Below are 55,954 nucleotides of genomic sequence, written 5' to 3'. Positions count from 1 at the left end.
TGCGGCGTAGCCGCATCAAGGCCTCATGTGCCTCGCGCGTGGGCGCCAGCGTGGCAACCTGCTCACGCGCGATCACCACCGCCTTGTGCGCGGCATCGAGTTCACCGAAGTCGGCAACCAGGCGCTCGGCCGCGGCGAACGTCTGCGGTTCATCCAGCATGAAGCCGCGCAGGAAATGATTGAGGTCGCCCAGGTTCTTGGCAGACTGGGTCTTGTGCAACAGCTTGAGCGCCATCTCGTTCTGGATGCCCAGCAGCCGGCGAAAGCGCTCGGCATATCCGGAAAACGTATCGAAATGATGGACGTCCTCGCCGAGCCGCGCCTTCAGGCGACGGCGATCAAGATCGAAGCCTTCCATGTCCGTGGCGATGTCGAAAGCACGCTCGGTCACCATGTAGTGCTTCTGCACGTCGGCGGCCGACGAACCGTTGCCGGTGATCCAGAACAGGCGAACCAGCGAGACCGTGGCGCCAAGGTTGTTGCGGTACTCCAACACCAGCGCGGTCCAGGTCGAACCCTTGCGCAGGTACTGCGTGGCGATGGTGCCGGAGTCGCTATCCTGCTGGTCGGCCCAGGCGCCACGCACGTACGAGGCGAGGTTGCGATCGCGCCCGCTGCGCTCGGCTTCGCGCGCCGCTGCATTGAAATCGACAAGATTCGGCGGCACCAGCAACGCGGACATTGCATCGAGCAACGTGGATTTGCCCGAACCAGAACGCCCGACGAACAAAAAACCCTTCTCGGCGATGGGAACCTCGACCAGGCCACTGAAAGTACCCCAGTTGAAGACCTGCAATCGACGCATGCGGAACTGCTCGTCTCGCGGACTGGGCAGGTCGGACATGAACAACGATGGCGCGACGGGTTTGGCCGTCTTGGCAGCCTTGGCGTTCTTCTTCGGTTTGATGTTTTCTTGTCCGGCACTCATCGCCTGCCCTCTTCCGTGCCATCCTCGCCCAGTTCGCGATACACGCGTGTCAACGCCTGCACGTCTTCAGCAGAGAACAGCAGCTTGAGTGCCGGCGACACTTCGTAGCGCTCCTCACCACCCCGCAGCTTCACCAGGATATGATTTTCCTTCATCTTGCCGATCGCCTGCGTGACACGCTTGCCGAAGCCGGCGCGATCGGTGGACACGCTTTTCTCGTAGACAGAGAGCACATCGGTCAACACGGTTTCCTCGACGACGGCACGCAAGCCTTGCGCATCGGCCTCCGCCAGTTGCTGGCGCAAGTGCAGCAGCAACACCGAATCAAGGAAGGTCAGCGGCGAGGTGCGCAGCAGCACCGGCGTATCGAGTTCGCCGGTATCGGCCTGGCGAACGAAGGCCACACCAGCCTCGCGGTCAAGCACCAGTTCCAAGAACAGATCGCAAAGATGCGCGCGCAGCACCGACTCGTGCCGCAGTAATACGGGCCAGAGCTGGCCGTGGCGTCCCGCATCGACACTGGGTCCGGCGAGCAACTGGCACAGCACGCGGCGCGCATCCAGCGGCAAGCGGCCGGTGTCGCCCTCGAACAGGCCGTTGCCCCGGGATTCGACCACCGGCGCCACCTCGATGGCTGCCGGCGGATCCATTTCGTCTTCAGGCAAATTCATGGCGTTTCTCTTTCAGGAACCACACCAGCGGAATGCGCGCATGTCGCTGATGGCCGTCGCCTCCCTGCCAGCTGACCGCCTCGTGCTGGCCGTCATCGGCCACGACACCGTGCCGCGTGGCGAGCGACAGCAGCCCGATCACGCTACCCAGCCCCTGTTCGGCAGGGCGGTGGCTCAGTACCTGGCCAATCGACAATTGCTTGTGATCACTAAGCAGGTCATGGAGATCGCGGCGCAGACCGCGAATGTTTATTTCCGATTGCGCGACCAGTTCGCCGACGCTGTCGAGCGAAATCAACGCGCCATCGCTGCGCGTGATGCGGCCGTCGATCTGGCCGTTGCGCGGATCATGCAAGCGCCATTGCGCCAGCGAGCGCAGGCGACTGGTGGTCAACTGCAAGGTATAGGGTGTGCGTTGCTGTGCATGCACGCTGTCGCGCAACTGTAAGGCTTCGGCCTGGGCTTGCTTGAGCAACTGGTTCAGTCGCCGCTGCTCCAGGTAACCGCGGTTCTGCACGAAACCGCGCAGGCTGCGCGCGAAATGCTGAAGCACGTCGTTGACGTCGCCACCACGGTCGAGCATCGTGCCGGTCAGTCCGCGCAGGAACTGGCGCTCCTGGCGTTGCAGCTTGCGCGCAAAGCCGCGCGAAAGCACCGCTTCGAGTGCGGCATCAAGCTGCGCGCTCTGCTCGACGTCGTTCAATAGCCGCCAGAATGCCTGGAAGCTTCGCCCGGCCTCGCTTTCGCCGATGACATCCACGCCTTCGAACAGGCGCTCCAGCAAGTCACCGCGCTCACCTTCATCGTCAATGATGCGCTCGCGGAACTCCCGGTTCAGCCGTTCGAAATCGTCGCGCACGCGACGAAAATCCTCGGCAAGCTCGTCGGCAAGCTGGATGATTTCGCGCGAACGCTCCAGGGCTCGCTTGCCATCAAGGGCTGCAACCTTGCCCGTGCTGGCGCGAGCGATTTCAGCATCGATGCGGTCCCGTTCGGCATACAGCGAAGACAAGCGCGCGGCCGGGTCGCTTTCGGTCTGCTCGGCCAGTTGCACAAGCTGCTGGATGACCAGCGACAGACGGCTTTCGGTCGCCGCACTGCGAGGCGCCTCCAGGCTGGCTATAAAGCGGATGGCCTGGATGGCTTGTGTGGAGAGCTCGTATTCTTCCTCATGCGCGCCTTCGGGCAGGCGTCGCTCAAGATAGCCCTGTGACAGCCAATGGGCCACATAGGCTTGCGCCGTGCGCGGCAACTCACGTGGCAGCTCCGAAGCGTTGATGGCATCCAGGTGCTGCTGCAAACGCTCGTGCAACACGGAGCCGGGAAGCTTGCGATCGCCCTCCAGCAGTACGGTTTGCAGCAATCCCACCAGTTCGGGGGCGTGATCGGCAGCCAGTAGCCGCCATAGCGGCTGCTCGCGCAGCCTGCGATAACCCGCGACCCGACCTTGCAGCGCAGCCTGCGACATCAGCCTTGCGAAGGCTCGCCGCGCAGACGCACGTCGCCCGGCAGCATGTCCGTACGCTCTTCTTTGACGTCGCGCTGCGATTCGAAGAATCGCTGCACTTGTTGGCACACGGCCATGGTGTTTTCGCGCGCGATCGCCGAAACCAGGAACCAGGGTTCCTTCCATTCCAGGCGTTCGACGATGTCTTGCGTTACCGCCTGACGCTCGTCTTCGACCAGTGCGTCAGCCTTGTTCATCACCAGCCAGCGCGGGCGATCGAGCAGCTCTGGATCGAACTTCGACAGTTCATGCTCGATGGCCTTGACCTGCTCCACCGGATCGGTGCCGTCGATCGGCGCGATATCCACTAAGTGCAGCAACAGGCGAGTGCGCGAGACATGACGCAAGAACTGAATACCCAGGCCCGCGCCGTCGGCCGCGCCTTCGATCAGCCCCGGAATATCGGCGATCACAAAGCTCTGGTCGGTGCCGAGGCTGACCACCCCCAGGTTCGGATGCAGCGTGGTGAAAGGGTAATCGGCCACGCGCGGCGTTGCCGCCGAGACGGCACGAATGAACGTGGACTTGCCTGCATTGGGAAAGCCCAGCAGCCCCACGTCGGCCAGCAGCTTGAGCTCCATCTTCAATTCACGCACCTCGCCGGGCGTACCGGGGGTGGATTTGCGCGGAGCCCGGTTCACCGAGCTCTTGAAATGGATATTACCCAAGCCGCCCTTGCCACCTTGTGCCACCAGCAGGCGCTGGCCGTGCGTGGTGAGGTCGCCGATCATTTCATCGGTATCGACATTGGTCACGACGGTACCGACCGGCACGCGGATCGTGGTGTCCTCGCCACCCTTGCCGTACATGTCGCTACCCATGCCGTTCTGGCCACGCTGCGCCTTGAAGCTGCGCTGGTGGCGAAAGTCGATCAGCGTATTGAGACCCTCGTCGGCCACCAGCCAGACAGAGCCGCCGCTGCCGCCATCGCCGCCATCGGGGCCGCCGAACGGAATGAATTTCTCGCGACGGAAGCTGATGCAGCCGTTGCCGCCGTCACCGGCATGGACTTTGATGATCGCTTCGTCGACGAATTTCATGAATGCACTGCCAAATGGATGGGCGCCATGGGATGCAGCGCCATGTCGCTAGCTTAAAGGGGAGAAGGACCAGTAGCGAGGGCGCATGGCCGCAGCAACGTAAAACGGCGCGCCCTCATTACCCATACCTTGTCCCTGTGGCTGCAAACGAAAAGGCCCCGCCGAAGCGGGGCCTTCGTTTGCAACGAGGCCTGGGGATCAACCCGGGATAACGTTGACGAACTTGCGGTTCTTTTCACCACGGGTCTTGAACTCGACCGTGCCGTCGACCAACGCGAACAGCGTATGGTCACGACCCAGGCCCACGCCGGTACCGGCATGGAACTTGGTGCCACGCTGACGCACGATGATATTGCCGGCTTCGATGGCCTGACCACCGTAGATCTTGACGCCGAGGTACTTCGGGTTCGAATCGCGACCGTTGCGGGACGAACCTACGCCTTTTTTATGTGCCATGACTGATTACTCCAGATTGGCGGATCAGGCGTTGATGCCCGTGATCTCGACTTCGGTGAAATGCTGACGGTGTCCCTGCTGCTTCTTGTAATGCTTACGGCGGCGGAACTTGACGATACGGATCTTGTCCGCGCGGCCGTGCTTGCGCACGGTGGCGCTCACGGTGGCGCCGGCGACGGTCGGGGCACCGACGGTGATCGTCTCACCCGAGCCCACCAGGAGAACCTGGTCGAAGCTGACGGTGGCGCCTTCATCGGCGGTCAGCAGTTCCACGCGCAGGACATCGCCCTGCTGAACGCGATACTGCTTGCCACCGGTCTTGATGACTGCATAGCTCATGGGAATTTCCCTTGTGTCGTTATTCTCTTGGGTTTCGCTTCAAGCCTTCTGGGCCAGGCGAACTGCGGATTCTAGCCCGGCATCCGGGCACTGGTCAAATGTTGACCAGTGCCCGGATGAGACCATCACGGCGCCTCAATGCTTCTTTTTCCTTCGGGTCGACTTGGTTGTCGCCGGCTTGGACGCGGGCGCGGGCGCCGCCGTCGAAGCCGAGGCGGGCACCGATGACGATGAGGCCGGCTGGCTGGCAGCAGCAGTCGAGGCCGCGCCAGGGCACTTGCCGTTGGCCTCGATGGTGCCCTGCTTCTTCAGCGTCGCGACCATCTGCAGGCCTCGCTCCTGGCCCCATTGCCGGTTGTACTGGGCGGCCTCGGCCACGACCAGGGGCATCTCCACCACAACTTTTTGACCCAACGGCGACTTGTAGAACTTCAGCAAGCCGTCGATATCCTCGGCGGTGAAGTGCTTCTGGTAAATGGGCACCATGTGACTGATGAGCTGCTCGGTGCCGCTGGCATCAATGAAGCCCTGCCAGTAACTAGCTGGCACACAAGGCAATTTTTGCTGCATCATGCCAGCCATCTGGCTATTCATCTGGGTCAGCGTCTTGGTGACCCCGATCGCATCAATGAGTTCGCGCACCTTGGCGTCAGCGGCTTGCGCGGCCATGGCCTGTCCCGCAGTGAAGCTCAGGGCAAGTCCGGCGCATCCAGCTAACCATCCACGTGTTTTCATCGCCTTCCCTCGATCTTCTTGAATCCGGCCCCATGTACGAGGCCATACCGGCGGCCCGATCTGGCCGAACCGGTATTTAAGCCGCAACTCGTCGCTGACCGCCACCCGGCCGCAATAACTGACCTGAGTGGTTTGGTATAGTGCAGTTTTTCCTCGACCCCGTCATCCCTCAAGGTGTTATGGATACGATCCGCATACGCGGCGCGCGCACGCACAACCTCAAGAATGTCGACCTGGACCTGCCCCGCGACAAGTTGATCGTGATCACGGGCCTGTCTGGCTCGGGCAAGTCATCCCTGGCCTTCGACACGATCTACGCCGAAGGCCAGCGGCGTTATGTCGAATCCCTTTCGGCCTATGCCCGGCAATTCCTGTCCATGATGGAAAAGCCGGACGTGGATACGATCGAGGGGCTATCCCCGGCCATCTCGATCGAGCAGAAATCCACCTCGCACAATCCTCGCTCGACCGTCGGAACCATCACCGAGGTCTACGACTACCTGCGCCTGCTGTACGCCCGTGTCGGCACGCCGCGCTGTCCGGACCATGGCATTGCGCTGGAAGCCCAGACAGTCAGCCAGATGGTCGACTCGACCCTGGCACTGGATCCAGAAAAGCGCTTCATGCTGCTGGCGCCGGTGATCCGTGAGCGCAAGGGCGAGCATGTGCAGGTATTCGAACAGCTGCGGGCGCAGGGTTTCGTGCGCGCCCGCGTGGACGGGGTGGTGCATGACCTCGATGCTGTGCCTCCTTTGACATTGCGCCAGAAGCACACCATCGAAGCGGTCATTGATCGCTTCCGCCCGCGTGACGATATCAAGCAGCGCCTGGCCGAATCGTTCGAGACCGCGCTTCGCCTGGGTGACGGATTGGCGATCCTGGTGGACATGGACGACGCCAAGGCCTCGGAGCAATTGCTTTCCTCGCGCTACTCCTGCCCGGTCTGCGATTACTCGCTACCGGAGTTGGAGCCGCGCCTGTTCTCGTTCAATTCGCCGGTCGGCGCCTGCCCTTCCTGCGATGGCCTGGGCGTGACGCAGATCTTCGACCCCTCTCGCGTGGTAGGCCATCCGGACCTGTCGCTGGCCGGAGGCGCCGTGCGCGGCTGGGATCGCCGCAACGCACACTACTTCCAGTTGATCATGTCGCTGGCCAACCATTATGGCTTCGACGTCGACACACCCTGGCAGAAGCTGCCCAAGCCGGTGCAGCAAGCGGTGCTGTACGGTAGCGGCAAGGACAAGATCGCCTTCCGTTATCTCACCGAGCGTGGCGGCAAGGTTACGCGCGAACATGCCTTTGAGGGCATCCTGCCGAACCTCGAACGTCGCTACAAGGAAACCGAATCTCCTGCCGTGCGCGAGGAGTTGGCCAAGTACATCAGCGACCATCCGTGTCCGGAATGCGAGGGCCAGCGCCTGAATCGCTCTGCGCGCAACGTGTTCGTCGCCGATCAAGCCATTCCCTCACTCACCTCGCGCTCCATCGACGATGCACTGGCCTTCTTCGAAAAACTGAAGCTGGCCGGCTGGCGCGGCGAGATCGCGGTAAAAATCGTCAAGGAGATTCGTGAGCGACTGACCTTCCTCAACGACGTAGGGCTCAATTACCTCACGCTTGATCGTCAGGCCGATACGCTATCGGGTGGCGAAGCGCAGCGCATTCGGCTGGCCTCGCAGATTGGCGCCGGCCTGGTCGGTGTGATGTACGTGCTCGATGAGCCGTCTATCGGTCTGCACCAGCGCGACAACGAACGCCTGCTCGGTACACTCACCCGCCTGCGCGACCTGGGCAATACGGTCATCGTGGTCGAGCACGACGAGGACGCCATTCGCGCCGCCGACCACGTGCTGGACATCGGCCCCGGTGCCGGTGTGCACGGTGGCGAAGTGGTGGCACAAGGCTCGCTCAAGGATGTCCTGGCCTCTCCGCGCTCGCTCACCGGCCAATACCTGTCAGGCAAGCGCGAGATCAAGGTGCCCACGGAACGCCGCGAACAGGAGGACAAGGACTCCTGGCTGCAGCTGAAGGGCGCCAGCGGCAACAATCTCAAAAATGTGGACCTGGCCATTCCAGCTGGCCTGTTCACCTGCGTGACGGGTGTTTCCGGCTCAGGCAAATCCACCCTGGTCAACGATACCCTGTTCCGCTTAGCCGCGGCCGAACTCAATGGCGCCAGCGCGCAGCCGGCTCCGTATAAATCCATCGAAGGCCTGGACCTGTTCGACAAGGTCGTGGACATCGACCAGTCGCCGATCGGCCGCACGCCACGCTCCAACCCGGCCACGTATACCGGCCTGTTCACGCCCCTGCGTGAATTGTTCGCCCAGGTGCCGGAGGCGCGTTCACGCGGCTACACGGCCGGCCGCTTCAGTTTCAATGTGCGCGGCGGGCGCTGTGAGGCCTGCGAAGGCGATGGCATGATCAAGGTGGAAATGCATTTCCTGCCAGATGTGTACGTGCCTTGCGACGTCTGCCATGGCAAGCGCTACAACCGCGAAACGCTGGAAATCCTCTACAAGGGCCATACCATCTCCGACGTGCTGGGCATGACGGTGGAAGATGCGTTGAAGCTGTTCGAGAACGTGCCGACCATCGCCCGCAAACTCGAAACGTTGCGGGCCGTGGGCCTGGACTACATCAAGCTTGGTCAGAGTGCGACCACGCTTTCGGGTGGTGAAGCACAGCGCGTGAAGCTATCCAAGGAGCTGTCCAAGCGCGATACCGGCCGCACGCTCTACATCCTGGATGAGCCGACCACCGGCCTGCATTTCCACGACATCGAGCAATTGCTGGACGTACTGCATCAATTGGTCGACCAGGGCAACACCGTGGTGGTGATCGAACACAACCTGGACGTGATCAAGACCGCCGACTGGATCGTCGACCTCGGCCCCGAAGGCGGTGCGGGTGGCGGTCGCATCCTGATGTCCGGCACCCCCGAGGACATAGCCCAGACACCGGATTCGCACACTGGCCGATTCCTGGCGCCGCATCTGAAGATCAAACAAACCAAACCTCAGGCCAAGCCCCAGGCACGGAAGAAAAAAGCATGAGTTCCAACGCTACCACGGCCAATATAGCCGCCCCTGTCGTTCCCCTGATCGACGCTCGCATCAGCGTGCGATGGCGTGATCTTGACGCGTTCAATCATGTCAACAATTCCAACTACCTCACCTATCTCGAGGAAGCCCGCCTGCAATGGTTGCAGCAACTGCCGGGGCAATGGATGAGCGACGAAGGTGCACCGGTCATGGCCGCTTCAGAGCTGAACTATCGTCGTCCCATTGCGTGGCCGGCGCAGCTTTCGGTGCAGTTGTTCTGCGAAAAGCTGGGTAATACCTCCATGGTGGTCGGTCACCGCATCGTCGATGCCGACGATGCTGAGCGCGTCTATTGCGATGGTCGTGTAGTGATGGTCTGGATGAATCCCAAGACCGGCAAATCCACGCCGCTGCCCACGGTGGTCCGCGCGACCGGCGGCTAACGCACGAGCCCCCGGCATGGGGTTAAAGCAGGCTGTGGCACGGATGCCGCAGCTTCATACGGAATAGGTAAGATCGACCCGGTTCCCCATGACAAGGAGTTCGCCCGTGCGCCGACTGTCCTTCACCCTGCTCCCCCTGGCCTGCGCCACCGCTTTTGCCGGTCAGGCCAGTGCCGCCCAGCTCAATCACACCGAACTGACCCTTTATCGCAGCGATGACAGCTCGCTGTTCGACGCTGGCAACAGCGGTGCCGTACGTTCCGGTTTCGCCCTCGCGCGCGAGCCGCGCACGCTGGATCTGCAAAGCGGCACGCAAGACATAAGCATCGGGGGCCTGCCGCAATTTCTCGATACGGAAGGCCTGTCGCTCCATGTCGACGGGGCCAAGGTGCTTTCACAACAATTGCGCCTGGACCAGAGCGAAAACGCGATGCTCTCGGGCATGCTCGGCAAACGAGTAACCGTGCGTGGCCAGGGCCAAGTCGTCGAAGATGGCGTGCTGATCGGCACCCAGGGCGACGGCTTGTTGATTCGCAAAGACGACGGCCATGTCGCTTGGGCCCCTGGCTACAACTATGTGGAAACGGTCAACGCCCGTGATTACACCGCGGCCGGGGCAATCCTGAATCTCAAGCTGCAATCGCAACGCAGTGGTCAGGCCGACGCCGTGCTCAGTTACCCGACATCGGGACTGGGTTGGCGCGCTTCCTATATCGGCACATTACAAGGCGAGGGCAGTTGCAAACTCCAGTTCGAGTCGCGCGCCAGCATCGCCAATCGCAGCGGTCGCGACTGGAACGACGTGAAACTCAGCCTGATCGCCGGCGAGCCCAACCTGGAAACCTCGTCCGGGCCACGTCCAGTGATGATGATGGCCAAGGCCGCGCGCGCGCCCATGCCGGTCGCCGATGCCATGCCGGAACAATCGAGCATGGCCGATTATCGCCAGTACAGCCTGCCGGCCACCGTGGACCTACCCAATGGGAGCGTCACGCAATCACCGCTTTATGCAACGCGTACGATCGACTGTGAACGCACGGCATTGTTCGAGAACGGGAGCACCTGGCAAACCGAGCGACCAGCCATCTCCAACAGCTTCGGCGGCGCCACCAGCAATGTCGTGAGTAGTTCCGTGTCATTCAAGGCCTTCGACAACCTGCCCGCCGGATACATCCGCGTATTGACAGGCGATAGCCACGGCGCGCCGCAATATGTGGGCCAGTCCCGTATCGGGGATGTGCCCAAGGGCCAGACTGCGACCATCCGCTTGGGGAATGTCTTCGACATCACGCCGCAGCGCGAACGCACGGCGTTCTCAGTCGACAAGGCCGGCCGTACGATGGACGAGTCATTCAAGATCACCCTCTCCAATGCAAGTAGCAGCGCCCGGGTAGTGACTGTACGCGAGCATCCCAATCGCTGGCGCGAATGGAATGTAAGCGCGTCCTCGATCAAGCCGAGCAAGCAGAATCCCGACGTCCTGGAGTTTGCCGTGAACGTACCGGCCAACGGCAACGCCACACTGGAATACACCGTGCGTTACCACTGGTCGGCAGACGTGCAACCGCAGTGACACCATGCGCCGATCCATGCCTGACTCACGGCGTGGATCGGCTCCGCGACCAGCGTTTCAAACATTCATGTGTTGCGCCGCCTGTTGCATCCGGCGCCATTTTGTCGGCCAATGACGGCCTCTCTCCACGGCAGGTTCCCCATGCTCAACGTCATTCGCCACGAAGCCATCGTCGAACTCAACCTGGCACGTCCACCGGTCAACGCACTGAGCCTGGAACTGCTCGATACCTTGTGCCTCACCTTCGACCAGGCCGTCGCCGATGGGGCTCGCGGCGTGCTGCTTTCCGGGGCGCAGGGCATGTTCAGCGCAGGCGTCGATGTACCATCGCTGATCGGTAGTGATCGCAGTCAGGTACGCACCTACTGGCGTGCGTTTTTCTCCGCCTGCGCTCGGCTGGCAAATTCGCCCATACCAGTGGTCGCGGCCATTACCGGCCACAGCCCGGCTGGTGGCGCCGTGCTGTCTTTGTTCTGCGACTATCGCGTCATGGCCAATGGGCCGTTTCGCATTGGCCTGAACGAAGTACAAGTGGGCCTATCCGTGCCCGAGTGCATCCAGATGGCCCTTCGACGCGTGGTCGGCCCTTACCGTGCCGAGCGACTGTTGATTGCTGGCGCCATGATCGATTCGGAGCAGGCCCTGGGCTGTGGCTTCGTCGACGAGCTGACCGGCGTGGATCAGGTCGTGCCTCGCGCACTGCACTGGTTGAACGAACTGCTGGCCCTGCCCTCGCACGCCATGCTGACCACTCGCGCCATCGCCCGTGCAGATCTTTCTACGGCCTATGCCGATGTCGATGCGTTACCGCTGGATGACTTCATCGACGGTTTCTTCCGTGACGACACGCAGGCCGTGCTGCAAGCGCTGGTGGCACGCTTGAAGAGCAAAGGTTGAACAATTCCCCGCGCGAGGAAAAGTACGCGCGAGAGTGGACCGCGCCGTGGCCTGAGCAACGCAGGCCTTGATCACATGGCTGATGACGGTGTGAGCAACTTCAGTCGCGACGAGGTTGCGGCTTGGAGATCTGGAACCCCAGTCTGCGGCCAAGCCGCAGACTGCTTCGCGACTGAAGTGGCTCCTGCGCGAGGGTTGCATCATGAGATGGACAATTCGTGATCAATGCGTAGCAAGTGCTTGAAGGCAAAACGACAAACAGCGCTTGTCCACAGGTTTACGCATACCGCATCCACAGCGGCTGTGGAAAACCTTCACGCGCCATCGAAGGCCGCGATCGCACGGTGCAGGAGCCACTTCAGTCGCGACAAGGTTGCGGCTTGGAGATCTGGGGCCCCAGTCTGCGGCCAAGCCACAGACTGCTTCGCGACTGAAGTCGCTCCTGCGCGAGGGCTGCGTCATGAGATGGACAATTCGTAATCAATGCGTAGCAAGTGCTTGAAGGCAAAACGACAAATAGCGCTTGTCCACAGGTTTATGCATACCGCATCCACAGCAGTTGTGGAAAACCTTCGTCACTCAGCACCGCGAGCCACGGGACGAGAACGATCACTGATCCAGCCGCTCCATGACGGCGCATATAAGCGCGCCCCATGCAGGCCAGCGTGTTCCATCGCCAACAAGTTATGGCAGGCAGTCACGCCAGACCCACACATGTGCACGACTTCAGCAGGCGCATGACCATCGAGCACTTGCTCGAAGGCAGCGCGCAAGGTGTCTGAGGACTTGAATTGTCCTTGCTCATCGAGGTTTTCGACGTAGGGGCGATTGCGTGCACCGGGAACATGGCCGGCAACGGGATCAAGCGGCTCGATGTCGCCACGAAAACGCGGCATGGCACGTGCGTCGATCAGCAAGCACCCCGGCGCATCGACACGATGCTCCAGCAACAGCTGTGAAGCGTCATAGCGCATCGAAACTTGCGTTGGCAGGCGCAGCGGGGCGGCCGTATCTACAGGCTTGCCCGCAGCAATCCATGCTTGCCAGCCGCCGTTGAGCACCGCTGCTTCGCGTATCCCGACCAGGCGCAGCATCCACCACAGGCGTGATGCGGCCAGTGCGCCACCGGCACCGTCGTATGCGACGACCTGTAATCCTGGGTGCCAGCCCCAGCGTGACAACAAGGCGCTGAAAGCATCTTCCGTCGGCAAAGGGTGACGTCCCAGTCCTTCAGCCATACGCGCCAGGTCGGAGAGGTCATCCTCCAGGCTGGCCAGCACCGCACCTGGGATGTGGCTTTCGTGATAGAGCGCTGCACTCTTGCCGCGATCGGCAAGGTCGGTGCGGCAATCGACGATCAGTACCTGATCTGGCGCAAGCGCAGCCAGCTCGGCGACGGAAATCAGCGTGGTGTGTACAGTCATGCGTGTCCAAGCCTCGTCAGCAGGTTGAGCAGCATTGCCGCGGTGGCTCCCCAGATGCGATAGCCACCATGGACGAATTCGACCATCGCACGGCGATGACCACGAAAATCCATCGTGTAACGCCGCAGGTTGGCCGGATCAAGGAAAAAGGTCAGCGGCACTTCAAAAATCTCGGCCACTTCATCGGGTGCCGCATAGAGCGGCGCTGTCTGTGCCACTCTGGCAACCACCGGCGTGACACGAAAGCCACTGATCGTCTCGAACCCGTCGAGATAGCCGATGGGCGTGACATGGACCGGGTCCAATCCGATTTCCTCTTGCGCCTCACGCAGTGCCGTCGCTACGGCATCGGCATCATCCGGGTCCGTGCTGCCGCCCGGAAAAGCCACCTGCCCGGCATGGGACTGTAACGTGTCAGTGCGTACCGTGAGAATCAAGCGGGGTTCCGGCCCCTCGCGAAAACCAACCAATACCGCAGCGGGCCGACGTTCGCCCGTACCGAGCAGGTCGGCCATTTCGGCATGATTCCAGCCCGGCCCGGCAGGAGGTTGCGAGAGAGGCAGCAATACGCTTTGCAGCTCGGACCAGTCCAGTGCCATCACGATGCCTGCCGTGCAGGCAGGATCTCGCGCATGTAATGCAGGCGCTCAGCCTCGGCCATACCTCGCCAACGCGCAATCTCATCCCCCGTACGCAGGCACCCTTCGCAGTAACCGCGTGCGTCGAGGCGACAAATGCCGATGCATGGACTGGAAAGCGGCGAGGAGGCGGGAACGGAGTCGATGGGCATGAGGCGGCTATTTTAGCCGAGGACGGGGCTTTTGGGGGCCGGCCGCACGCTGCGCAGGCGCTCGCTTCGGCTCGCTGTGGACAATAAAGAGGAAGAGCGCGCCACCCTCCCGCAGGCAGCTTTTCCTCTTTACTCTTTACAGGGGGCTTTGCCGCCGACTTTTCAGCCCGCGCAGCGAGCGGGCTCCTCGTATCACGGCTGATTGATTTCCAGCAGTTCAATCTCGAACACCAATGCCTCGTTTGGACCGATACGTGGCAGTGCGCCGTTCTCGCCGTAGGCGAGACTGGGTGGAATCACGACCTTCCAGCGGTCGCCCACATGCATGCGGGGCAGCACGTATTGCCAGCCGCGAAGTACCTGATCGACTACAAAGCTCACCGGCGCTCCGCGCGCCCAGGTGCTATCAAATTCGGTGCCATCGATCAGCGCACCACGATAATTGACCGTGACACGGCTGTTGACCGAGGGGCTGATGTTGCCATCGCCTTTTTTCAGCACCATGTACTGAATGCCCGAGGGCAATTGCGTCACACCGGCCTGTTTGGCGTTACGCTCAAGGAAATCAGCGCTCTTGCGCGCATTGGTCGCGGCGATGTGCTTGAACTCCGTCACCGCCTGACTGTGCATCTGCTCGTCAAGCGCCTGCAACTGGCGATGCATGTCGAGCATCGGTACGGCAGGAGCTCGCTTGCTGTAGGCATCCAGAATGGCTTTCTGCACCGTGGCGATATCCACATCCGGGTCGCCGCTCGCGAACTGGCTACCGATCTGGTAACCGATCGCATAGGACAGCTTGGCCTTGTCCAGCTTTGCTGGCGCGGCGGCGCGATTCTGCGCATGCGCCAGACCCGCCAGCGGCAGCAAGCCCAGTGCCAACCAACGCCAATATGTCATGCCGTCCTCCGTCGCAACGCGCAAACCTTACCATGCCCGTGCGAATCCGGCCGCTTGACGGGTCGAGCGTAAGAAAGCGCGGCTCGGCAAAGGTTCCCCGCTGCTACCATCTGCGCTTTATCTGCCGGACATCTGCCATGGCCTATCGCAATCTCCAGATCAGCAACCGCGGCGCGGTGCATCGCATCACGGTCAACCGCCCGGATAAGCTCAACGCACTCAATCGCGAAACGCTCAATGAATTGACATTGGCATTCACCCAGGCAGCCCAGGACGATGCCGTCCGAGTAGTGGTATTGGCTGGCGCGGGAGAGAAAGCCTTTGTCGCTGGTGCTGACATTGCCGAGATGAACGGTTACACACCGATCCAGGCGCAGGGCTTCTCCCGAGCGGGCCAACACCTGATGACCACCATCGAACGCCTGGGCAAGCCGGTGATCGCCCGCGTGCAGGGCTTCGCACTCGGCGGCGGCATGGAGCTGGCCATGGCCTGCCATCTGCGCGTGGCCAGCGACAAGGCCCGATTCGGTCAACCGGAGATCAACCTGGGACTGATTCCTGGATTTGGGGGCACCCAGCGCCTATTGCGTCTGGCTGGGCGCGCCGCCGCGTTGGAGCTTTGCCTGCTCGGTACTCCGGTCAACGCCCAGCGCGCCTATGAACTGGGCGTGGTCAATCGCGTGGTGACGCCTGAGACTCTGGATGAAACTGTCGACGGACTGGCCGATCAACTGGCCGGCGCCGCCCCACTGGCCGCCGCCGGCATCCTCGATTGCGTGCTTCATGGCGGTGAGACAGCAATCGACCAGGGCCTGGAATTCGAAACTCAGGCATTCGCACTGGCCTTCTCCACCGACGACATGCATGAAGGCACTACGGCGTTCCTGGAAAAGCGCAAGGCTTCATTTTCAGGACGCTGACATGACAGGGCGGAGCTGGGAGGTTGGGGGCGTGGGCGCACAGGTGAAAACTAAGGCGCCCTCAAGGTGCTGACACCTTACTCACACACTTCGGGCGAGCACCACGCGAGAGGATTTGTGCGCCCCGCTACACTCACCTCCCGTCTCCATCGCATCAGTGTTCTGACCCGCGATATTTCTTCTCACCCGCCGTCACCGCGATCGACAGCCGGTTTTCCGGCGGAGCCAATGGGCAGGTGGCATAGCCAGTGAACGCGCAAGGCGGGTTATAGGCGCGGTTGAAATCCAGCACCACCTTGCCGTCCTTGGGAAGGGCGGCATAGAGAAAGCGTGCCGCGCCGTAGGTTTCCTTGCCGGAAGTGCGATCGGCAAGCACGAAGAACAATTCCCCGCCCGGCTCTTCCTGATAAGGCAACAATTCGAAGGTGTGTCCGTCACGCTGGAACACCGCCTTGCCTGGAACGTCCACCTTGTCGATCGTTCCCAGTACCGAGCCGATCTCCAGTTTGTGTGGCGGATCGAACGGTACCCAATCGGCCACGATGCGCCAGGATGGATCTATCGGATAATAATCCAGGCCCAGGAAATGCTTGCGCGTGGATGCCTCTGAATCCTTCACGCGCAGGCCCTTGCGCCCGTCGCGATCGATCACGAAGAAGCTCGCCGTACCGAAGGCCACCGTGGTCGGCTTGCCGGACTCTCCGGCATGTATGTCATCGATCAGGTCGGCCTGCGACTGCGACTTGCCATCGATGGTGGCTCCGCTGTCCTTGTCCAGGGTGATCCTGACGGTCCCATCGGGGGCGAGATGGACCACGCCCAGGTGGGCCGGGCCGGCGTTGAGTACGATATCGTTGCCCGCGCCACTGCCGACGCGATTGTCTCCCTGGTTCAACCACTCCAGGCCGATCAGGCTGAGCCAGCCATCAGGAGCCGTCAGGCGCTGCACGCGGTGCTGGCGCCACTGTTCGACTTGTTGAGTGACTTCAGCAGCGCCGGGTTGCGCGGATGGAATAGTGTTTTCGGCGTGCACGACGGCCACTCCAAGACTCAACAGGAAAACCCACAAGCATCGACGCGACATGAAAAATCCTCCCAAAACAGGCATTTTTCAGTATGGACGTCCAAAGATGCGCGGCACAAGATCATCGCTTATGACTTTGCATGTGGGAGCTTATAACCATGACGTATCAGCATGCGCCCTGTCTGTGCGATCAATCTCAGCGTCCACGCAGGAACAGCTTATCCAGTTCACCCAGGCTGAGCTGGGTCCATGTGGGGCGGCCGTGATTGCACTGGCCTGAACGCTCAGTCGCCTCCATCTCGCGCAACAAGGCGTTCATTTCAGGCACGCCCAGGCGACGTCCTGCGCGCACGGAGCCATGGCAGGCCATGGTCGACAGCAACTCGTTTTCCAATTCCTGCAATCGGCGCGAGCTGCCATGTTGGGCCAGTTCGCCAAGCACGTCACGACATAGCTGCGATACGTCCGCACCTTCCAGCAACGCTGGAATACGCCGCACCACCACACCGGACGGACCGCTGCGCGAAAGCTCAAGCCCCCATTCGGCCAGCGCGTCGGCGTGCTCTTCGGCCGCGGCCGCCTCCTTGGCACTGACCGATACCTGCATCGGCACCAACAGAAGCTGCGAGCGCAAGTTGCTGCATGCGCGCCCGGCCTTGAGCTTTTCGTAGGTAATACGCTCATGCGCGGCATGCATGTCGACCAGCACCAAGCCTTGCGCGTTTTCGGCCAGGATATAGATGCTCTTGAGCTGCGCGATGGCAAAACCCAGCGGTGGTGCCTCGCTCTCGTCGGTCTCAGGCAACACGGGAGCAGTCGCGCGGATTGTCGCGGACACCGGCTCACCCAGCAACGCCGCATAGTCGGCGAGTGGTTCGTCTCGCACACCCAGGCTCAGGCGACTCTGGTTGAACTGCCCGGACCATGCGGGAGTAAGCGTACGTGCGGGCATCTGGCTGACGGTGGCAGCAACCATGGTCGCCCCCATGGACAACCCATTTTCGCCAGCCTGGGCCTGCGTGACCACCTGCCCGGCACGCGTCTGCGCCAGCACTTCATGGAGCGTGCGGAACAGGAAATCATGCACCAGGCGCTGTTCGCGAAAACGCACCTCGTGCTTGGCCGGATGCACGTTGACATCCACGCCTACCGGGTCGAGCTCAAGGTACAGCACGAAGGAGGGGTGGCGCCCGTGGAACAACACATCGGCATACGCCTGGCGTACTGCATGCGCCACCACACGATCGCGCACGAGCCTGCCGTTGACGTAGAAATACTGCGAGTCGGCTTGTGACCGCGATGCTGTCGGCAATCCGACCCAGCCCGACAGATGCAGGCCGGCGGCCGCATGGTCGATGCGCAGGCTCTGCGCCGGAAACTCCTCGCCCAACACTTCGGCCACGCGCTGCAAGGCGGCGTTCTCGTCGCGTGCTGCCTTCCACACACGCACCGGCTTGCCGTTATGGCTCAGGCGAAATTCGACGCCGGTGCGCGCCAATGCCAGCGACTTGAGCAGGTCATCGATGTGCGCGAATTCAGTGCGCTCGGCGCGGAGGAATTTGCGTCGAGCCGGCACGTTGTAGAACAGGTCGCGTACTTCCACGCTGCTGCCCTGCGGATGTTGCGCCGGACGCGCCGCGTGCAATTTGCCGCTGTCGACTTCGATGCGGAATGCCGAATCCGAGCCACGGGCGCGTGAGGTCAAGGCGAAACGAGATACTGAGGACACCGACGCCAGTGCCTCGCCGCGAAACCCCATGCTGGCGACATGTTCGAGATCGTCGAAACTGCCAATCTTGCTGGTGGCATGTGAGGCCACCGCAAGCGATAGTTCGTCCTGCGCGATGCCGCCACCGTCATCGCGAACGCGGATAAGACGCGCACCGCCCTGCTCGATATCGACTTCAATGCGGGTGGCGCCTGCATCCAGGCTATTCTCGACCAGTTCCTTGACCACGGACGAAGGGCGTTCAATCACCTCGCCAGCAGCAATCTGGTTGATCAGTTCAGGGGGTAGCGGGCGAATCGAGGACATCGGCCAAGCTTAGAGCCTGGACCCGAAGCCGGCTAGCCTCAGGTGGAGGGAATGGCCAGGACCATGCCGGTACGCACCGACGTTTCGCTGGTCAGGCGATTGGCGCTCTTGAGCGCGCTGACGCTCACGCCATACTGGCGGGCAATGCTGCGCAGGCTCTCGCCACGAGCGACACGATGCAGGTCACGCACGTCCTCGTCCTTGCCTGCGGTGCTTGCCATCGCCCCTTTGGCGGGTGCTTCGGGCTTGCCGTCGCCATCGCCGTCACCGGCGGTAGCCACCTGCACGCCGGCCCGGCGAGCAGCCTGGGCGGCAAACCAGCTTCCTGGTGGTGGCGTAGCCTCGAAATAATTGCGCACGCCCCCCATGACCGCCTCGGCCAGCTTGGCCTGATGGCTTGGATCGCGCAGCTTGCGCTCTTCCACCGGGTTGCTGATGAACGCCGTCTCGACCAGGATCGAGGGGACATCCGGGGAGCGCAGCACGACAAAGTTGGCTCGCTCTACATAGCCTCGATGGGTGGGACCCAACGCGCCCAACGCCTTCAGGACGTTGCCGGCAATCGCTTCGCTTGCCTGCATGGCATAGCCCTGCTGGAGGTCCAACAGCACGGCAGCAAGGCTGTCATCCTTGTCATCCAGCGACACCCCGCCGATCAGGTCCGCACGGTTTTCGCGATCGGCCAGCCAGCGCGCCGCCTCGTTGGTCTTGCCTCGCGGCGAGAGCACCCACACCGAGGAGCCGCGCGCATCGGAACTGGTGTACGCGTCGGCGTGGATCGAGACGAAGATGTCCGCATTGTTTTCGCGGGCGATCTTGTAGCGTTGCGCCAGGGGAATAAAGAAGTCGCCGTCACGGGTAAGGATGGCCTTCATGCCCGGCTGGCGATTGATCTGCCCCGCCAATTCACGCGCTACTGCCAGCGTGACGTTCTTTTCCAGCGTGCCGCCTGGGCCATGCGAGCCCGGGTCCTTGCCGCCGTGACCAGCATCGATCGCAACCACGACCTTACGGCTGCCGTTGAGCATGGCTGCGGCCTGGCGAGTGGATGCCATGTTGCTCTGGTTGGACTTGATGCCGTTGCGGCCACCCCGCGACGGGGTAGCCACAGGTGCGGGCGTATCGGCAATCGGCGTCTCGTCGTCACTGCCCCGGTCGTCATCGCGAGCGGGCGAAGCAGCAGGCCTGGTATCGGCCACAGCAGCCTTGCCGTCGCCATCCTTGCCCGGATACAGGTCCACCACGATGCGGTAGGAACCGGTAGCGCCGGTGGGCTTGAGCACGAAACTCTTGGCCTTGCTGTCACCGGCGACCACCGCCGTGAGCAGCAGCCGTGAGCCCTGACGTTGACTACTCAGGCTCTTGTAGAGCCCTTGCCCCTTGGGTACGACAAAGCCCGAGGAAACTGTGCTCCCCGGAAGATCAAGCACAATGCGGCCGTTATCCTGGTTGAGCTTGTAGTTGACCGGGCCATTGAGGTCGAGCACCAGCCGCGTGTATTCCGAACCGGCCCAGACACGCGCGGACTTGACATCGGCGGCGTGAACGGCAGCGAACGGGAGGCCTGCCAGGACGGCAAGACTGATGATCGGTCGACGGATGGCGCGGAATCCCCTCATGCGCGGTATTGAAACGCAGCGCCTACCTGAACACAAGGGTTTTTCCTTGAATATCCGTGACCTGCAAGCTCTTCGTCAGGTGCCGTCCAGCTTTGCGAGCTAAGCCTTCACATGACAGATCCATCAAAAAAGCACTATTTCTTTGTAAAAACAATAAATTAAGCCAAAACAAGCCGAGCCAGCACGTCATCACCCCGAGGCGTCATGGCTTGCATGCTGGCCTGGCGACCCGGGCCTTCATAGGCAAGATTTACCTGAAGGTCCACCTGCGGCAAGGCGCCGGTGCCTCGCTCGGGCCATTCCACCAGCACCAAGGCTGCCGGATCAGCCAGTGCGTCCAGACCAAGCCACTCCAGTTCGCCCGGATCGGCGATGCGATACAGGTCCAGATGCCACGCGATGCGCGCCGGCAGACGATAGGACTCCACCAGACTATAAGTGGGGCTCTTGACCCGCTCCCCGACGCCAAGTGCCTTCAAGAGGGCTCGCGCGAAGCTGGTCTTGCCAGCCCCCAGGTCGCCATGCAGATAGATCACCAGCCCCTGGTCGATGGCTTCAGCCACGCGCCGGGCCAGCGCTCCGGTAGCGTCTTCATCGGGCAGGCTGACCACGGGTGACGCAACACTCATGCGGCCTCCTCGTTGCATAGTCGACGCAAAGGCAACAGCAGGTCGCTCGCCATGAGTCCACGCTCGCCGCCATCGCCAGCCGCCAGGTCGCCCGCACGAGCATGCAGCCCCACCCCCAGGCAAGCGGCGTCCCAAGGATCGCAACCTTGCGCCAGCAGGGCAGCCACTACACCGGTCAGCAGGTCGCCCATGCCTCCGGTTGCCATGCCTGGATTGCCCCAGGGACACACCGCGATGCGGCCGTCCGGCGTGGCAATCAGGCTGCCGGCCCCCTTCAGCACGGCAACGACCTGAAAGCGCCGCGCCAGATCGAGCACGGCCGAGTAGCGATCGGCCTCGATGTCCTTCGTCGTCATGCCCAGCAGGCGCGCCGCCTCGCCCGGATGCGGCGTGATCACCGCTGGCTGAGTGAAACGGCGCGGTTCGCGCGCCAGCAGGTTGAGTCCATCGGCATCGAGCACGAACGGTTTGCCGCTATCGAGTGCGGTCAACCACAGCGCATGGCCCCATCCGGCCTGCCCTAGCCCGGGACCGATCGCCAGCACCGTAGCCTTTTCCAGCAGTGTCTCAAGCTCTTGCGGCCCATGGACAGCATGAGCCATCAATTCCGGGCGGGCACTGTTGAGCGCCACGATGTTGTCCGCTTGCGTGGCTACGCTGACCAACCCCGCCCCCGTTCGAAGTGCTGCCTCGCCACACAGACGAATGGCACCTGCCGTGCCATGGTCGCCACCGATCGCCAGCACATGTCCGTTGTTGCCCTTGTGCGCATCACGCGCACGTCGCGGCAAGCCATGTGGCATCAACACCTGTGCGAACGGCTGGCTGGCCGACCAAAGCGCATCGGGCAATCCAAGCGTATCGAGCTCAAGCCTGCCCACGCACGCCGCGGCCTTGCCGGTATACAGGCCACGCTTGGCCGCTATGAAGCTCACCGTCACGCTGGCATGGATCGCCACGCCTGGGCATCGCCCGGTATCGGCATCCAGCCCGCTGGGAACGTCCAGCGCCAGTACCGGCTTGCCGCTGGCATTGATGCGCTCGACAAGGGCGGCTATCTCGCCTTCCGGCGCGCGCCGCAAACCGGTGCCGTACAAGGCATCGACCAGCACATCCGCTTCGACGATGATTTCCGACACGCCGTCGACGATACGCACGTGCGCGGCTTCACACGCCTGGCGAGCCTTGGCGGCATCGCCTTGCGAGGCGCCCGCGACGGCCCATACATCGACGTGCAGGCCAGCCTCGGCGGCAAGCGCCGCCAATAGAAACCCATCGCCACCGTTATTGCCCTTGCCCGCATAGACGGCCAATCGCCGCGCCGACGGCCAATGCCGCCGCAAGCGGGTCAATGCGGCCATCGCCGCGCGGTGCATCAGTTCATAGCCTGGAATGCCCAGTTGCTCGATCGCGCGTCGATCAAGCGCACGAACTTGGTCAACGGTGTAGAGCGCCTGGCGATGCATGGGGGGTGTCATGGGACGATTGTAGGCGCAGCATTGGAGGGCTGCCTACCTTCAGCGGGTACTATATGCATATGCCGGTATCCGCCTCTCAACGCGACTACGCCCTGCTTGCCGCCGATATCAAGCGCTGGGCGCTTGAGCTCGGGTTTGCCGACGCGGGGATTGCCGATACCGACCTGACCGAGGATGAGCTGCATCTCAAGCGCTGGCTCGCCGATGGGCATCATGGCGAGATGGAGTACATGGCCCGTCACGGTGACAAGCGCAGTCGACCGCACGAACTGGAGCCAGGTACGATTCGCGTGATTTCGGTGCGCATGGATTATGTCCCTCCAGGCACGCGCAATGCCTGGGACATCATCGGTGATCGCCAAGCCGGTTATGTGGCGCGCTATGCGCTTGGTCGCGACTATCACAAGCTGATGCGTAATCGCTTGCAGAAGTTGGCCGAACGCATCCATGCGCAGGTGGGCGACTTCGGTTATCGCGCCTACGTCGATTCGGCTCCAGTGCTGGAAAAAGCCCTGGCGCGCAATGCCGGCATGGGCTGGATCGGTAAGCACACGGTGCTGATCAACCGCCGCGCCGGTTCGTACTTTTTTCTCGGCGAGCTGTACACCGACCTGCCATTGCCTATCGACGCGCCGGCCTCGGCCCATTGCGGCAGTTGCCGCCGCTGCATCGACATCTGCCCGACCCAGGCGATCGTCGCGCCCTACCAACTGGATGCGCGCCGCTGCATTTCGTACCTGACCATCGAGCTCAAGGGCAGCATACCCGAGGAATTGAGGGTGCCGATGGGCAATCGTATTTTCGGCTGCGATGACTGCCAACTGATCTGCCCATGGAACAAATTCGCGCAAGACACCACCGAGCCGGATTTTGCGCCACGCCATAGCCTGGACGGCGCACGCCTGATCGACTTGTTCAAATGGAGCGAAGAGGAGTTCCTCAAGCGTACCGAAGGCATGGCAATACGACGCACCGGCCATGAGGGCTGGCTGCGCAATATCGCAGTGGCACTAGGTAACGCACCGCGCTCGGAGGCCGTGATAGCCGCCCTCCATGCCCGCGCGGATCATCCATCGGAACTGGTGCGTGAACATGTGGCGTGGGCGCTGGGCAGGCAGTCGCTAGCACAAGGGGCGAGCAGCGAGGGCACCCACTCCAGCCGCCTGGGGTGAGCGGCGAGTCTGCGACAACTACTTACTAGACCGCCACCCGTCGCCGACCTCAAATGCTCGGACCTGCACCCTCGCTACTCGTCCCTCGCCCCAAGGCGTCAGCCCTCCCGCCGATCCTGAATCGCTTCGATCAGCGCACGTGTCGACGAATCGAAACCTGCCAGTTCGTCGGCACCGCCGTTCAAGGCGGGCAGGATCTGGCGGGCAATGGCCTTGCCCAGTTCCACGCCCCATTGGTCGAAGGCATTGATGCCCCATAGATGGCCAAGCATGAACACCTTGTGCTCATACAAGGCGATCAGCGCACCGAGCGTGTGCGGCGTCAGCGCATCGAGCAGAAATACCGTACTCGGGCGATCGCCCTCGAACGTACGTTGCGCAGCAAGCGCACGGCGCGCGATTTCATCGCCTTCCTTGGCTTCAGCCAGGGCTTCGTCGAACGTCTTGCCCAAGGCCAGCGCTGCGGCCTGAGCGAGCAGGTTGGACAACAAGGCATCGTTGCTTGCACGCAAGGTATGGCCGGGTTTGACCACGCCGATGAAATCCAGCGGCACCACGTCCGTGCCCTGGTGCAATGCCTGGAAATATGCGTGTTGCGCATTGGTTCCCACGCTACCCCACACCACTGGCACGGTCACGCCGGACACCTGCTTGCCTTGCGGCGTGACGTGCTTGCCCAGGCTTTCCATTTCCAGCTGTTGCAGGTACGAGGTGAGATCGCCCAACAGGTCGGCGTACGGAATCACGGCACGGCTGGCATGTGCGAGCACGCTGCGGTTCCAATACTCCACGATCGACAGCAGCACGGGCAGGTTCTGCCGCCATGGCGCGCTGCGGAAGTGATCGTCCACTTCGGCCGCGCCAGCCAGGAAAGCGCGGAAATGATCCATGCCAATGGCCAGTGCCAGCGACAGGCCTACGGCGGACCAGACCGAGAGGCGGCCACCCACGAAGTCCCACATCGGGTAGACGTGCGAGGCGACTATGCCCCACTTCTCCGCCTCTTTGACGTTGGCGCTGACCGCAAGGAAGTGTCGTGCCGTGGCACGCTCGTCGCCGTCGTAGGCGCGCACAATCCAGTCACGCAGTACCTGGCCATTTAGCAGGGTTTCCTGCGTGGTGAAAGTCTTGGAGACCAGGATGACCAGCGTGCGGCGTGGGTCGAGTTCGCGCATCAAATCAGCGGCCGCCTGGCCATCCACATTGGTCAGGAAATGGCTGCGTATGCGCGGCAGGTGGAAATTGTTCAGTGCATGCGTGGCCAGGCGTGGGCCCAGATCCGAGCCGCCGATGCCCACATTGACCACATCGGTAATCGTCGAGGCCAGCCCCATGCTTTCGGTATCGCCGTGCTCGACGGCATGCACGAGCTTTTCGATGCGCTGCAAAGTTTGCTCGATTTCCTGCAAGGCATCGCGCGGAGCTGGCGACTTCAGGCGCGACCCGCTGGCGCGCAGAGCCGTATGCAGCACGGCGCGATTCTCCGACGTATTGATCGGTTCACCGGCGAACATCGCGTCGCGCGCTTTCTCCCAACCGCTGGCTTGGACAAAACGACCGAGCGCGTCGATGGCCTGCTCATCGAGTTTCTGCCGACTCAGGTCGAGCAGGATGCCACCCAGCCGCAGGCGCAAGCCCTCGCCTCGCGCTCCGTCCTTGAGCAACTCGCGCAGATGCGTGCGCGAAAGACGTTCGACATGTTCGGCAAACGGAGAGCTCGACGGATCGGAAGACATGGCAACTCGCAATGACGGGGTGAAGGGAATCCTCATCTTACGAGTTGCGATGTAAATAAAAAGCGGTCTGAGCGCCATTGGATCACCTCATGATGAAGTGAACGACGTAAGGGGGCCGGTGAGGAGGGAAGCGTCGCAAGAGCGCGCGATCGAGCCGCAATCTCGCAGGGCCGGGATGCCTGGCGTACACACACCCGATGGTCGAAGACCGGCGATGCCGCGCCGGCTTCAAGGCGAGCGGCACGCCAGACGCCCATGCAAGAAAGCGCCGCCACGGGCGACGCTTTCTTGCGAGGTCACTTGATGGCCGGCCGCGCCCCGGCAGCCGACAGGCCGCTTCAGGCCGCTGCCATCTGCTTGGGGATGGAGCGATTGGTGTGCGAGATGCGGTTGTCCTTGTCGACGTAGACCAGCATCGGCTGGAACTGCTCGACTTCGGCTTCGGCCAACTGCGCGAACGCCGCGATGATGACCAGGTCTCCGGGCTGCGCGCGGTGTGCCGCGCTGCCGTTCACCGAGATAATGCCCGAACCTTCCTCGGCGCGCAGCGCATAGGTCACGAAGCGCTTGCCGTTGTTGATGTTCCAGGCGTGGATTTGCTCGTACTCGCGAATGCCGGACGCATCGAGCAGGAGGCCATCGATCGCGATCGAGCCTTCGTAATGGAGCTCGGCGTGAGTCACCGTGGCACGGTGGATCTTGGCCTTGAGCATGTTCAGATTCATGACAGACATTCCAGCAGGCTAATCCTGCGTAACGAGAAATTATCCAACCGACGGCCATGCCGCCGCAACTTTGACGCTCACGGCCTCACTTGGGGGCGCGCAAACGCGGTTCAATGGCAATGCAAGGGACGAGCCAGGGCCACTCTCAGTCAAAAACCAGGTTATCGATCAGCCGCGTAGTGCCCAACCGCGCCGCGATCAGGGCCACCAGGCCGGCAGTCTCGCCATCGGCCGGCTCGGACAGGTCCTCGGCGCGGCGAATGGCGGTGTAGTCAGGCTCGAAACCCGAGCGCTGCAACTTGGAAGCAGCAGCCTGTTCCACCACCCGCCATGCATGCCCCTTGCCGATCAGCTCACGCATCTGCAGCAAGGTGGCGTGGATCTGGGTGGACAGCTCACGCTCGGCGGCGGATAGGTATTGGTTACGCGAACTCAACGCCAGACCGTCATCGGCGCGCATCGTGGCGCCGGACATGACCTTCACCGGCAGCGACAGGTCGCGAACCATGCGCTCAATGACCTTCAGCTGCTGGTAGTCCTTCTGGCCAAACACGGCCAGATCCGGCTGCACCAGGTTAAGCAGCTTGCATACCACGGTTGCCACGCCATCGAAATGACCCGGGCGGTGCGCACCTTCCAGCGTTTCGGTCAGTTGTGGCACATGCAGGCTGACGCTGTGTGCCGGACCGAATGGATACATCGTGACCACTTCCGGCGCGAACAGCACGTCGCAACCGGCCTCGGCCAAGCCCGCCTGATCCTGGGCCAATGTGCGCGGGTAGCGCTCGAAATCCTCGTTGGGACCGAACTGGGTCGGATTGACGAACACACTGGCTACCACGCGATCGGCACGCGCACGCGCCAGCTTGATCAGCGAGTAATGGCCGGCGTGCAGGTTACCCATCGTGGGCACGAAGCCCACGGTCTGGCCCTGGCTGCGCCAACCGCGCACGGCGGCACGGATGGCCGCGACATCTTGCACTGTCTGCATGGTATCTGAGGAGTCTTTGTACTTATGTCTTGGAAGGCTCAATTGAAGCCGTGTTCGGGACCAGGAAAGCTCCCGTCGCGTACGTCGTGCACGTATGCAGCGATTGCCGCGGCGACAGAATCGCGTCCGGCAAGGAAATCCTTGCTGAACTTGGGTCGCTTGCCGGGTGTGACGCCGAGCATATCGTGCAATACCAGCACCTGCCCATCGCAATGCGGCCCGGCGCCTATGCCGATGGTTGGCACGGAGACCGCCTCGGTGATTCGCTTGCCCAGGGCCGTCGGAATGCCTTCAAGCACGATCAGGTCGGCACCGGCCGCTTCCACGGCGCGCGCCTGGTCAAGCAAGCGCTCGGCCGCCGACTCCTCGCGCCCCTGAATACGAAAGCCGCCGAACTTGTTCACCGATTGCGGCGTGAGGCCCAGATGGGCGCACACAGGAATGGCGCGGGTCACCAGTGCCTCGATACCTTCCAGGATGTGCGATGCAGCCCCTTCGACCTTGACCATGGCCGCGCCGCCCTCGCCCACCAGTCGAGCACCGGCCTCAAGCATGTGCGGCAGATCGCGATCGGCCATGAACGGCAGATCGGCCACCAGCAAGGTGGCCTGGAGGCCACGCGCCACGATACTGGTGTGATAGACCATGTGATCGAGCGTCACGGACAAGGTGCTACGCAGGCCTTGCACCACCATTCCCAGGGAATCCCCGACCAGGGCGACATCCACGCCCGCCGCCTCGAGTTGCCAGGCAAAGCTGGCGTCGTAGGCAGTCAACATGACGATCCGTCGCCCTTCCGCTTTCATCGCGCGCAGGCCCGGCACGGTCACCGGCTTGCGATCGGATGCGTTGGCGTTCTGAACGTACACGTTGGTTTCCTTCACTCAGTGAAAAGAAGAACAGCTCATTATCCGGCGCCTCACGTGCGCTGCTCAAGGCAGCGGCGTGCAGCCCTCGATGTCCAGCCGGTCCAGCAGGGCGTCAATACGGCCCAGGCCCGGGAGTTCCAGTTGCGGCGCAATGTCGCGCAACGGCAGCAATACGAATGCGCGCTCGCCCACGCGCGGGTGTGGCAACGTCAGGCGCTCGTTGTCGAGCGCGACGCCCGGCATGTGCAGCAGGTCCAGGTCGAGCGTACGCGGCCCCCAGCGTTCACCATCACGCGTCCGACCTGCCGCGCGCTCGATCGCCAGCAATTCATCCAGCAGCGCCAAGGGCGCCAGCGAGGTGTCGAGGGCAACGGCGGCATTGACGAATGGCGGCTGTTCCAGCACACCCCAGGGCGGCGTGTGATAGAGGCGCGAGCGCAAGCGCACGCAGGTTCCGGGGAGGCTCCCCAGGGTCTCCATCGCATCGAGCAATTGCTGGCGCGAATCGCCCAGGTTGCTACCCAGGCCAACGAAGGCCTGGCTCACGACGCGCCTGGCTTCGGTTTGCGACGGCGACGCTTGTTGCGCGGCCGGCCTGGCGTACCTGCCGCACTGACTACTCCGACCGGGGCGGCCGGTTCGACAGCGACCGGGTGGCCAGACAAAGCCGCTGCCAGCGTCTCATGCGGCAACTGCTGCGCATGCGCCCACCACTGTCCCAATTCCCGGATCGATGGCGCTTCGGCGGCCCGCAGCAACAAGAAGTCGAATGCCGCGCGAAAGCGCGGATGCCCCAGCAGGCGGAATACACGCTTGCGTTGCACCTGCTCGAAGCGCGGCTGCAACGACCAGATTTCTTCCATCGTGAAGGTAAAACGACGCGGAATCGCCACGCGCTGGCACTGCTCGGCCACGACATGTGCCGACGCCCGGGCCCAGGCGTCATTGCCATCGAGCCCCTTGGCCATCCAGGCATGCGCCATGTCGCGCACCTCACCCCACAACAGCACGGCGAAGAGGAAAGCCGGAGTAACCGACTTGCCCTCGAGCACCCTTTCATCGGTGCTGGCCAGACCCTGTTCGATCAACGAACGCAGCGCCGCGTCGCCACGCTTGAGCGAACGCGCGGCCGCTGGAAACATGAAACGCAGCAGACCGCACTGCTCCAGCAGGCGAAAACTCTTGAGGCCATGACCGGCCAGGAACAGCTTCAACGATTCATCGAACAGGCGGGCGGGCGCGGCATCGGCCAGCAACGGCCCAAGATCGTCGAAGGGCGCAGCGGTGGCCTCGTCGATGCGGAAATTGAGCTTGGCCGCCAGGCGCACCGCCCGCAGCATACGCACCGGGTCTTCGCGATAGCGTGTTTCCGGATCGCCAATCAGGCGCAGCACCCGATCCTGTACATCCTGCACGCCACCGACATAATCGCGCACGGAAAAATCGCTGATGTCGTAATACAACGCATTCACGCGAAAATCGCGACGTATCGCGTCTTCCTCGATGGTGCCCCATACGTTGTCTCGCACGATGCGACCGTCGACCACATGGCGGTCGCCATCGCTCTCGCCCCCTTCCTCACCGGTGCCACGGAAGGTGGCGACCTCGATGATCTCCGGACCGTAGACAACATGCGCCAGGCGAAAGCGGCGGCCGATCAGTCGGCAGTTGCGGAAGAGCCTTTTGACATCCTCAGGCGTCGCGTTCGTGGCGACGTCGAAATCCTTCGGGTGCCCGCCCAGCAGCAAGTCGCGCACCGCGCCACCGACCAGATATGCCGAATAGCCCGATTCGTTGAGGCGATAAAGCACGCGCAGCGCCGCTTTGCTGATGTTCTTGCGCGAAATGACATGCTGCTCGCGCGGAATGACGCGCAACGTAGGTGCCGCGTTGTTCTCGTTGCCTGCTTCTAAGTTCAAGCGTTGTGGATCCTTGCAACCGGAAAAGGAGCCCCGGCCCAACGTACGTCCGGACGCGGCATCTGACCTGCCATATCCAACGATCGGAGGGCGCTCAACAGAGGGCCTTCGGGTTCGCTTCCCCGGCGCATCCAGGCATTGCCGGGCCGAACATTTCCGTTATACTACCGCGCTCCGGTGCTTTTCGCTCCCTTCGTCTAGTGGCCTAGGACACCGCCCTCTCAAGGCGGGAACACGAGTTCGAACCTCGTAGGGAGCGCCATTCACGGCCTGGCACGGGCCAGATTCAACAGGGCGCGCCGCCGTATGACCTTTGTCGTCACAGACAACTGCATCAAGTGCAAATACACCGACTGTGTCGAAGTCTGCCCGGTCGATGCTTTTCACGAAGGCCCCAATTTTCTCGTGATCGATCCGGACGAGTGTATCGACTGCACCCTCTGCGAGCCCGAGTGCCCGATCAATGCCATCTACCCCGAGGACGACGTTCCTGCGGGCCAGGAAGGGTTTGTCGCGCTCAATGCGGAGCTCGCCAAGGGCTGGCCGGTCATCACGGTGCGCAAAGATGCCCTGGAAGACGCCAAGGATTGGGAAAACAAGCCGAATAAGCTGGAGCTTCTGCAACGCTAGGGCTTTGGGTCAGAAGGCAGGGGCAAAGGCGTTGCGGCGTCAAGGCGCCATGAGTCATCCGCGTCCCACGGCAGCACTGAATTGGCGCATGAAGAGCGCTGGCCAGAGAGTCGACGTTTTTGTGGGTAAAGCGAGGCAGCTCATAAGCTTTTTGCCTCTGACTCCCACGGCTAACCCCTGATCCAGGCTTACTTCGCCACCTCTGCGACCTCCTCCGACCAATGATCCGCAACAGCAAGAAGCGTTGAGGCGACGAAGGCACAGCTGTATTCGTCTGCGCCCCGAGGCGGCCGGGACTCGCACGATGCACAATTAAAAACGCCGACCCAAAGGCCGGCGTTTTGTGGGTCAAGCGAGGCGCTCACAGGCTGTTTGCCCCTAACTCCTCACGCCTGCCCCCTCACTCAAACTTACTTCGCGCCCATGCGCGACTTCAGCGTATCGATGACCTTGGCTACGGCGCCAGCGTCACCCTGCGCACGCACTTCGGCCGCAGTTTGGCCGCTCGGCTGCACAACCAGGGTGATCTGGTGCGGCTTGGCACCCGGGGCGCTGCTGCTGTCACTATCGGACTTGCCATGGAACATGCGGCCAAAGAAGCCACGCTTCGGCGCCGGGTTATCGGACGCGACCACATTCAGCGTGTAGCTATGGGTGGCATCGTCATGCGAGACCACCTGACCGATGTCGCCATGCTCGAGGGTTTGGCCCACCCGCTGGTAGGTGGCGTCAACCGTATCGGTCATCACGAAACCATCGGCAATGACGCCGCCACCCGGACCAAACTTGGCCGTGGCACCGTTGGCGGTGGGATTGTTGGCGCCCGGCTCGGGCACGACCAGGGCAGCGGTCGTCGAAGGCGTGTCCATCCCCGGCGGGATCTCCAGCGGTGACTCCTGCTTGGCGTTCTCCCACTGTTTGTGCGAGCGAAACATGCCACAACCAGACAGCAGCAGAGCAGACAGCGCCAGGATCGGCAGGGCCACGACGAGCGGGGATTTCTTCATGAAGTCAGGTTCCGGTGAAGTTTTCTAATTCGGCAGGAAAGGTCAGGCGGCATCCGCCAAGGATGCCAGACCCGACAGTGCAGCAAGAATGCGCGCACGATCGGGGCCGTCTTCCAGTTCGACCAAAGGTAGGCGCAGCCCGGCGGTACCCAGCCCCAGCGAAGGCAGCCCTGCCTTGACCGCGATGGGGTTGGGCGCGCAGTTGAGCGCTTCGATCAGCGGCGAAAGTGCGGCGTCGTGGCGCCCGGCAGCAACCTTGTCACCGGCCGTTGCCGCATCGCAGAGCGAGCGGAACGCCTTGGGCACCAGATTGGCCACTACCGAAATCACCCCTGCCGCGCCGTTCAGCATGGCTTTGCAGCCGGTGCCGTCGTCGCCACTGAGATAGACGAAATCCTGGCGCACAAGTTCCGCCAGGTCGTGAATGCGGTCATCCGAACCCACGGCTTCCTTGATGCCGATGATGGACGGATGTTCGCGCAACTGGGCCACCGTCGCCGGCGCGATGTCGCAGCCGGTGCGCGAAGGCACGTTATAGAGGATCACCGGCAAGCCGCCCTGCTCGGCAACCTCCGTGAAATGACGGCGTAAGCCCTCCTGGGTCGGGCGCACGTAGTACGGCGCAACTACCAGAGCCGCCTGGGCGCCCAGCTGGCGGGCACGACGAGTCAAGGCTACGGTCTTATGGGTGGCCGCCTCGCCGGTGCCGGCGATTACCACAGCCCGTCCGGCGACACGCTCTACCGCAAAAGCCAGCAATCGCTCGAATTCATCGTGATCGAGCATATGGGCTTCGCCGGTGGACCCGGCCACGACCACACCCTGCGTGCCACCAGCGATCTGCTGATCGAGCAGGCGGCCGAATGCGGCGAGGTCGAGTGCGCCGTTGGCCGTGAACGGTGTGACCAATGCGCAGATGCTTCCACGAATATCCAAGGCTGACTCCGCCCAAATCCCAGCCCTGCATGTTACTTGCGGCCTTGCTGGGGCGGCAAGTAAGCTCGTTGAATCGTCCTCCAGTCATGCCGCGTCACGCGGGAGATATCGCTTGAACCGTCCGTCCGCGCGTACCGGCAACGACCATCAGCTGCTCATCCAGACGCTCACGCCCTCCTCCCACAGCCCCTTGCAAGCCCTGGGGCGGCGTATCACCGATGCTGGCTGCAACCTGGCAGATATCCGCCTGGCCAGCCTGGGAGTCGATACCAGCGTGACGCTGCTGGCCACCGGCGCCTGGGATGCCGTGGCCAAGCTGGAAACGGCCCTGAGCAAGCTGGCCCGCGAGGAAGACTGGCACCTGACCTATTACCGCACCACGGGTGGCATGGCCGAGAGCGATCCGGATACCCCGCTGCTCCCTTATCTGGTCGAGGTGATCTCGATCGAACGACCTGGCATGCTGGTCAGGATCGTAGATTTCTTCGATCGGCGTTCAATCCGCGTGGAACAATTCAACTCGCTGCGCTATCGGGCTATCCAGACGGGCGCCTCGATGTTCCAGGCCCAGATCACCCTTGGCATTCCCGCCCAGACCCACATCGCCGCCTTGCGTGACGAGTTCCTGGAGTTCTGCGACGGCCTGAACCTGGACGCGATCATGGATCCGGTGAAGTTCTAGAAACTCCCGCCTCATCGCAGGCTGACGTAAATCGAAACGGCCCGTTGGCAAGCCATCGGGCCGTCGTTGCCGGTGACCTGCGCGTCGCCTAGGCACGAGCGGTTGAGAAGTCTCCTAGAAATACTCCGTAGTCCCGACGACGCGCAAGGGCTGTCTTTCGTCACGCATCGCGCTAGTCTTCCACCCAAGGGCATCTCACTGGAGGGACGCGCATGCCGGTTCGCAGAGCGAGTGATTCATCATCGCGCGATGCCACCGCCGCCTCCTGTTTCCTCGACTCCGTCGTCACGATGCCTGTCCTCTCATGACCATCAAGCAGTCGCGGCCGCTTAGGACCGCGCAGGAGAATCCATGCCTGAAATCGGCAAGAAAGCCCCCAAGCTCAAAGGACTGACCGGCGACGGCAGCGAATTGAAGCTCGATAGTCTCAAGGGCCAGTGGGTCGTGGTGTATTTCTATCCCAAAGACAGTACGCCTGGCTGCACGACCGAAGCGAAGGACTTTCGCGATCTCTATCCGAAGTTCAAGAAGCGCAACGCCCAGGTCATCGGCGTATCGCGCGACTCGGTCAAGTCCCATGCCAACTTTTCAGGCAAGCAGGAGCTGCCCTTTCCGCTGGTTTCCGACCCGGAAGAAGTCTGGTGCCAGGCCTTTGATGTGATTCATGAAAAGGTGCTGTATGGAAAACGTCATATGGGTATCGTACGAAGTACCTTCCTGATTGACCCCGAAGGCAAGCTCGTGCACGAATGGCGTAACGTGAAAGTACCCGGACACGCGCAAGCCGTGCTCGACGCCATCCCCACCAAGTGACCGACAGGCGACGACCATATTTGCATCGTCCGGCCCGGGCCCGCCCGGGCCGGACGGGCATCCCGCCCCGATCCGCGGCGGACGCGCCGCGGCTCTCCCACCCGCCATCCGAGCGAGGTTCTTCCGCATGACCGGAAGCAAGCGTATCTACGTCCTGGATACCAATGTTCTGTTGCACGATCCCACGTCGCTGTTTCGTTTCGAAGAGCACGACGTCTTCATACCGATGACGGTGCTGGAGGAACTTGACGACAAGAAAAAGGGCGGCTCGGAGGTTTCGCGTAATGGCCGCCAAGTCAGCCGGTTCCTCAACGAACTGATCGTACGGGGCAACGGGCATGGCATCAGCAACGGCCTGGAGTTGAGCAATCCTGACGGCGTCACGCTAAAGCGTGGCCAGGCAGTGGGACGGCTGTATTTCCAGCAACGCACGAGCACCGGCCATGGCAAGGCCGACAACCAGATCCTGTCGTCGGTCATCGAACTGCGCGAGCAGTATCCCGACCGCGCGGTGATCCTGGTCACCAAGGACATCAACCTGCGCATCAAAGCCAAGATCTATGGCATCGATGCGGAAGACTATGAAAACGACCGCGCACTGGATGACTTCGCCCTGCTCTACACCGGTGCGACCGAGTTGGGTGAAGATTTCTGGGATCGCCATCCGGAAGTGCAATCGTGGAACGAGCGGGGTCGTACCTTCTATAAGGTCGATCGCCATGACGACGAAGACTGGTATCCGAACCAGTGCCTGTTTCTTCCTGGCGAAAACGCGGTGGAACTGCGCGTCCTGCACGTGGACGATGCCAAGGCCACACTGGTGCTGCTCGATGATCACAGTCACGCCAGTCACAGCGTATGGGGCATTGCCGCACGTAATCGCGAGCAAAATTTCGCGCTCAATGTGCTGATGGACCCGGATGTGGATTTCGTCACCCTGTTGGGCACCGCCGGTACCGGCAAGACACTGCTGGCTCTCGCCGCAGGCCTTGCGCAGGTCATGGACCAACAGCGCTACCGCGAAATCATCATGACGCGCGCAACGGTCTCGGTAGGCGAAGACATCGGTTTCCTGCCCGGCACGGAAGAGGAAAAAATGACGCCGTGGATGGGCGCACTCACCGATAACCTCGAAGTCCTGGCCAATCCGGAAGAAGGCGGCAGTTGGGGGCGTCAGGCCACCAACGATTTATTGGCCTCGCGCATCAAGATCCGTTCGCTGAACTTCATGCGTGGACGCACATTCCTGTCGCGCTACCTGATCATCGACGAAGCACAGAATCTCACGCCCAAGCAGATGAAGACGTTGATCACCCGTGCGGGCCCAGGCACCAAGATCGTCTGCCTGGGCAACGTGGAGCAGATCGATACCCCCTACCTCACCGAAACCACCTCGGGCCTGACTTATGCCGTGGATCGGTTCAAGCAATGGGAGCATTCGGCGCACATCACCCTGCGACGTGGCGAACGGTCGCGTCTGGCGGATTTTGCCTCGGAGGCGTTGTAGGGACTCGGGAAAAAGCTAAAAATCAGGAGTCCGGTGCCAACGGCACCGGGCTCTTTTTTATTGTTACGATCGCAGGATGGCAAAATCCGAACGCAAAATCAGCGCAACTTCGAGTCGCGAGCCTCGAGCTCCGAGTCGCGCCAAACCCATCGCCCTCACGATCGCCGGCTCCGATTCCGGTGGCGGTGCCGGGATCCAGGCCGACCTTAAAACTTTCCATGCCCGCGGCGTGCATGGGTTATCCGTCATCGCGGCCATCACTTCGCAGAACACGCAGGGCGTCACGGCAGTGCACGCCGTACCGCTGGCGCATATCCGTAGCCAGCTTGATGCGGTGTTCGATGACTTTCCCGTTGCCGCGGTCAAGACCGGCATGCTCGGCAATGCCTCCACCACAAGACTAGTTGCCCGACAGGTGCGCAAGCGCCAGCCCGCATGGCTGGTTGTCGATCCCGTGATGATCGCCACGAGCGGCGCCCGGTTGCTCACCGAGGATGCCGTCACCGCGATGGTCGAAGATCTCATTCCACTGGCCGACATTCTCACACCCAACCTGCCCGAGGCCGAGGCGCTGCTCGGCTGGACCATCAACAAATCAGGTGACTTTGATCGCGCCGGCCAAGCCTTGCTCGATCTGGGCGCTCGCAGCGTATTGCTCAAGGGTGGCCATGCCCCCGGAGCCATCGTGATTGATCGTTACTATGACGCCCGTGGCATGCTGGAGATACGTCATCCGCGCCTCAAGCGGGAGGGCCACGGCACAGGCTGCACACTGGCCTCGGCCATTGCCGCCGAACTGGCCAAGGGGCATCCCGCTCGCGTGGCGATCCGTACCGCCTCCGACTATGTCCATCGCGCCCTGGCGCGGGGTTACCGTCCAGGTGGCGGCAAGGTGCACGTGCTGGGGCATTGATCCGCCCTCACCTCGCAGGAGCGACTTCAGTCGCGATGCAAGACGCGACGAGGTCGCGGCTTGGAGGTTTTAAAAGCCCCCACCTGCGACTGGATCGCAGATGGCTTCGCAACTGAAGTCGCTCCTGCGGCAGAGGCGTGTGACTTCACGGCTCCAGGGCCACGTCATCCCGGCGCAGGCACTTCGACATCCCCCGCTTTTTTGAGACTCCCTTCAATCTCGACTGAAGTCCCTCCTGCGCCAAACGGAGGGCGCGTCCCCCACCACTCGCATAACGCCTCCTGACCTCGGCCAAACAGCCGCGACAGCCTGTCTGCGTCGGCCTTCCTCGGCAGGAGTAGAATGGGGCAAAACCCGACGTCTCCTGGCCTGGCCTCACGATGCTGCTACCTCGACTTGTTCTGCTGATCGTCTTTGCGCTATTCGCGCTGTGCGTGCTGCTGGTGCACCTGCGTGGACGCGCACGACTGCGATTCGATCGCCAACTGGTCGACCATTCGGCGGTGTTCGCACCCTACAACCTGCTGATGTACGCGTTCTCGGCGGTTCCGGCACGCCCGATCCTCGATCGTCGTGGTTTCCCGCAACTGGATCTGCTGCAAGCCAATTGGCAGGCGATTCGCGAGGAGGCCATGCATCTGTTCGACGAGGGCTATATTCGCGCCGCCGAGAAACACAACGACGCCAGTTTCAACAGCTTCTTCAAGCAAGGGTGGAAGCGCTTCTACCTCAAGTGGTATGGCGAACCGCTGGCTTCTGCCGAAACGCTGTGCCCTAAAACCGTGGAATTGCTGCGCTCGATTCCCAGCGTCAAGGCCGCCATGTTCGCGTTGCTGCCTCCAGGCAGCAAGCTCAATGCCCATCGCGATCCATTCGCCGGTTCGCTGCGCTACCACCTGGGCCTGATCACACCAAACTCCGACAACTGCCGCATCATCGTGGACGATCAGGAGCATGTATGGGGTGACGGCAAGGACGTGGTCTTCGACGAAACCTATGTGCATTGGGCCGAAAACCGCAGCAACCAGACGCGTGTAATCCTGTTCGCCGACGTGGAACGGCCTTTGCGTACCCGCTGGATGAATGCGATAAACCATCGCGTGGGCGCTTTCATGGGCCAGATCACCGCCTCGCCCAATACCGAATCACCCGAGGAAAAAACCGGTTTCGTCAATCGGATGTTCGCCCTCAACCAGCGTAGCCGTGAGCGTAGCCGTGCATTCAAGAAGAAACATCCCAAGCTTTTCCGCGTGGCCAAGTACCTCGGCATTGTGCTGGCTTTATGGCTGATCTTCCTGGCGCCCTATCCGCTTCTGCGCTGAGGGCTGTCACGTTTCCGGCTGCTCGTGCGTCCTTGGGGGGAACGGCCACCTTCGAGAAATGTCCATGGATGCACAGACCGCCCTGTTCCAGCAACATCGTCCCCGGCTCTTCGCGCTCGCCTATCGCATGCTCGGCACACCAGGTGACGCCGAAGACGTCTTGCACGATGCCTGGCTGCGCTGGAACGACCAGGATACGTCCATGCTCGATGACCCGGAAGCGTGGCTGGTCACGGTAACCACGCGCATCGCGCTCGATCGCCTGCGCCGCGCCAAGACCGAGCGCGAACACCACGTCGGCCCCTGGCTACCTGAGCCTCTGATCGCCGACGAAGAAGAACCGGCGATGCAGGCCGAACGTGGCCAGAGCTTGCAGATTTCGTTTCTGCTGCTACTTGAGCGCCTGAGCGCCGAAGAGCGCGCCGCGTTCCTGCTGCACGAAGTGTTCGATTACAGCCATGGCGAGGCCGCGGCGATGCTGGGCATCAGCGAGGAAAGCTGCCGCCAGCGTACGCATCGCGCCAGACAACATTTGCGCGCCGGCCGACCACGCTTCACGCATGCGCCACAGATCCAGCAACGCTTGCTGGAAAAGTTCATGCTGGCGATGCAGCAGCCTTCACCCGATCTGCTCAAGACACTGTTTGCCGAAGACGTTACCCTGGTCTCCGACGGCGGGGGGCGCGTCACGGCCGCGCTGCGGCCGTTGCATGGCAGCGACCGCCTGATCCGTCTCTATATGCAGATCGCCCTTCGTTATGACGAAGTCCGTGCTACCCACCGCCTGCAATGGCTCAATGGCGCGCCTGCCCTGCTGACCTGGGTCGATGGCGAACTTGCGACAGTGATGTGGATCGAGACCGATGGTGAGCGTATCGCGGCCATCCACGCGCTACGTGACCCGTTGAAGCTCGCCCGCTTGCGCGCTGTCACGCCGGACCCGGCTCGCGCGTCCTAGGAACAGGAAGGCCATGGTGGCCTTTCTTTTCGGAGACGGCCATGTCCACTCGCCTCGATTATTCAAAATACTCCAGCCTGCTCAAGCCACTGTTCGCCATGCACGCGCAATTGCGCCAGAGTAGCCTGGAGCCCCTGCTCATCGAACTGGTACTGTTGCGTGTATCGCAGATCAACGGCTGTGCGTATTGCATTGACATGCATACCAAGGATGCTCGCGCCGCAGGCGAAACCGAGCAGCGCCTTTATCTGACACAAGTCTGGCGTGAAGCCAGGGCCATGTTCAGCGAACGCGAACGTGCCGCCCTGGCCTGGGCCGAGGCCGTCACGCACCTGGGCGATCACGGCGTGTCCGACGAGATCTATGCCCAGGCCGCCGCCGCATTCGGCGAGGAAGAGCTGGTGCAACTGAACATGCTGGTCGTCATGATTAACAGTTGGAACCGCTTCGGCGTCACGTTCCAGATGGAACCGGGGCGTTACCAGGCGGCGGCGTGACGCATGCCAGGCATTGAGGCTGGAGGTTACGTCCAGCGGGAATGATGAGCTGGTAGCGAGGGCGCTTGGCTTGAAGGTCTCGCAGGCGTGCCGTCTGCCGGGCATCGCATCGCCAGAGGCAGGCGAGATGTCGAACCTCGACCTTCGCTGCTCGTTTCCCCCCTCGGAACCGACCATGCTCGCCATAAAAAAACCCCGCCATCAGAGCGGGGTTTTTCAAGCTACCATGACAACCTCAGGCTGCCTTCACGCGCTTGACGATGGCATCGCCGAACGTGTCGGTGGTGCCCTTGCCGCCGAGGTCCGGCGTCACCGCATCGCGGTCGTGGGTCATGGTTTCGCGCATCGCGTTGCGGATCTGGTTGCCCTTCTCCACCATGCCCAGGTGATCGAGCATGTCGGCGGCAGCGAGCAGCAGTGCGCATGGGTTGGCGATGCCCTTGCCAGCGATATCCGGGGCCGAGCCATGCACGGCTTCGAAGATCGCAGCGCTCTCACCGATATTGTCGCCCGGAGCCAGGCCCAGGCCGCCCACCAGACCGGCACACAGGTCGGACAGGATGTCGCCGAACAGGTTGGTGGTGACGATCACGTCGAACTGCTCAGGCTTCATCACCAACTGCATGCAGGTGTTGTCCACGATCATCTCGTTGAACTCGATCTGCGGGTATTCCTTGGCCACTTCACGCGCCACGTTCAGGAACATGCCCGAGCTGGTCTTCATGATATTGGCCTTGTGCACGGCCGTAACCTTCTTGCGGCCCTTCTTGATGGCCATCTCGAAGGCGTAACGCACAATACGCGTGCTGCCCTTGCGGGTGTTGCGGATGATCGACTGCGCGACCTCGCCATCCTCGGACAACGTCTGGCCCTCAGCCAGGTACGCGCCTTCGGTATTCTCACGAACCGTGATGATGTCGATATTGTCGTAGCGTGCCTTGGTACCCGGGAAACTGATGGCCGGACGAACGTTGGCATACAGGTCGAAATGACGGCGCAGGGTCACATTGATGGAGGTGAACCCCCCGCCGATCGGCGTGGTCAGTGGTCCCTTCAGCGCCACCTTGTGCTTGCCGATGGCTTCCAGCGTAGCGGCCGGCAGCAGGTCACCATGCTTTTCGAGCGCAACCATGCCCGCTTCGACAATGTCATAGGTCAGGCCGGTGTCCAGGGCATCGAGAACGCGCAGCGTGGCGTTCATGATCTCCGGGCCGATACCGTCGCCTGGGATCACGGCAATGGTCTTGCTCATCGGGGAAACTCCTCAATCGAAGGAAAACTGAAGGGGCGTACGGCTTGGCGCCGCCCACATAACTTGAGGATTATCGCCGATCCACCGTATGGCGGACCAGTGCACCCCGCGGCCGAAGCGTTGGAAATGGTCGTATGCAGCGTTTAGGAAAGTCGAATAGCAAGGGGTGAGGCCGCCCTCGTTACGGGCTGTGAGCCGCGCTTCCGGCGCTGCAAGATAAACAGAGAAAGCAAAAGGCCCGCACACTGGCGGGCTCTTCCACTCTTGATTCTTTACAGCACCCCGTCGCGCGACTCGCAGACGGCATAGCCACCAGCTTCAGGCGCCCTGATGGTCGCTGCACTCAGCCTCGCCCACTGTGCCCGCTTCCAGTTGATCGAGGAAATCCACAGCGCGGCGAAGGTGAGGGATGACGATGGAGCCGCCGACAACCAGGCCGACGCTGAAAGTCTCGAAGAATTCCTCGCGCGTGACACCCGCTTCCATGCACTGGGCTACGTGGTAGCTGATGCAGTCATCGCAGCGCAGCACCATCGACGCCACCAGACCGAGTAGTTCCTTGGTTTTCACGTCCAGGGCACCGCCCTTGTACGTCTGGGTATCCAATGCGAAGAAGCGTCGAACAACCTGGTTGTCCTCTGCCAGGATCCGCTCGTTCATACGCTGGCGGAACGCAGTAAACTCGGCGACGCGATCCTTGCTCATGCGGCGTTATCCAGCAGTTGGGCCAACTTGCCGCTGCGGTCGGCGGCGACCAGGTCGTCATAACCGCCAACGTGCTGGTCGTTGATGAATATCTGCGGCACCGTGCGACGACCACCACTACGGGACAGCATCAGGTCGCGCTGGGCCGGATCGGTATCCACGCGCACCTCGCTCCATTCGAGCCCTTTCGCCTTCAGCAGGTTTTTGGCCGCAACGCAATAAGGGCAAACAGCAGTCGAATAGACTTCGATCTTGGCGGACACGTTACACACTCCAGCAGCGCTTCGATGCCCCGGTAGATGGGGCGAAATGGCGAAAAATCAACCAGTCGGGCGGTGAACCGTTACGCCGGACGACTGTCCCAGATGATATTGTCGCTCACCTATGCGCATGGCACCACGCTCCCCCACTGTCCGCCTCCTGACCGCCCTGGTTTGTGCCGCCCTCTCCTTCGGGGCCGGTGCCCAGGAAGACCCTACGCGCCTGCCCGACCTGGGCAGTTCGGCCAATGCCCTGATCTCCCCCCAGGAGGCCCAGGATTACGGCACGGCCATGCTGCGCCAGATGCGCGCGCTGGACATGGTGGTCGATGACGCCATGCTCGACGACTACATCAACGACCTGGGGCATCGCCTGGCCGCCAACAGTGCCAAGCCCAAGGACCACTTCTCGTTCTTCATCGTCAAGGATCCGGTCATCAACGCCTTTGCGGCACCGGGGGGCTTTATTGCGGTGAACTCGGGCCTGATCGTGATCACCCGCAGCGAGAGCGAACTGGCGGGGGTGATTTCCCATGAAATCGGCCACATCACCCAGAACCATCTGGAACGCGCCTTCGAGGCCTCCAAGAAGGACGCTCCGTTGCTTGCCCTGGTGCTGCTCGGCGCAATCGCTGCCGGGGCGGGTGCCGGGGCGGGTGACGGTGCCGCGGCAGTGCTGGCTGGCGGCCAGGGCCTGATGATGCAACGGCAGATCAACTTCACCCGCAAGGACGAAGTCGAAGCCGACCGAGCCGGTATCCAGACCTTGTCCAACTCCGGCTACGATCCCAACGCCATGGCGGGTTTCTTCGAACGCATGCAGGACACCATGCGCGTGGGCTCTGGCGGCGACCGCGACGTGCCTGAATTCCTGCAGACTCACCCGGTGACCCTTTCGCGCATCAGCGACGCCAAGTCGCGTGCCGGCACGCTGATCGCCCAGCAGAAGCTCAAGCCCGCGCACACCACCCTGGTCAAGGACCAGTGGGAAAAATCCACCGCGCCGATCATTTACGTGAAAGATCCCACGGCCTTGCTCGGCACCGGGGCCAAGGGTGGACCTGATACTTACGAACTGATGCGCGAGCGCGTTCGCGTGCTGTCGGGCGATGCATTGCAACTGAGCAGCTACTACGGCGACAACCTCGCCCACGACAAGAGTTTCGACACCCCGTCCAATCACTATGGCTATGCCTTGGCGCTGACCCGCAGCGGACGCGGCGCCAAGGCGGCGGACGAGCTTCAAGCACTGCTGAAGAACTACCCAGGCAACCAGATCCTCCAGATAGCGCTGGCCGACGCCTACGAACAATCGGGCCAGCGTGGCGCGGCGCTCTCGCTTTATGCCGAGCTCAACCGCCTGTCACCGCACAATCGCGCCATTGCGCTGGGCTATGCCGAAGCCCTGGTGGCCGGCAACGCCGACGATGCCGTCCAGGCGGCCAATATGCTGCGCCCCATGCTCGACGACACCGATGAACCCAGTGTCTATCGGGCCTATGCCCGCGCCAGCGAAAAAGCCCGCGACCCCGTGCGGGCCGGCGAGGCCTATGCCGATGCAAGCTACCTGTCCGGCCGCCCCTTCGACGCCATGGAGCAGCTCAAACGCCTGCTCAAGCGTCCGGATCTGGACTACTACGCCCGCGCCCGCATCCAGGCCCGTATCACCGAACTCACGCCGCTTGTCATGGAACTGCGCAAACGCCGCGTGCAGACCGAGGACAACCCATCAGGGCGGGACCAATAGTAATCGGCCTGTCGGCCGGCCCGTTGAGGCTGAACAGGGGTGAGAAATGGCAGCCAGGGCCTCGTGCCGGGCTCCTGCGCTTCGCTTCCCTGCCCTCTCCCCTGCTCTTTTTTTGTCAAAAAGCGTCGCTTGTCATAGCCTCGTAACATTGGACCGTTGCAATATTTGCGTCACAGGCCCACCCACGGACCTCTCGCGTGCACAAGCGCATCCTGATCGTTGAAGACGAAGCATCCATCCGCGACATGGTCGCCTTTGCCCTGCGCAAGGCCGGCATGGACGCGGCACACGCTGCCGATGCCCGGGCAGCCCAACTGGCTATTGCCGAACAGGTCCCCGACCTGATCCTGCTCGACTGGATGCTCCCGGGTACCAGCGGCCTGGAACTGGCTCGCCGGCTGCGTAAGGAAGAACTCAGCCGCGAAATACCGATCATCATGCTCACGGCGCGCGGCGAAGAGATGGACCGCGTCAACGGCCTGGAGGCTGGCGTGGACGACTATGTCGTCAAGCCGTTCTCCACCCGCGAGCTGGTCGCCCGCATCAAGGCAGTCCTGCGCCGCAGCCAGGGCGACGATGGTTCGGGCCTGGTTGAACTGGGCGGGTTGCGCATCGATGGTCCTGCCCATCGGGTCTTCGCCGGTGACGACGCCGTGCCGATCGGGCCGACAGAATATCGCCTGCTCTATTTCTTCATGACTCACCCGGAGCGCGTCTACTCGCGCGCCCAACTGCTCGACCATGTCTGGGGCGGTAGCGTGTACGTCGAGGAGCGCACTGTGGATGTGCACATTCGCCGCCTGCGCAAGACGCTGGAACCGTGGAAGCTCGACGACATGGTGCAGACTGTGCGCGGGGCCGGCTACCGCTTCTCCGCCAACACCTGACGCAACGCCACCGACGCCCTCACGGCCAATCGGCGGCTTGCTTTCCCGCAGAGCACTGCCGATGCTTGAACGTCCCAAGCACCGGCTCGCTTCCCATGCTCGAACCTGCCCATCGCTGGAAACTCCTCGTCGGATCGACTGTCGCGCTCATGGCCGGCGGCGCCGTCGGTGAGCTGGTAGCAGGCCAGGGGGCAACAGGGGTTGCGATCGTTGCAGTTGCCGAAATCGTCTTGCTGTTGACTCGAATTCGTCATGAAACGCAGCTCATGATGACAACTCATCCCGGCATCAGCCCTTTGCAGCATGACCGTTTCATGACGCGATCCCGACGCATTGCCTCCAGTTTGCGCGACCTGCGCAGCGCCGCCGGCAGCTTGCCGGACGCGGTCGTGCTACTCGATGGGCAGCGCCACGTGCGCTGGTTCAACCATGCCGCCGAAGACCTGCTAGGCCTGCGCCGTCCACATGACCGCGGCGCCGACCTGCACGATCGCCTGAGCACGACCGAGCTGGCAGGCTGGCTGCAGGACGGCGCACAGGAGCCCCTGAACGATGTGGCGGCACCTGGCCATCCCAACCGCCACATCAACGTGACGCTGCTACCCTTCGGCAACAACCAACGCTTGCTTCTGGCCCGCGACATCAGTCACCTGACCCGGCTGGAGCAGATTCGTCGCGACTTCGTCGCCAACGTGTCGCACGAGCTGCGTACGCCGCTGACGGTGATTCACGGTTACCTCGAACTGATCGATCCGGAGGACGTCCCCGAGCTGGCGCCCGTGCTGGGCGAAATGCGTGCGCAATCCAAGCGCATGGGACAGATCGTCGAAGACCTGCTGACGCTTTCACGCCTGGAAACCCAGGAGCACATCGCCGAAGAACGCGTACCAATGGCGCCACTGATGGCCACCATCCGCAAAGAGGCCGAGGCCCTGAGCCAGGGCCGTCATCGCATCAACCTGGAGAACACCGCCGAAGCCGACCTGCTCGGCTCGTCCAAGGACCTGCACAGCGCGCTATCCAACCTGGTCAGCAATGCGGTCCGTTACACCCCCACCGGCGGCAGCATCACGATCCGCTGGCGGCGGACACCCGATGGCGCCACCTATTCGGTGACCGACACCGGCTTCGGTATCCCGGCCAATCACCTCGCACGCCTGACCGAGCGTTTCTATCGGGTGTCGTCCAGCCGCTCGCGTGATAGCGGCGGCACCGGCCTGGGTCTGTCCATCGTCAAGCATGTACTGAACCTGCACCAGGCCCGCCTGGACATCGAAAGCGAGCCGGGCCAGGGTTCCACGTTCTCCTGCACGTTTGGCAAGGAGCGCCTGCTCAAGCCCGGCGGCAACGACGAGAGCTGAATATCGACCAGGATTCATGGCGGTGCGGCATGTACATGAAAGCCACATGCTTCAGAATGGAAGCATGCGCCGCAAACCCGACACACCGCCTCCCGCCATCGATCGCTCGTCGCCCGAGCTCTACCTCAGCCGCGAACTGGCTGCACTGGAATTCAACTTCCGCGTGCTGGCCCAGGCCAGGGACGAGCGTGTGCCGGTGCTCGAGCGAGTGCGTTACCTCAGCATCGTGGCCAACAACCTCGACGAATTCTTCGAGGTACGTGTGGCCATGCTCAAGCATCATCACCACTACGGTTCGGCCGCGCCCGGCCCGGATGGCATTCCATCGGGTGAATTGCTCACGCGCATTCGTCGCCGGGTGCTGCAACTGGTCGATGAGCAATACACCACCTGGCAGGACGAAATCGGACCGGCGCTGGCCAATGAGAACATCCGTTTCCTCACGCGCGACCAATGGACCGACCGTCAGCGTCGCTGGCTACAGGGCTATTTCGAAAACGAGGTGATGCCGGTGCTGTCGCCGCTGGGGCTGGATCCGGTGCACCCGTTCCCGCGTATCCTAAACAAGACGCTCAACCTGGCTGTGGTGCTGAAAGGACGCGATGCATTCGGCCGCGAGGGTCACATGGCTCTACTGCGCGCCCCGCGCTCGTTGCCACGCATCATCCGGTTGCCCGACGAAGTCTGCGATACAGGCGACAACTTCGTCTTCCTGGCCGAATTGCTGCAAGGTTTCGTCGATCAGGTGTTCCCTGGCTTCAAGGTGGCCGGCTCCTATCAGTTCCGTGTGACCCGTAACAGCGAGTTGATGGTCGAGGAGGCTGAGGTGGATAACCTCGCCCGAGCGCTCAGCGAGGAGTTGCTGGGCCGCGGCTATGCTCGCCCGGTGCGCCTGGAGATCGGCAACGACTGCCCCAAGGCCATCGTATCGATGCTGGTGGCCAATTTCGAACTGGAAGATGCCGACCTGTATCGCTGCAACGGCCCGGTGAACATCATCCGCGCGGGCATCATCTACGAGCAACTCGATCGCCCGGAACTGAAATTCCCGCGCTTCACCTCGCAGGTGCCGCGCGTCTTCACCGACGTCAAATGCAAGTTCGATGTGCTACGCCAGCGCGATGTGCTGATGCACCACCCGTACGAATCCTTCGCCGCCGTCGTGGACTTGCTGCGCCAGGCCGCGCAGGACCCCAACGTTCTGGCGATCAAGCAGACACTCTATCGAGCCGGCGTGGATACGCCGTTGGTGGACCTGCTGGTGGAAGCGGCGCGCAACGGCAAGGATGTAACCGTGGTGATCGAACTGCGAGCGCGGTTCGACGAAGAAGCCAATATCCGGCTGGCCACGCGCCTGCAGGAAGTGGGCGTGCAGGTGGTCTATGGCGTGGTGGGCTACAAGACGCACGCCAAGGCGTTGCTGATCATCCGCCGCGAAGGGGATGCGATCCGCCGCTACACGCATCTGTCCACCGGCAACTACCATCAGGCCAACAGCCGCGTCTACACGGACATCGGCCTGATGACTTCCCAGCCGGAGATTGGCGAAGACTTGCACAAGATCTTCCAGCAGCTGTCGGGCCTGGGGCCGATGATCAACCTCAAGCGTCTGCTGCATTCGCCCTTCACGCTCTACAAGAGCGTCATGGAGAAGATCGAGCGCGAAACCGCGCATGCGCAGGCCGGCAAGCCAGCACGCATCGTGGCCAAGCTCAACGCGCTCAACGAGCCGCATGTCATTGAAGCCCTGTATCGCGCCTCCCAGGCCGGCGTGGAGATCGACCTCATCGTGCGCGGCGCCTGCACCCTGCGTCCGGGCCTGCCCGGTGTTTCCGAGCGTATCCGTGTGCGCTCCATCGTCGGGCGTTTCCTGGAGCACAGCCGCGTGTACTGGTTCGCCAACAACGGCGCGCCGGAAATCTACTGCGCGAGTGCCGACTGGATGGAACGCAACCTCATGCGCCGCATCGAGATCGCCTTTCCGATTCTCGACCCGGCACATGCCGAGCGTGTTTACAACGAAACACTCGCCAATTACCTGGCCGACAATACCAAGGCATGGCTGCTGGACAGCGACGGTCGCTACCATCGCGCCGAACCCGGCGACGCACCACCGCACGATGCGCAGCAAACCTTGCTGGATCGGTTGACGTGACATTCAAGGCCAAAGACGACAGATGCCTGGCGAGGACGCAGTGATGAATGCCTCCGTGAACTTCAAGTTCATCGAGCAACTCAGCCACCTGTCGCGTCACAAAAATCGCGCGGACCTGCCCCTTCACTGTGCATCCCTCGCCCGAGGCTCGCATCGTTGCAAGCGGCGAAACCAAACGTAACAGGCTTCTTGCCCTCCCTTTCACGCTTTCATGCAAAAATGAGCCTTCGCAGCCCGAAGAGTCCCCGATGAGCCAAGGCGATCAGATCCAGATCAAAGACGGCGAGCTGATCGCCGCCGTGGACATGGGATCGAACAGCTACCACATGGTGGTGGCACGCGTGGAGCACGGTGAGCCTCGCGTGATCGACCGTCTGCGCGAAACCGTGCGCATGGCTGCCGGCCTGCGTGCCGACGGCACCCTCGACGCCGAACATCGCGCCCGTGCGCTCAATTGCCTGGCGCGTTTTGGCCAACGCATCGCCGGCATTCCTTCGGTACGCGTGCGTGCCGTGGCCACCAACACGGTGCGTCGCCTGGCGTCGCCACAAGCTTTTCTCACCGCCGCCGAAAGTGCACTCGGACACCCGGTCGAAATCGTTTCCGGTCGCGAGGAAGGCCGCCTGATCTTCCTGGGTGCCTCCCACGACCTGCCCTCCTCGCGCGAAAACCGCCTGATCATCGACGTGGGCGGCGGCAGCACCGAGTTCATCATCGGGCGCGGCCTGGCTCCCATGCAGACCGAAAGCGTGCAGGCTGGCTGCATCGCCTCCACCATGCGCTTTTTCCCCGGCGGCAAGCTCAATCGCAAACGCTGGCAGAAGGCACAGGGCGAAATCGGCGTTCTGCTGCAACAGTTCTCCGAAGAATACCGCGAAGCCGGCTGGCTCGATGCCTACGGCTCATCCGGTACCGCCAAGGCCATCGGCTCGGCGGTGCAGGCGATGAAGTTCTCCGACGACGGCATTACGCCCGCCTCGCTCGCCTCCCTGCGCGAGGCCTTGCTCGAACAGGGCCAGATCAGCGCCATCAAGCTTCCCGGCCTGACCGAGGATCGCGCTCCCGTCATCGCCGGCGGCGTGGTGATCTTCGAGGCGGCCTTCGCCGCGCTCGGCATCGAGCGCATGCGCGTGTGCGAGAGCTCCATGCGCGAAGGCCTGCTGTGGGATCTGCTCGGCCGCGCCGGCGGCAGCGACCCGCGCACCGCCAGCATCGACGCCTTGGCTGCACGCTATGGCGTGGATCGCGCCCAGGCACGCCGCGTGGAATCGACCGCCCTGCTGTTGTTCGACCAGGTCGCCAAGGCCTGGAAGCTCGACGGCGAGGCGCGCGAGTGGCTGTCCTGGTGCTCACGTGTGCACGAAATCGGCTTGGCCATCGCGCATAGCCAACACCACCATCACGGCGCCTATATTTTGCGCCATGCCGACCTGGCCGGATTCTCGCGCCAGGAACAGCAACTGCTCGCCGCCGTGGTGCAATCGCACCGCCGTAAGCCAGACAAGGCGCTTTTCTCGGCCCTGCCGCAGCGCTATCGCATCCTGGCACGGCATGTCACCGCCTTGCTGCGCCTGGCGGTGCTGTTCCGCCGTGCACGGCGCGCCGAGTCACTCCCCCAGATGCGTCTGGCCGCTACCGCCCAGCGGCTGCGCCTGAATCTTCCCGCCGACTGGCTCGACCAGCATCCGCTGACCCAGGCGGACCTGGAGCAGGAACGCGCACCGATGGCGGACCTGGGCGCCCGGCTGGACCTGGGCACGTTTTGAGCGAAGCTGCCCGCAATACGGGCTGATGAGCCACTCCCGATGCCCGCTGTAAAGCGTCAAGAGGAAGGACAAAAGCTCATTCTTGCGACTCCATATCTCGTTACAGGTTGCGCAGCAGCAGGTTTCACCCTTTACAGCGAGCAAAGCAAGCGACGCCCGCTCCAAGCGGCTTCACTTCAACCCGCGTATCATGTGCGGATGTCTCACGCAGCCCGATCCGCCATGCCACGATTCCTGCTCGCCCTGCTTCTTTTGCTGCCGGTCGGCCTGTCCGCTCAGACCGCCAAACCCGCTGCCGACGCGCAGGTGCATCCGCAGGTGGTGCTGCATACCTCGCAGGGAGACATTCTGCTTGAGCTGTATCCGGACAAATCGCCCAAGAGCGTGGCCAACTTTTTGCAATACGTGCGCGACGGCTTCTATGCCGGCACCATCTTTCATCGGGCTATCCCCGGTTATCTGGTGCAAGGCGGCCTCTATACGCGCGAACTGCAACCCAAGCGCACGCACTCGGCGATTGCCAGCGAGGCCGATAACGGCTTGTCGAATCTACGTGGCACGATAGCCGTGGCGCGTGGCACCGATCCGAACTCGGGTACTTCGCAATTCTTCTTCAACCTGGTCGACAACCGCCGGCTGGATTTCATCGGCAACCAGAGCGGTCCGACCTGGGGTTACGCGGTGTTCGGCAAGGTGCTCAAGGGCATGGATGTCGTGGACAAGATTGCCAACCTTCCCACCCGTGGCCAGGGGCCTTTCGCCAGTGACGTACCCAACCCATTGGTGATCATCACGGGAGCCAATGTCGTAGGCGAGGCTTCGAGCGCCCCGGCCAGCACGGCCGCCGCTCCGGCCGTGCCCGCCCCCGCGCCGGCCAAGAAGCCGGGCAAGAGCAAGACCTGAGGACTGCCCCGGCATGACCACGCTGTTCATCGCTGACCTGCACCTGGACGATAGCCGTCCTCACATCACCGAACTATTCGAGCGCTACCTGGCCAGCGACGATGTACGCCGCGCCGACGCGCTGTACATCCTGGGTGACCTGGTCGAGGCCTGGATCGGCGACGACGACGACGCCGAACTGCCCCGTCGCATCGCCCATGCCTCGCGTGCACTGCGTGACAGCGGCGTGCCGGTGTATTTCATGGTCGGCAATCGCGATTTCATCCTTGGCGAGGATTTCGCCGCGCGCGCCGGTTTTACTCTGCTCGACGATGGCACCGTGCACAACTTGTACGGTCGCCCGACCCTGCTGATGCATGGCGACGTGCTATGCACCGACGACGTGGCCTACCAGACCGTGCGCAAGCAAGTGCGCACGCCAGAATGGAAGGCCAACATCATGGCCATGCCGCTGGCCGCGCGCCGCGCCTTTGCCGCCAAGGCACGCCAGGACAGCCGCGCCCATACCGGCAGCACCATGGAAACCATCATGGATGTCAACGCCAGCGCTGTGGCTGAAGCCATGCGCCATGCCGGCGTCGATCGCCTTATCCACGGCCATACGCACCGGCCCGCCGTGCACGACCTCACACTGGACGGCAAGCCGGCCGAACGCATCGTGCTGGGTGACTGGTACGAGCACGGATCCGTCCTGAAGGTCACTCCGGAAGGCTCCCGATTGGAAGGCCTGAGCTGAGTCTCCCCGGATGGATAGCGACACGCCACTGAGATATCCGCGGCATATCCTGCAGATGACTCCTGGGCAGCGCTTCTTCATGGGCGTGCGCAAACTTGGCCCCGACATGCGCTTCGTGCCAGAGCTGTCAGCGCGCCAAGCCGTGCGCATCGCCGCATCGCAAGCTGTCTGGCGCCCTGCCTGGCGCCCGGCAGCGCTTGCCCTGGGGCAAGTCTTCCACAGCACACTACGTTGGCCTGGGCGCTATTTTCTGCCCGACGACCAGATCTCAGTGATCATGCAGGGTTGCTACGCGGACATCGGCCGCGCCGTGGACAGCGAGGATATACGGGATGCCTGTCGGGATATCGACCGGTTATGGGGCAGACAGCATCACCCCGCGTTCTGGGGATCGTGTATCGACCAGCCATTGATTTGGCTGGTCGAACAGCTCGAAACATCCGCCTGAGCCATCACGGCTCACCGATATCCTCATTCCATAGGTCCGGCTTCGCCGCAATGAATTGACGCATCAGCGCGATGCAGTGCTCATCTTGCACCACATCCAGCGTGACGCCCTTGCTGCGCAACCACGCTTCCTCGCCCTGGAACGTCACGTTCTCGCCGATCACCACACGACCGATGCCATAGAGCGCAATCGCACCACTACACATCGAGCAGGGCGAAAGCGTGGTGTAGATGGTCGATTCACGGTAGACATGCGCCGGATGCCGCCCAGCTTGCTCCAGCGCATCCATTTCGCCATGCAGGATGGCGCTGCCGCGCTGCACGCGTCGATTGTGGCCTCGCCCGATGATCCTGCCCTGGTACACCAGCACCGAGCCTATCGGTATGCCACCCTCCGATAACCCTAGCTCTGCTTCGGCGATGGCTTCGGCCAGAAATGGATCGGTCATGCGCAACTCTCCATTCGTCATGTTGGGCAAAGCCTAGCGCATCGCCAGCGTAATGCCTGCAATCGGTCATGCATCGACGCGAGTTCGCCAGCGCAGCCGGCCATAGTGACGCACGTCATCTCACGGCCCTGCCAAGGATCTCCTATGCCATCCCATCGCACCTGGCGACGCCGCACGCTCTGGGCGGCCACCTCCTTCGGGCTGGCCTTCGCCCTGGCGTTATGGTGCCTGGGCGCAATACTGATTCATCCAGCGCGTCGACACGTCGGACCGCCACCCGCCGACCTGGATGCACAATCCTTGGACTTCGCCGACGCGAACACGGCGCATCTGCGCGGCTGGTACGTAGCAGGCCAGCCAGGTCACGGCGCGGTGCTGCTGTTGCACGGTGTACGCGCCGATCGCCGTGCCATGCTGGCACGCGCCCGCTTCTTGCATGACGACGGTTACGGCGTGATGCTGATCGATTTTCAGGCCAGCGGCGAAAGTGGCGGCGAGGCCATCACGTTCGGATACCGCGAGACCGCCGATGTGCTGGCCGCCCTGGAGCAACTGCATCATCTTGCTCCCGGAGAACGCATCGGCATCATCGCCGCATCGATGGGGGGCGCAGCCACGCTGTTGGCCAAACCGCCCGTTCACGTCGACGCCCTGGTGCTCGAACAGGTCTATCCAAGTATCGACCAGGCACTCCGCGACCGCCTGCGCCTTCACCTGGGTCACGCAGGCGGCTGGCTGACCGGGCCCTTGCTGCTCACCCTGCCCTGGCACATCGGCATCGACCGCTCGCAGTTGCGTCCGATCGATGCTATCGCGGCCGTCACCATCCCCAAACTGCTGATCGCTGGCGATGCGGATCAGCACACGCGCATTGGCGAATCGCAGGCAATGTTCAATCACGCCGCTGGACCCAAGGCATTCTGGGTCGTGCAGGGCGCCGCCCACGTCGACCTCTACCGCTACGCCGGTGAAGCCTATCGCAGCCGAGTGGAGACGTTCCTGGGCTATTGGCTGGCAAGCCGGGGAGAAGAGGTGAACTTGCCGGGACCTTCCTGCGATGGCTGCCGTGCTGAATGAAAAAACCTTGAGCGTGCGCCCTCGCTCGCAGTTCTCCGCCGCATGCAGCCACTCTTAGCGCACCACCGTCGAGGTCGCCGGCGATAGGCGCAGGAACTCCTTTCCGTGCCGAAACTGAGAACTAGCCCGCAATAAAACATGTAGGGGAAATCCTACAAACCGCTGCTTTTCATCGATTTTTTTTGCCTTTTGTCCGCGCACAACTTAGCATTCGCCCTACAGAGCGCACCTGCCTTCCGCTATAGGCATCGGGCGCTCTTAAGCAGGGGGAAAAGCCGTTACCGATTTTAAGCCGACCTGGTACAGGCCAGTTGTCGCATCTCCCCTGCCTTGTTTGGCTGCATCAACCATAAGGCTCTGAAGGAGAAGTTGCTTACCATGAAGATCAAATCGCTCGCGCTCATGTCAGCGCTCGCACTGATGGCAGGTTATGCCCCGTTGTCGTTCAGCGCCGGTGCCGGCGGTTCGGACAAGGTAGAGTTCGTCGGCACTCCCGCCGCAGGTAGCAAGTTCTCCAAGGTACATGAAGGCATGTACTCCAAGGAGATCATGGACATCATCGGCCCGCCGACCGACCAGAAGACCTTCCAGACCGGCAAGGCATTCATCCCCTTCCATTTCGGCGGCGACAACTATCGCACCGAATATCATTACAAAGGCGAAGGCGTGCTGACCTTCTCTGGCGGCGGCATGGGCGCGGTCGGCTCGCTGAAGCTGATCAAGGTGGAAGTGAACCCGAACGAGTCGGGCTACATCCACTAAGCAATACAGCCTCTGCGGGCGCCCGGCGTGAACGCTCGGGGGCCCGCCTAGGAAGGCATATCGGACAGGGACGTCCCCGCCACACGTCGATTCCACGCTCCACCGCCTCAACCAGGCCGGTCCAGGCCATGGGCGTGCGTGATCTTGAGCAATTCCCGCTCGAACCAGGGCTTATCCTCCGGCTCGGCCCGCTCCAGGCCCACCTCGCTCAGACCATCGAACGCATCCCAGAAATCATGTGCCTCGGGATAATCAGCCAAAAGCTGCGGCACCTCGTTCTTGAGGTAATCCACGAGGATCTCCAACTGCTCGCGGGACATGACCTTCTCCATAATTCCCCCGATATTGAGGACCGCGTTAATGCGGTGCCTTGATCGAGATATTACGCGTCAACAGTGAATGCGCCGAAAAGGAAAGTAAAATCATCTCTGGATAATCAAGCCAGGGCATCATTCATTAAGCCAAACATTAGTAATTATTCGAAGGATTCGTCAATGTGCTCGACAAATACTGTCTCGCTTGGGTGATACTCACTGATGGTCTGCATAGCGCCATGCAAGTCATCAGGATTGCCGGGATCGATCTACAAGTCGAATACCGAAAGCTTGCGACCCTGAGCCCGTCGCGCCTTCAATTATTTTGCAGAGAGCAAGCCATCGCCCAACCACTCAGGGGTATCCTTGCATGATGCCGGCTCAGCCAATGCAAAACCCCTTTCCGACTCAAACAAAGCACTCCCGCGAAATACCACAATATTCGATATTTTCAAACTCACTTCACGTGCAGCCCCTCGCCCAAACGACCTATCGAAGGGTATGCAGCATGATGACGCGCATGGTTTGAAACGCCCCCGTGTCCATCGGAACATTGAGCATGACGTGGCAGCTCATGTTTTAACGATGCCCGCAATTTCCAGAGGGATGAATAACAAAAAATGAAAGCCCCCGATTGGGGGCTTTTTACCTGATTCCCGATGCTTACTGCGGCGCGGGTCAAAATGTGCAATCCCATTGATAGCCCGTACCGTTAGGTGTGCAATTAGTGAACACATATCCCATATAGGGCGGCCCAGAACCTGGCGCCTGGGGCGGGTACGCATGAAAGTCGTTGTATGTCTCGGAATAGACCTGATTGTTGTTTGGGTAAACCTCAACCAGCACAAGATCCGACATAGGATCAAACTCGAAATACTTGTCACCTGGAACAGCAACGCCATTGTGTAGCAGATGGCCATCGGCCGTCACCGAGAAATCCGTAAGAGCGATACTCCCACTTCCGACGAGTTGGGAATTTTGCGGGCTAGCGATAACGCATTGCGTTGAATAGTTCTTGGTCGCCGGTGGGTAGATGCAAGGCGAATCGGAAAAGAACGAGATCTGGTACTTCGGCGAGATCAAGCCAGTCAGGTGATTCGTCGTGCTGTCATAGAAAAAATACTGGTTACCGGGGACCTGTACTCCATTCTGAAAAAGCGTGCCTTGTACGGGATAGGCGACGAAGCTGGTGAAACTCGCCTGCCCTGTCGATGAATTTTGCGCGGTCAAATTGGCGTCCAAACAAACGTCAGACCAGCTCACATACTTCAGACATACCGCTGATGCTGCTACCGGGCATAGCAACGCAGCGGTGATGAAGCACGAAAGAAATTTCCTTCTCATATCGGCCTCTCGTGTGGTTGTTATACAGCGATCGTGAAAAATCGTTCTCGGGGAAGATAGAAAATATGCACCACAAATAAGCCGCTGGTGGCGCACCGACCATTGCGGTCTGCGATCTTTACTTTACCTGCTTGTCAAAGCGCAACAGATACCGAACCTCACACCCTGCGAAGATGTTGCATGCATTGAAATCATCGCAATGCGACTCGCGTCACAGCTTGGCTGCCTAGGCAATCAATTTTCATCGTACAAAATTCCGCAGCTTTCGAGACGTCTCATCCACATGCACGAACTGGTTTGAGATGCTTTTGAGGGCTTGGCCTGGCCTCGTGGTGATCATGCGATTATCCGGAGCATGAAAAATCTCCGTGAAGCTGACTCAAGCGAGAACGTCGTCTACTTTGTTCGATCGCATGGACGGACCTGCTTGTTGTCGATCAACTCGACATTCGCGCCATGTCCCGCCTTTTTTGAAGACGTGCACGTGGGACCGTGACGGGACTCAGACATAAGAAAAGTCGTGTCCTTAAGTGAGGTGACGAGCTTCAATGAAGGATATGCGTCATGCGGTTGGACGGAAGCAGACCCAGCTTTCCCGATTCGATGGGAACAGCATGGCCCATGCGATCACCGGCAGGATGGCAGCACTCTATCTCCTGCCCA

General features: G+C 62.0%; 52 protein-coding genes, 1 tRNA gene and 1 pseudogene. 25 read left to right on the top strand and 29 right to left on the bottom strand.

Going from position 1 to position 55,954, the window contains the following annotated elements:
* The 7 genes from VF436_RS18070 to VF436_RS18040 all read right to left on the bottom strand — a co-directional run.
* Nucleotides 1-844, bottom strand: an 844-nt coding sequence (locus VF436_RS18070; protein WP_330905433.1) for an ATP-binding protein, incomplete at its 3' end; no start/stop codon positions are given.
* An 80-nt stretch (nt 845-924) separates the two neighbouring features.
* A complete protein-coding gene (locus tag VF436_RS18065; RefSeq protein ID WP_414649878.1) occupies nt 925-1,599 on the bottom strand; it encodes a DUF4194 domain-containing protein in 675 nt (224 codons plus the stop codon).
* A complete protein-coding gene (locus tag VF436_RS18060) occupies nt 1,586-3,067 on the bottom strand; it encodes a DUF3375 domain-containing protein (RefSeq protein ID WP_330905432.1) in 1,482 nt (493 codons plus the stop codon). Before VF436_RS18060 ends, VF436_RS18065 begins: the two co-directional genes overlap by 14 nt.
* Complete coding sequence (gene cgtA, locus VF436_RS18055) at nt 3,067-4,146, bottom strand: Obg family GTPase CgtA (protein ID WP_330905431.1); 1,080 nt, start codon at nt 4,144-4,146, stop codon at nt 3,067-3,069. Before cgtA ends, VF436_RS18060 begins: the two co-directional genes overlap by 1 nt.
* 198 nt (nt 4,147-4,344) lie before the next feature.
* Nucleotides 4,345-4,602, bottom strand: coding sequence for a 50S ribosomal protein L27 (rpmA, locus tag VF436_RS18050; protein WP_330905430.1), 258 nt, complete (start codon nt 4,600-4,602; stop codon nt 4,345-4,347).
* 24 nt (nt 4,603-4,626) lie between these two features.
* Nucleotides 4,627-4,941: a 50S ribosomal protein L21 gene (gene rplU / locus VF436_RS18045; protein ID WP_330905429.1), complete on the bottom strand. Its 315-nt coding sequence runs from the start codon at nt 4,939-4,941 to the stop codon at nt 4,627-4,629.
* Nucleotides 4,942-5,076: 135 nt separating this feature from the next.
* Complete coding sequence (locus tag VF436_RS18040) at nt 5,077-5,781, bottom strand: DUF2059 domain-containing protein (RefSeq protein WP_330905428.1); 705 nt, start codon at nt 5,779-5,781, stop codon at nt 5,077-5,079.
* A gap of 74 nt (nt 5,782-5,855) precedes the next feature.
* Between VF436_RS18040 and uvrA the strand changes: the two genes are divergently transcribed.
* The 4 genes from uvrA to VF436_RS18020 all read left to right on the top strand — a co-directional run bounded on the left by uvrA (nt 5,856) and on the right by VF436_RS18020 (nt 11,633).
* Nucleotides 5,856-8,732 (top strand): excinuclease ABC subunit UvrA, encoded by a 2,877-nt coding sequence (gene uvrA / locus VF436_RS18035; RefSeq protein WP_330905427.1) that lies wholly within the window; start codon nt 5,856-5,858, stop codon nt 8,730-8,732.
* The gene (locus VF436_RS18030) at nt 8,729-9,163 is read left to right on the top strand and encodes a thioesterase family protein (protein ID WP_330905426.1); all 435 of its coding nucleotides are present in this window, start codon (nt 8,729-8,731) and stop codon (nt 9,161-9,163) included. Before uvrA ends, VF436_RS18030 begins: the two co-directional genes overlap by 4 nt.
* Nucleotides 9,164-9,269: 106 nt before the next feature.
* Nucleotides 9,270-10,736 carry a DUF4139 domain-containing protein gene (locus VF436_RS18025; protein WP_330905425.1) on the top strand — a complete coding sequence of 489 codons (1,467 nt, stop codon included), beginning with the start codon at nt 9,270-9,272 and terminating at the stop codon, nt 10,734-10,736.
* Nucleotides 10,737-10,877: 141 nt separating this feature from the next.
* Nucleotides 10,878-11,633, top strand: coding sequence for an enoyl-CoA hydratase/isomerase family protein (locus VF436_RS18020; protein WP_330905424.1), 756 nt, complete (start codon nt 10,878-10,880; stop codon nt 11,631-11,633).
* A gap of 575 nt (nt 11,634-12,208) precedes the next feature.
* On the opposite strand, the gene VF436_RS18015 is transcribed toward VF436_RS18020, so the two are convergent.
* The 3 genes and pseudogenes from VF436_RS18015 to VF436_RS18005 all read right to left on the bottom strand — a co-directional run bounded on the left by VF436_RS18015 (nt 12,209) and on the right by VF436_RS18005 (nt 14,744).
* Nucleotides 12,209-13,057: a sulfurtransferase gene (locus tag VF436_RS18015; protein ID WP_330905423.1), complete on the bottom strand. Its 849-nt coding sequence runs from the start codon at nt 13,055-13,057 to the stop codon at nt 12,209-12,211.
* Nucleotides 13,054-13,847: pseudogene (locus VF436_RS18010) on the bottom strand (CoA pyrophosphatase). The gene VF436_RS18015 and the pseudogene VF436_RS18010 overlap by 4 nt, the downstream one beginning before the upstream one ends.
* Before the next feature lie 192 nt (nt 13,848-14,039).
* A complete protein-coding gene (locus tag VF436_RS18005) occupies nt 14,040-14,744 on the bottom strand; it encodes an FKBP-type peptidyl-prolyl cis-trans isomerase (protein WP_330905422.1) in 705 nt (234 codons plus the stop codon).
* A gap of 137 nt (nt 14,745-14,881) precedes the next feature.
* Here VF436_RS18005 and VF436_RS18000 point away from each other — a divergent pair, with 137 nt between their 5' ends.
* Nucleotides 14,882-15,664: an enoyl-CoA hydratase/isomerase family protein gene (locus VF436_RS18000; RefSeq protein WP_330905421.1), complete on the top strand. Its 783-nt coding sequence runs from the start codon at nt 14,882-14,884 to the stop codon at nt 15,662-15,664.
* Nucleotides 15,665-15,818: 154 nt separating this feature from the next.
* Here the strand turns inward: VF436_RS18000 and VF436_RS17995 are convergent, their stop codons facing one another.
* The 5 genes from VF436_RS17995 to VF436_RS17975 all read right to left on the bottom strand — a co-directional run bounded on the left by VF436_RS17995 (nt 15,819) and on the right by VF436_RS17975 (nt 22,449).
* The gene (locus tag VF436_RS17995) at nt 15,819-16,748 is read right to left on the bottom strand and encodes a DUF1684 domain-containing protein (RefSeq protein ID WP_330905420.1); all 930 of its coding nucleotides are present in this window, start codon (nt 16,746-16,748) and stop codon (nt 15,819-15,821) included.
* Nucleotides 16,749-16,884: 136 nt separating this feature from the next.
* The gene (mutL, locus tag VF436_RS17990) at nt 16,885-18,723 is read right to left on the bottom strand and encodes a DNA mismatch repair endonuclease MutL (RefSeq protein ID WP_330905419.1); all 1,839 of its coding nucleotides are present in this window, start codon (nt 18,721-18,723) and stop codon (nt 16,885-16,887) included.
* 38 nt (nt 18,724-18,761) lie between these two features.
* The gene (locus VF436_RS17985) at nt 18,762-20,342 is read right to left on the bottom strand and encodes an N-acetylmuramoyl-L-alanine amidase (protein WP_330905418.1); all 1,581 of its coding nucleotides are present in this window, start codon (nt 20,340-20,342) and stop codon (nt 18,762-18,764) included.
* A 158-nt stretch (nt 20,343-20,500) separates the two neighbouring features.
* Entirely contained in the window at nt 20,501-20,971 is a 471-nt protein-coding gene (tsaE, locus tag VF436_RS17980; RefSeq protein ID WP_330905417.1) for a tRNA (adenosine(37)-N6)-threonylcarbamoyltransferase complex ATPase subunit type 1 TsaE, read from the bottom strand.
* Nucleotides 20,968-22,449 (bottom strand): NAD(P)H-hydrate dehydratase, encoded by a 1,482-nt coding sequence (locus tag VF436_RS17975; RefSeq protein ID WP_330905416.1) that lies wholly within the window; start codon nt 22,447-22,449, stop codon nt 20,968-20,970. The genes tsaE and VF436_RS17975 overlap by 4 nt, the downstream gene beginning before the upstream one ends.
* Before the next feature lie 59 nt (nt 22,450-22,508).
* On the opposite strand from VF436_RS17975, the gene queG reads away from it, so the two are divergent.
* Nucleotides 22,509-23,621, top strand: a complete 1,113-nt coding sequence (gene queG, locus VF436_RS17970) for a tRNA epoxyqueuosine(34) reductase QueG (RefSeq protein WP_330905415.1) — start codon at nt 22,509-22,511, stop codon at nt 23,619-23,621.
* A 98-nt stretch (nt 23,622-23,719) separates the two neighbouring features.
* On the opposite strand, the gene pgi is transcribed toward queG, so the two are convergent.
* The 6 genes from pgi to pcnB all read right to left on the bottom strand — a co-directional run bounded on the left by pgi (nt 23,720) and on the right by pcnB (nt 29,861).
* The gene (gene pgi, locus VF436_RS17965) at nt 23,720-25,357 is read right to left on the bottom strand and encodes a glucose-6-phosphate isomerase (protein WP_330905414.1); all 1,638 of its coding nucleotides are present in this window, start codon (nt 25,355-25,357) and stop codon (nt 23,720-23,722) included.
* Nucleotides 25,358-25,695: 338 nt separating this feature from the next.
* Nucleotides 25,696-26,082 carry an aspartate 1-decarboxylase gene (gene panD / locus VF436_RS17960; protein ID WP_330905413.1) on the bottom strand — a complete coding sequence of 129 codons (387 nt, stop codon included), beginning with the start codon at nt 26,080-26,082 and terminating at the stop codon, nt 25,696-25,698.
* A 145-nt stretch (nt 26,083-26,227) separates the two neighbouring features.
* A complete protein-coding gene (gene panC, locus VF436_RS17955) occupies nt 26,228-27,073 on the bottom strand; it encodes a pantoate--beta-alanine ligase (RefSeq protein ID WP_330905412.1) in 846 nt (281 codons plus the stop codon).
* Nucleotides 27,074-27,111: 38 nt separating this feature from the next.
* Nucleotides 27,112-27,942: a 3-methyl-2-oxobutanoate hydroxymethyltransferase gene (gene panB, locus VF436_RS17950; protein ID WP_330905411.1), complete on the bottom strand. Its 831-nt coding sequence runs from the start codon at nt 27,940-27,942 to the stop codon at nt 27,112-27,114.
* 63 nt (nt 27,943-28,005) lie between these two features.
* Entirely contained in the window at nt 28,006-28,488 is a 483-nt protein-coding gene (gene folK / locus VF436_RS17945; RefSeq protein WP_330905410.1) for a 2-amino-4-hydroxy-6-hydroxymethyldihydropteridine diphosphokinase, read from the bottom strand.
* Nucleotides 28,485-29,861 carry a polynucleotide adenylyltransferase PcnB gene (pcnB, locus tag VF436_RS17940; RefSeq protein WP_330905409.1) on the bottom strand — a complete coding sequence of 459 codons (1,377 nt, stop codon included), beginning with the start codon at nt 29,859-29,861 and terminating at the stop codon, nt 28,485-28,487. The genes folK and pcnB overlap by 4 nt, the downstream gene beginning before the upstream one ends.
* A gap of 186 nt (nt 29,862-30,047) precedes the next feature.
* On the opposite strand from pcnB, the gene VF436_RS17935 reads away from it, so the two are divergent.
* A tRNA-Glu gene (locus VF436_RS17935) sits at nt 30,048-30,123 on the top strand.
* A gap of 44 nt (nt 30,124-30,167) precedes the next feature.
* A complete protein-coding gene (gene fdxA, locus VF436_RS17930; RefSeq protein ID WP_330905408.1) occupies nt 30,168-30,491 on the top strand; it encodes a ferredoxin FdxA in 324 nt (107 codons plus the stop codon).
* A gap of 410 nt (nt 30,492-30,901) precedes the next feature.
* On the opposite strand, the gene VF436_RS17925 is transcribed toward fdxA, so the two are convergent.
* Together VF436_RS17925 and dapA are read right to left on the bottom strand one after the other, a co-directional pair.
* The gene (locus VF436_RS17925) at nt 30,902-31,498 is read right to left on the bottom strand and encodes a hypothetical protein (RefSeq protein ID WP_330905407.1); all 597 of its coding nucleotides are present in this window, start codon (nt 31,496-31,498) and stop codon (nt 30,902-30,904) included.
* Between the two features lie 42 nt (nt 31,499-31,540).
* Nucleotides 31,541-32,434: a 4-hydroxy-tetrahydrodipicolinate synthase gene (dapA, locus tag VF436_RS17920; RefSeq protein ID WP_330905406.1), complete on the bottom strand. Its 894-nt coding sequence runs from the start codon at nt 32,432-32,434 to the stop codon at nt 31,541-31,543.
* 112 nt (nt 32,435-32,546) lie between these two features.
* Between dapA and VF436_RS17915 the strand changes: the two genes are divergently transcribed.
* The 7 genes from VF436_RS17915 (at nt 32,547) to VF436_RS17885 (ending at nt 39,126) form a co-directional block, all read left to right on the top strand.
* Entirely contained in the window at nt 32,547-33,116 is a 570-nt protein-coding gene (locus VF436_RS17915; RefSeq protein ID WP_330905405.1) for a glycine cleavage system protein R, read from the top strand.
* Between the two features lie 351 nt (nt 33,117-33,467).
* Nucleotides 33,468-33,929: a peroxiredoxin gene (locus VF436_RS17910; protein WP_330905404.1), complete on the top strand. Its 462-nt coding sequence runs from the start codon at nt 33,468-33,470 to the stop codon at nt 33,927-33,929.
* A 127-nt stretch (nt 33,930-34,056) separates the two neighbouring features.
* Nucleotides 34,057-35,436, top strand: a complete 1,380-nt coding sequence (locus VF436_RS17905) for a PhoH family protein (protein ID WP_330905403.1) — start codon at nt 34,057-34,059, stop codon at nt 35,434-35,436.
* Between the two features lie 76 nt (nt 35,437-35,512).
* Entirely contained in the window at nt 35,513-36,349 is an 837-nt protein-coding gene (gene thiD / locus VF436_RS17900; RefSeq protein WP_330905402.1) for a bifunctional hydroxymethylpyrimidine kinase/phosphomethylpyrimidine kinase, read from the top strand.
* A 380-nt stretch (nt 36,350-36,729) separates the two neighbouring features.
* Nucleotides 36,730-37,671: an aspartyl/asparaginyl beta-hydroxylase domain-containing protein gene (locus VF436_RS17895; protein ID WP_330905401.1), complete on the top strand. Its 942-nt coding sequence runs from the start codon at nt 36,730-36,732 to the stop codon at nt 37,669-37,671.
* 64 nt (nt 37,672-37,735) lie between these two features.
* Entirely contained in the window at nt 37,736-38,629 is an 894-nt protein-coding gene (gene sigJ / locus VF436_RS17890) for an RNA polymerase sigma factor SigJ (RefSeq protein WP_330905400.1), read from the top strand.
* A 41-nt stretch (nt 38,630-38,670) separates the two neighbouring features.
* Complete coding sequence (locus VF436_RS17885; protein ID WP_330905399.1) at nt 38,671-39,126, top strand: carboxymuconolactone decarboxylase family protein; 456 nt, start codon at nt 38,671-38,673, stop codon at nt 39,124-39,126.
* A 235-nt stretch (nt 39,127-39,361) separates the two neighbouring features.
* Here the strand turns inward: VF436_RS17885 and VF436_RS17880 are convergent, their stop codons facing one another.
* The 3 genes from VF436_RS17880 to grxC form a co-directional block, all read right to left on the bottom strand.
* Entirely contained in the window at nt 39,362-40,378 is a 1,017-nt protein-coding gene (locus VF436_RS17880) for an isocitrate dehydrogenase (protein ID WP_330905398.1), read from the bottom strand.
* A 318-nt stretch (nt 40,379-40,696) separates the two neighbouring features.
* A complete protein-coding gene (locus VF436_RS17875; RefSeq protein ID WP_330905397.1) occupies nt 40,697-41,083 on the bottom strand; it encodes a carboxymuconolactone decarboxylase family protein in 387 nt (128 codons plus the stop codon).
* The gene (gene grxC / locus VF436_RS17870) at nt 41,080-41,346 is read right to left on the bottom strand and encodes a glutaredoxin 3 (RefSeq protein WP_330905396.1); all 267 of its coding nucleotides are present in this window, start codon (nt 41,344-41,346) and stop codon (nt 41,080-41,082) included. The genes VF436_RS17875 and grxC overlap by 4 nt, the downstream gene beginning before the upstream one ends.
* Before the next feature lie 121 nt (nt 41,347-41,467).
* Between grxC and VF436_RS17865 the strand changes: the two genes are divergently transcribed.
* The 8 genes from VF436_RS17865 to VF436_RS17830 all read left to right on the top strand — a co-directional run bounded on the left by VF436_RS17865 (nt 41,468) and on the right by VF436_RS17830 (nt 51,346).
* The gene (locus tag VF436_RS17865; RefSeq protein WP_330905395.1) at nt 41,468-43,090 is read left to right on the top strand and encodes a M48 family metalloprotease; all 1,623 of its coding nucleotides are present in this window, start codon (nt 41,468-41,470) and stop codon (nt 43,088-43,090) included.
* Between the two features lie 197 nt (nt 43,091-43,287).
* On the top strand, nt 43,288-43,977 hold the full coding sequence (gene phoB / locus VF436_RS17860) for a phosphate regulon transcriptional regulator PhoB (protein ID WP_281848095.1): 690 nt from the start codon (nt 43,288-43,290) through the stop codon (nt 43,975-43,977).
* A 95-nt stretch (nt 43,978-44,072) separates the two neighbouring features.
* Nucleotides 44,073-45,338, top strand: coding sequence for a phosphate regulon sensor histidine kinase PhoR (phoR, locus tag VF436_RS17855; protein ID WP_330905394.1), 1,266 nt, complete (start codon nt 44,073-44,075; stop codon nt 45,336-45,338).
* A 64-nt stretch (nt 45,339-45,402) separates the two neighbouring features.
* Nucleotides 45,403-47,493, top strand: a complete 2,091-nt coding sequence (gene ppk1, locus VF436_RS17850) for a polyphosphate kinase 1 (protein ID WP_330905393.1) — start codon at nt 45,403-45,405, stop codon at nt 47,491-47,493.
* 248 nt (nt 47,494-47,741) lie between these two features.
* A complete protein-coding gene (locus VF436_RS17845) occupies nt 47,742-49,259 on the top strand; it encodes a Ppx/GppA phosphatase family protein (protein WP_330905392.1) in 1,518 nt (505 codons plus the stop codon).
* A 222-nt stretch (nt 49,260-49,481) separates the two neighbouring features.
* A complete protein-coding gene (locus VF436_RS17840) occupies nt 49,482-50,162 on the top strand; it encodes a peptidylprolyl isomerase (RefSeq protein ID WP_330905391.1) in 681 nt (226 codons plus the stop codon).
* Nucleotides 50,163-50,175: 13 nt separating this feature from the next.
* The gene (locus VF436_RS17835) at nt 50,176-50,898 is read left to right on the top strand and encodes a UDP-2,3-diacylglucosamine diphosphatase (protein ID WP_330905390.1); all 723 of its coding nucleotides are present in this window, start codon (nt 50,176-50,178) and stop codon (nt 50,896-50,898) included.
* A 55-nt stretch (nt 50,899-50,953) separates the two neighbouring features.
* Entirely contained in the window at nt 50,954-51,346 is a 393-nt protein-coding gene (locus VF436_RS17830) for a hypothetical protein (protein WP_330905389.1), read from the top strand.
* A 4-nt stretch (nt 51,347-51,350) separates the two neighbouring features.
* Here VF436_RS17830 and VF436_RS17825 read toward each other — a convergent pair whose 3' ends face one another.
* The gene (locus tag VF436_RS17825) at nt 51,351-51,794 is read right to left on the bottom strand and encodes a nucleoside deaminase (protein WP_330905388.1); all 444 of its coding nucleotides are present in this window, start codon (nt 51,792-51,794) and stop codon (nt 51,351-51,353) included.
* Between the two features lie 144 nt (nt 51,795-51,938).
* On the opposite strand from VF436_RS17825, the gene VF436_RS17820 reads away from it, so the two are divergent.
* Nucleotides 51,939-52,871 carry an alpha/beta hydrolase gene (locus VF436_RS17820; protein WP_330905387.1) on the top strand — a complete coding sequence of 311 codons (933 nt, stop codon included), beginning with the start codon at nt 51,939-51,941 and terminating at the stop codon, nt 52,869-52,871.
* A 378-nt stretch (nt 52,872-53,249) separates the two neighbouring features.
* Nucleotides 53,250-53,633 carry a hypothetical protein gene (locus tag VF436_RS17815; protein WP_330905386.1) on the top strand — a complete coding sequence of 128 codons (384 nt, stop codon included), beginning with the start codon at nt 53,250-53,252 and terminating at the stop codon, nt 53,631-53,633.
* Between the two features lie 107 nt (nt 53,634-53,740).
* On the opposite strand, the gene VF436_RS17810 is transcribed toward VF436_RS17815, so the two are convergent.
* Both VF436_RS17810 and VF436_RS17805 read right to left on the bottom strand, forming a co-directional pair.
* The gene (locus tag VF436_RS17810) at nt 53,741-53,953 is read right to left on the bottom strand and encodes a hypothetical protein (protein ID WP_330905385.1); all 213 of its coding nucleotides are present in this window, start codon (nt 53,951-53,953) and stop codon (nt 53,741-53,743) included.
* A gap of 672 nt (nt 53,954-54,625) precedes the next feature.
* Nucleotides 54,626-55,291: a hypothetical protein gene (locus tag VF436_RS17805; RefSeq protein ID WP_330905384.1), complete on the bottom strand. Its 666-nt coding sequence runs from the start codon at nt 55,289-55,291 to the stop codon at nt 54,626-54,628.
* Nucleotides 55,292-55,954: the final 663 nt, after the last annotated feature.

Source organism: Dyella sp. (assembly GCF_036384435.1).
In the GTDB taxonomy this organism is placed as follows: domain Bacteria; phylum Pseudomonadota; class Gammaproteobacteria; order Xanthomonadales; family Rhodanobacteraceae; genus GSA-30.
The sequence above is the reverse complement of the archived record's forward strand: the minus strand, read 5'-3'. Positions and strand labels throughout refer to the sequence as shown.

Bases quoted from the DNA above. Each gene is read 5' to 3' on its own strand.
- VF436_RS17985 (WP_330905418.1), bottom strand. From the start codon at position 20,342: ATGAGGGGATTCCGCGCCATCCGTCGACCGATCATCAGTCTTGCCGTC.
- rpmA (WP_330905430.1), bottom strand. From the start codon at position 4,602: ATGGCACATAAAAAAGGCGTAGGTTCGTCCCGCAACGGTCGCGATTCG.
- VF436_RS17865 (WP_330905395.1), top strand. From the start codon at position 41,468: ATGCGCATGGCACCACGCTCCCCCACTGTCCGCCTCCTGACCGCCCTG.
- VF436_RS18065 (WP_414649878.1), bottom strand. From the start codon at position 1,599: ATGAATTTGCCTGAAGACGAAATGGATCCGCCGGCAGCCATCGAGGTG.
- cgtA (WP_330905431.1), bottom strand. From the start codon at position 4,146: ATGAAATTCGTCGACGAAGCGATCATCAAAGTCCATGCCGGTGACGGC.
- VF436_RS17875 (WP_330905397.1), bottom strand. From the start codon at position 41,083: ATGAGCAAGGATCGCGTCGCCGAGTTTACTGCGTTCCGCCAGCGTATG.
- VF436_RS18000 (WP_330905421.1), top strand. From the start codon at position 14,882: ATGGCCTATCGCAATCTCCAGATCAGCAACCGCGGCGCGGTGCATCGC.
- VF436_RS18020 (WP_330905424.1), top strand. From the start codon at position 10,878: ATGCTCAACGTCATTCGCCACGAAGCCATCGTCGAACTCAACCTGGCA.
- VF436_RS17845 (WP_330905392.1), top strand. From the start codon at position 47,742: ATGAGCCAAGGCGATCAGATCCAGATCAAAGACGGCGAGCTGATCGCC.
- VF436_RS17840 (WP_330905391.1), top strand. From the start codon at position 49,482: ATGCCACGATTCCTGCTCGCCCTGCTTCTTTTGCTGCCGGTCGGCCTG.
- VF436_RS17815 (WP_330905386.1), top strand. From the start codon at position 53,250: ATGAAGATCAAATCGCTCGCGCTCATGTCAGCGCTCGCACTGATGGCA.
- VF436_RS17910 (WP_330905404.1), top strand. From the start codon at position 33,468: ATGCCTGAAATCGGCAAGAAAGCCCCCAAGCTCAAAGGACTGACCGGC.
- VF436_RS17905 (WP_330905403.1), top strand. From the start codon at position 34,057: ATGACCGGAAGCAAGCGTATCTACGTCCTGGATACCAATGTTCTGTTG.
- fdxA (WP_330905408.1), top strand. From the start codon at position 30,168: ATGACCTTTGTCGTCACAGACAACTGCATCAAGTGCAAATACACCGAC.
- VF436_RS18060 (WP_330905432.1), bottom strand. From the start codon at position 3,067: ATGTCGCAGGCTGCGCTGCAAGGTCGGGTCGCGGGTTATCGCAGGCTG.
- uvrA (WP_330905427.1), top strand. From the start codon at position 5,856: ATGGATACGATCCGCATACGCGGCGCGCGCACGCACAACCTCAAGAAT.
- VF436_RS18005 (WP_330905422.1), bottom strand. From the start codon at position 14,744: ATGACATATTGGCGTTGGTTGGCACTGGGCTTGCTGCCGCTGGCGGGT.
- VF436_RS18030 (WP_330905426.1), top strand. From the start codon at position 8,729: ATGAGTTCCAACGCTACCACGGCCAATATAGCCGCCCCTGTCGTTCCC.
- panC (WP_330905412.1), bottom strand. From the start codon at position 27,073: ATGCAGACAGTGCAAGATGTCGCGGCCATCCGTGCCGCCGTGCGCGGT.
- VF436_RS17810 (WP_330905385.1), bottom strand. From the start codon at position 53,953: ATGTCCCGCGAGCAGTTGGAGATCCTCGTGGATTACCTCAAGAACGAG.
- queG (WP_330905415.1), top strand. From the start codon at position 22,509: ATGCCGGTATCCGCCTCTCAACGCGACTACGCCCTGCTTGCCGCCGAT.
- VF436_RS17975 (WP_330905416.1), bottom strand. From the start codon at position 22,449: ATGACACCCCCCATGCATCGCCAGGCGCTCTACACCGTTGACCAAGTT.
- VF436_RS17835 (WP_330905390.1), top strand. From the start codon at position 50,176: ATGACCACGCTGTTCATCGCTGACCTGCACCTGGACGATAGCCGTCCT.
- VF436_RS17820 (WP_330905387.1), top strand. From the start codon at position 51,939: ATGCCATCCCATCGCACCTGGCGACGCCGCACGCTCTGGGCGGCCACC.
- mutL (WP_330905419.1), bottom strand. From the start codon at position 18,723: ATGTCCTCGATTCGCCCGCTACCCCCTGAACTGATCAACCAGATTGCT.
- tsaE (WP_330905417.1), bottom strand. From the start codon at position 20,971: ATGAGTGTTGCGTCACCCGTGGTCAGCCTGCCCGATGAAGACGCTACC.
- phoR (WP_330905394.1), top strand. From the start codon at position 44,073: ATGCTCGAACCTGCCCATCGCTGGAAACTCCTCGTCGGATCGACTGTC.
- VF436_RS17805 (WP_330905384.1), bottom strand. From the start codon at position 55,291: ATGAGAAGGAAATTTCTTTCGTGCTTCATCACCGCTGCGTTGCTATGC.
- panD (WP_330905413.1), bottom strand. From the start codon at position 26,082: ATGAATCTGAACATGCTCAAGGCCAAGATCCACCGTGCCACGGTGACT.
- VF436_RS17885 (WP_330905399.1), top strand. From the start codon at position 38,671: ATGTCCACTCGCCTCGATTATTCAAAATACTCCAGCCTGCTCAAGCCA.
- VF436_RS17830 (WP_330905389.1), top strand. From the start codon at position 50,954: ATGACTCCTGGGCAGCGCTTCTTCATGGGCGTGCGCAAACTTGGCCCC.
- rplU (WP_330905429.1), bottom strand. From the start codon at position 4,941: ATGAGCTATGCAGTCATCAAGACCGGTGGCAAGCAGTATCGCGTTCAG.
- thiD (WP_330905402.1), top strand. From the start codon at position 35,513: ATGGCAAAATCCGAACGCAAAATCAGCGCAACTTCGAGTCGCGAGCCT.
- VF436_RS18015 (WP_330905423.1), bottom strand. From the start codon at position 13,057: ATGACTGTACACACCACGCTGATTTCCGTCGCCGAGCTGGCTGCGCTT.
- VF436_RS17880 (WP_330905398.1), bottom strand. From the start codon at position 40,378: ATGAGCAAGACCATTGCCGTGATCCCAGGCGACGGTATCGGCCCGGAG.
- VF436_RS17895 (WP_330905401.1), top strand. From the start codon at position 36,730: ATGCTGCTACCTCGACTTGTTCTGCTGATCGTCTTTGCGCTATTCGCG.
- VF436_RS17995 (WP_330905420.1), bottom strand. From the start codon at position 16,748: ATGTCGCGTCGATGCTTGTGGGTTTTCCTGTTGAGTCTTGGAGTGGCC.
- VF436_RS17825 (WP_330905388.1), bottom strand. From the start codon at position 51,794: ATGACCGATCCATTTCTGGCCGAAGCCATCGCCGAAGCAGAGCTAGGG.
- ppk1 (WP_330905393.1), top strand. From the start codon at position 45,403: ATGCGCCGCAAACCCGACACACCGCCTCCCGCCATCGATCGCTCGTCG.
- sigJ (WP_330905400.1), top strand. From the start codon at position 37,736: ATGGATGCACAGACCGCCCTGTTCCAGCAACATCGTCCCCGGCTCTTC.
- pgi (WP_330905414.1), bottom strand. From the start codon at position 25,357: ATGTCTTCCGATCCGTCGAGCTCTCCGTTTGCCGAACATGTCGAACGT.
- VF436_RS17925 (WP_330905407.1), bottom strand. From the start codon at position 31,498: ATGAAGAAATCCCCGCTCGTCGTGGCCCTGCCGATCCTGGCGCTGTCT.